The sequence below is a fragment of the Eikenella corrodens genome, assembly GCF_003990355.1.
GTDB lineage: Bacteria > Pseudomonadota > Gammaproteobacteria > Burkholderiales > Neisseriaceae > Eikenella > Eikenella corrodens_B.
This window is the reverse complement of record NZ_CP034670.1, coordinates 1,931,575-1,988,719: the sequence shown is the minus strand read 5'-3', so window position 1 is coordinate 1,988,719 and position 57,145 is coordinate 1,931,575. Positions and strand designations below refer to the sequence as shown.

At 58.8% G+C, this 57,145-nt stretch carries 46 protein-coding genes, 1 tRNA gene, 3 pseudogenes and 1 riboswitch (2 of these 51 running past the window's edge); of the genes and pseudogenes, 22 read left to right on the top strand and 28 right to left on the bottom strand.

Translation table 11 applies throughout. From position 1 onward, the window contains the following. Positions 1-1,756, bottom strand: partial view of an isoleucine--tRNA ligase gene (ileS, locus tag ELB75_RS09980; RefSeq protein ID WP_126984283.1) — the 5' portion only. 1,031 nt of this gene lie to the left of the window's left edge; 1,756 of the gene's 2,787 nt are visible here — the first part of the coding sequence; it begins with the start codon at positions 1,754-1,756; the stop codon falls past the left edge of the window. Positions 1,757-2,257: 501 nt separating this feature from the next. Beyond that, positions 2,258-5,074 carry an Rne/Rng family ribonuclease gene (locus ELB75_RS09975; RefSeq protein ID WP_126983782.1) on the bottom strand — a complete coding sequence of 939 codons (2,817 nt, stop codon included), beginning with the start codon at positions 5,072-5,074 and terminating at the stop codon, positions 2,258-2,260. Positions 5,075-5,777: 703 nt separating this feature from the next. Here ELB75_RS09975 and ELB75_RS09970 point away from each other — a divergent pair. From ELB75_RS09970 to ELB75_RS09960, 3 genes are all read left to right on the top strand, one after another. Further along, positions 5,778-6,776, top strand: coding sequence for an RluA family pseudouridine synthase (locus ELB75_RS09970; RefSeq protein WP_126983781.1), 999 nt, complete (start codon positions 5,778-5,780; stop codon positions 6,774-6,776). A 13-nt stretch (positions 6,777-6,789) separates the two neighbouring features. Further along, a complete protein-coding gene (locus tag ELB75_RS09965) occupies positions 6,790-7,296 on the top strand; it encodes a hypothetical protein (protein ID WP_126983780.1) in 507 nt (168 codons plus the stop codon). A 102-nt stretch (positions 7,297-7,398) separates the two neighbouring features. Further along, complete coding sequence (locus tag ELB75_RS09960; protein ID WP_126983779.1) at positions 7,399-7,617, top strand: hypothetical protein; 219 nt, start codon at positions 7,399-7,401, stop codon at positions 7,615-7,617. A gap of 14 nt (positions 7,618-7,631) precedes the next feature. Here the strand turns inward: ELB75_RS09960 and ELB75_RS12725 are convergent. Beyond that, positions 7,632-7,747 (bottom strand): annotated as a pseudogene (locus tag ELB75_RS12725) (IS5/IS1182 family transposase); the annotation flags it as partial. 95 nt (positions 7,748-7,842) lie between these two features. Here ELB75_RS12725 and ELB75_RS09955 point away from each other — a divergent pair. Then, a complete protein-coding gene (locus tag ELB75_RS09955; protein ID WP_126983778.1) occupies positions 7,843-8,487 on the top strand; it encodes an HAD-IA family hydrolase in 645 nt (214 codons plus the stop codon). Positions 8,488-8,728: 241 nt separating this feature from the next. On the opposite strand, the gene ELB75_RS09950 is transcribed toward ELB75_RS09955, so the two are convergent. Genes ELB75_RS09950 through cysT form a run of 3 tightly spaced genes read right to left on the bottom strand, consistent with a single transcriptional unit; the run spans position 8,729 to position 11,486 of the window. Beyond that, entirely contained in the window at positions 8,729-9,805 is a 1,077-nt protein-coding gene (locus tag ELB75_RS09950) for a sulfate/molybdate ABC transporter ATP-binding protein (RefSeq protein WP_126983777.1), read from the bottom strand. Further along, on the bottom strand, positions 9,802-10,653 hold the full coding sequence (cysW, locus tag ELB75_RS09945; protein ID WP_126983776.1) for a sulfate ABC transporter permease subunit CysW: 852 nt from the start codon (positions 10,651-10,653) through the stop codon (positions 9,802-9,804). The genes ELB75_RS09950 and cysW overlap by 4 nt, the downstream gene beginning before the upstream one ends. Beyond that, positions 10,650-11,486, bottom strand: coding sequence for a sulfate ABC transporter permease subunit CysT (cysT, locus tag ELB75_RS09940; RefSeq protein WP_126983775.1), 837 nt, complete (start codon positions 11,484-11,486; stop codon positions 10,650-10,652). Before cysT ends, cysW begins: the two co-directional genes overlap by 4 nt. Positions 11,487-11,946: 460 nt before the next feature. Here cysT and modA point away from each other — a divergent pair, with 460 nt between their 5' ends. The 3 genes from modA (at position 11,947) to ELB75_RS09925 (ending at position 14,422) form a co-directional block, all read left to right on the top strand. Further along, positions 11,947-12,705, top strand: a complete 759-nt coding sequence (gene modA, locus ELB75_RS09935; protein ID WP_126983774.1) for a molybdate ABC transporter substrate-binding protein — start codon at positions 11,947-11,949, stop codon at positions 12,703-12,705. Between the two features lie 359 nt (positions 12,706-13,064). After that, positions 13,065-13,736 (top strand): molybdate ABC transporter permease subunit, encoded by a 672-nt coding sequence (gene modB / locus ELB75_RS09930; RefSeq protein ID WP_126983773.1) that lies wholly within the window; start codon positions 13,065-13,067, stop codon positions 13,734-13,736. Continuing rightward, positions 13,733-14,422 (top strand): ATP-binding cassette domain-containing protein, encoded by a 690-nt coding sequence (locus tag ELB75_RS09925; RefSeq protein ID WP_126983772.1) that lies wholly within the window; start codon positions 13,733-13,735, stop codon positions 14,420-14,422. Before modB ends, ELB75_RS09925 begins: the two co-directional genes overlap by 4 nt. Before the next feature lie 120 nt (positions 14,423-14,542). On the opposite strand, the gene carA is transcribed toward ELB75_RS09925, so the two are convergent. The 3 genes from carA to ELB75_RS09910 all read right to left on the bottom strand — a co-directional run bounded on the left by carA (position 14,543) and on the right by ELB75_RS09910 (position 18,490). Next, entirely contained in the window at positions 14,543-15,676 is a 1,134-nt protein-coding gene (gene carA / locus ELB75_RS09920) for a glutamine-hydrolyzing carbamoyl-phosphate synthase small subunit (protein ID WP_126983771.1), read from the bottom strand. 374 nt (positions 15,677-16,050) lie between these two features. Then, a protein-coding gene (locus tag ELB75_RS09915) for an IS5 family transposase (protein ID WP_126982866.1) occupies positions 16,051-16,846 on the bottom strand; the annotation gives its coding sequence in 2 pieces (ribosomal slippage) (positions 16,051-16,479 and positions 16,481-16,846; 795 coding nt in all). Positions 16,847-16,918: 72 nt separating this feature from the next. Then, positions 16,919-18,490, bottom strand: a complete 1,572-nt coding sequence (locus tag ELB75_RS09910; protein WP_126983770.1) for a TerC family protein — start codon at positions 18,488-18,490, stop codon at positions 16,919-16,921. 12 nt (positions 18,491-18,502) lie between these two features. Here ELB75_RS09910 and ELB75_RS12530 point away from each other — a divergent pair, with 12 nt between their 5' ends. Further along, positions 18,503-18,664 carry a hypothetical protein gene (locus tag ELB75_RS12530; RefSeq protein WP_164726871.1) on the top strand — a complete coding sequence of 54 codons (162 nt, stop codon included), beginning with the start codon at positions 18,503-18,505 and terminating at the stop codon, positions 18,662-18,664. Positions 18,665-18,741: 77 nt separating this feature from the next. Here ELB75_RS12530 and ELB75_RS09905 read toward each other — a convergent pair whose 3' ends face one another. From ELB75_RS09905 to ELB75_RS13280, 3 genes and pseudogenes are all read right to left on the bottom strand, one after another. Next, positions 18,742-19,200 (bottom strand): threonine/serine exporter family protein, encoded by a 459-nt coding sequence (locus ELB75_RS09905; RefSeq protein ID WP_003824346.1) that lies wholly within the window; start codon positions 19,198-19,200, stop codon positions 18,742-18,744. 3 nt (positions 19,201-19,203) lie between these two features. After that, complete coding sequence (locus ELB75_RS09900; RefSeq protein ID WP_126983769.1) at positions 19,204-20,010, bottom strand: threonine/serine exporter family protein; 807 nt, start codon at positions 20,008-20,010, stop codon at positions 19,204-19,206. 310 nt (positions 20,011-20,320) lie between these two features. After that, positions 20,321-20,427, bottom strand: a pseudogene (locus ELB75_RS13280) (IS5/IS1182 family transposase); the annotation flags it as partial. A 65-nt stretch (positions 20,428-20,492) separates the two neighbouring features. Here ELB75_RS13280 and ELB75_RS09890 point away from each other — a divergent pair. The 3 genes from ELB75_RS09890 to nfsA all read left to right on the top strand — a co-directional run bounded on the left by ELB75_RS09890 (position 20,493) and on the right by nfsA (position 22,832). Then, a complete protein-coding gene (locus ELB75_RS09890; RefSeq protein WP_126983768.1) occupies positions 20,493-21,059 on the top strand; it encodes an L-threonylcarbamoyladenylate synthase in 567 nt (188 codons plus the stop codon). A 282-nt stretch (positions 21,060-21,341) separates the two neighbouring features. Then, the gene (locus ELB75_RS09880) at positions 21,342-21,914 is read left to right on the top strand and encodes a beta-class carbonic anhydrase (RefSeq protein ID WP_064090347.1); all 573 of its coding nucleotides are present in this window, start codon (positions 21,342-21,344) and stop codon (positions 21,912-21,914) included. 183 nt (positions 21,915-22,097) lie between these two features. After that, positions 22,098-22,832: an oxygen-insensitive NADPH nitroreductase gene (gene nfsA, locus ELB75_RS09875; RefSeq protein ID WP_126983766.1), complete on the top strand. Its 735-nt coding sequence runs from the start codon at positions 22,098-22,100 to the stop codon at positions 22,830-22,832. A gap of 372 nt (positions 22,833-23,204) precedes the next feature. Here nfsA and ELB75_RS09870 read toward each other — a convergent pair whose 3' ends face one another. The 4 genes from ELB75_RS09870 to leuE all read right to left on the bottom strand — a co-directional run bounded on the left by ELB75_RS09870 (position 23,205) and on the right by leuE (position 27,911). After that, positions 23,205-23,738, bottom strand: coding sequence for a PqiC family protein (locus ELB75_RS09870; RefSeq protein WP_126983765.1), 534 nt, complete (start codon positions 23,736-23,738; stop codon positions 23,205-23,207). After that, entirely contained in the window at positions 23,738-25,375 is a 1,638-nt protein-coding gene (pqiB, locus tag ELB75_RS09865; RefSeq protein ID WP_126983764.1) for an intermembrane transport protein PqiB, read from the bottom strand. The genes ELB75_RS09870 and pqiB overlap by 1 nt, the downstream gene beginning before the upstream one ends. 88 nt (positions 25,376-25,463) lie before the next feature. Next, positions 25,464-26,690, bottom strand: a complete 1,227-nt coding sequence (locus ELB75_RS09860) for a paraquat-inducible protein A (RefSeq protein ID WP_126983763.1) — start codon at positions 26,688-26,690, stop codon at positions 25,464-25,466. A 567-nt stretch (positions 26,691-27,257) separates the two neighbouring features. Beyond that, entirely contained in the window at positions 27,258-27,911 is a 654-nt protein-coding gene (leuE, locus tag ELB75_RS09855; RefSeq protein ID WP_206501450.1) for a leucine efflux protein LeuE, read from the bottom strand. Positions 27,912-28,005: 94 nt separating this feature from the next. Here leuE and ELB75_RS09850 point away from each other — a divergent pair, with 94 nt between their 5' ends. From ELB75_RS09850 to ELB75_RS09830, 5 genes are all read left to right on the top strand, one after another. Beyond that, entirely contained in the window at positions 28,006-28,932 is a 927-nt protein-coding gene (locus ELB75_RS09850) for a LysR substrate-binding domain-containing protein (protein WP_126983762.1), read from the top strand. A gap of 263 nt (positions 28,933-29,195) precedes the next feature. Beyond that, the gene (gene prmB / locus ELB75_RS09845; RefSeq protein ID WP_126983761.1) at positions 29,196-30,095 is read left to right on the top strand and encodes a 50S ribosomal protein L3 N(5)-glutamine methyltransferase; all 900 of its coding nucleotides are present in this window, start codon (positions 29,196-29,198) and stop codon (positions 30,093-30,095) included. 395 nt (positions 30,096-30,490) lie between these two features. Further along, entirely contained in the window at positions 30,491-32,140 is a 1,650-nt protein-coding gene (locus tag ELB75_RS09840) for an electron transfer flavoprotein-ubiquinone oxidoreductase (RefSeq protein ID WP_126983760.1), read from the top strand. Between the two features lie 177 nt (positions 32,141-32,317). Further along, the gene (locus ELB75_RS09835; protein ID WP_126983759.1) at positions 32,318-32,926 is read left to right on the top strand and encodes an SMI1/KNR4 family protein; all 609 of its coding nucleotides are present in this window, start codon (positions 32,318-32,320) and stop codon (positions 32,924-32,926) included. Positions 32,927-33,155: 229 nt separating this feature from the next. Beyond that, positions 33,156-35,411, top strand: a complete 2,256-nt coding sequence (locus tag ELB75_RS09830) for a nitric-oxide reductase large subunit (RefSeq protein WP_126983758.1) — start codon at positions 33,156-33,158, stop codon at positions 35,409-35,411. Positions 35,412-35,771: 360 nt separating this feature from the next. Here ELB75_RS09830 and ELB75_RS09825 read toward each other — a convergent pair. Next, a tRNA-Ser gene (locus ELB75_RS09825) sits at positions 35,772-35,865 on the bottom strand. Positions 35,866-36,149: 284 nt separating this feature from the next. On the opposite strand from ELB75_RS09825, the gene ELB75_RS09820 reads away from it, so the two are divergent. Then, on the top strand, positions 36,150-37,553 hold the full coding sequence (locus tag ELB75_RS09820; protein ID WP_126983757.1) for a chloride channel protein: 1,404 nt from the start codon (positions 36,150-36,152) through the stop codon (positions 37,551-37,553). A 358-nt stretch (positions 37,554-37,911) separates the two neighbouring features. Here the strand turns inward: ELB75_RS09820 and ELB75_RS09815 are convergent, their stop codons facing one another. The 3 genes from ELB75_RS09815 to ELB75_RS09800 form a co-directional block, all read right to left on the bottom strand. Then, positions 37,912-38,724: a hypothetical protein gene (locus ELB75_RS09815; RefSeq protein ID WP_126983756.1), complete on the bottom strand. Its 813-nt coding sequence runs from the start codon at positions 38,722-38,724 to the stop codon at positions 37,912-37,914. A gap of 301 nt (positions 38,725-39,025) precedes the next feature. Beyond that, a complete protein-coding gene (locus ELB75_RS09805) occupies positions 39,026-39,496 on the bottom strand; it encodes an META domain-containing protein (protein WP_164726869.1) in 471 nt (156 codons plus the stop codon). A gap of 291 nt (positions 39,497-39,787) precedes the next feature. Next, positions 39,788-41,233: a S41 family peptidase gene (locus ELB75_RS09800; protein WP_126983753.1), complete on the bottom strand. Its 1,446-nt coding sequence runs from the start codon at positions 41,231-41,233 to the stop codon at positions 39,788-39,790. A gap of 281 nt (positions 41,234-41,514) precedes the next feature. On the opposite strand from ELB75_RS09800, the gene ELB75_RS09795 reads away from it, so the two are divergent. Beyond that, positions 41,515-43,095, top strand: a complete 1,581-nt coding sequence (locus tag ELB75_RS09795) for a hypothetical protein (RefSeq protein WP_126983752.1) — start codon at positions 41,515-41,517, stop codon at positions 43,093-43,095. A 78-nt stretch (positions 43,096-43,173) separates the two neighbouring features. Here the strand turns inward: ELB75_RS09795 and ELB75_RS09790 are convergent, their stop codons facing one another. The 8 genes and pseudogenes from ELB75_RS09790 to amgK all read right to left on the bottom strand — a co-directional run bounded on the left by ELB75_RS09790 (position 43,174) and on the right by amgK (position 51,862). Next, positions 43,174-44,523, bottom strand: a complete 1,350-nt coding sequence (locus tag ELB75_RS09790) for a murein hydrolase activator EnvC family protein (RefSeq protein WP_126983751.1) — start codon at positions 44,521-44,523, stop codon at positions 43,174-43,176. 38 nt (positions 44,524-44,561) lie between these two features. Then, positions 44,562-45,163: pseudogene (locus tag ELB75_RS09785) on the bottom strand (manganese efflux pump MntP). Positions 45,164-45,211: 48 nt separating this feature from the next. Next, complete coding sequence (gene gpmI, locus ELB75_RS09780) at positions 45,212-46,765, bottom strand: 2,3-bisphosphoglycerate-independent phosphoglycerate mutase (RefSeq protein ID WP_431306045.1); 1,554 nt, start codon at positions 46,763-46,765, stop codon at positions 45,212-45,214. Between the two features lie 295 nt (positions 46,766-47,060). After that, on the bottom strand, positions 47,061-48,272 hold the full coding sequence (gene cytX / locus ELB75_RS09775) for a putative hydroxymethylpyrimidine transporter CytX (RefSeq protein WP_126983750.1): 1,212 nt from the start codon (positions 48,270-48,272) through the stop codon (positions 47,061-47,063). Positions 48,273-48,433: 161 nt separating this feature from the next. Next, positions 48,434-48,528: riboswitch (TPP riboswitch) on the bottom strand. A gap of 400 nt (positions 48,529-48,928) precedes the next feature. After that, a complete protein-coding gene (locus tag ELB75_RS09770) occupies positions 48,929-49,507 on the bottom strand; it encodes a hypothetical protein (protein ID WP_126983749.1) in 579 nt (192 codons plus the stop codon). Between the two features lie 136 nt (positions 49,508-49,643). Continuing rightward, entirely contained in the window at positions 49,644-50,090 is a 447-nt protein-coding gene (gene ruvX, locus ELB75_RS09765; RefSeq protein ID WP_126983748.1) for a Holliday junction resolvase RuvX, read from the bottom strand. After that, positions 50,083-50,631 (bottom strand): YqgE/AlgH family protein, encoded by a 549-nt coding sequence (locus ELB75_RS09760; RefSeq protein ID WP_126983747.1) that lies wholly within the window; start codon positions 50,629-50,631, stop codon positions 50,083-50,085. Before ELB75_RS09760 ends, ruvX begins: the two co-directional genes overlap by 8 nt. 226 nt (positions 50,632-50,857) lie before the next feature. Continuing rightward, positions 50,858-51,862, bottom strand: a complete 1,005-nt coding sequence (amgK, locus tag ELB75_RS09755; RefSeq protein WP_126983746.1) for an N-acetylmuramate/N-acetylglucosamine kinase AmgK — start codon at positions 51,860-51,862, stop codon at positions 50,858-50,860. A gap of 80 nt (positions 51,863-51,942) precedes the next feature. On the opposite strand from amgK, the gene ELB75_RS09750 reads away from it, so the two are divergent. From ELB75_RS09750 to ELB75_RS09735, 4 genes are all read left to right on the top strand, one after another. After that, positions 51,943-54,216 carry an LPS-assembly protein LptD gene (locus ELB75_RS09750; RefSeq protein ID WP_241236066.1) on the top strand — a complete coding sequence of 758 codons (2,274 nt, stop codon included), beginning with the start codon at positions 51,943-51,945 and terminating at the stop codon, positions 54,214-54,216. Between the two features lie 15 nt (positions 54,217-54,231). Further along, the gene (locus ELB75_RS09745; protein ID WP_126983744.1) at positions 54,232-55,185 is read left to right on the top strand and encodes a peptidylprolyl isomerase; all 954 of its coding nucleotides are present in this window, start codon (positions 54,232-54,234) and stop codon (positions 55,183-55,185) included. Between the two features lie 255 nt (positions 55,186-55,440). Continuing rightward, positions 55,441-56,496, top strand: a complete 1,056-nt coding sequence (gene alr, locus ELB75_RS09740; protein WP_126983743.1) for an alanine racemase — start codon at positions 55,441-55,443, stop codon at positions 56,494-56,496. Between the two features lie 26 nt (positions 56,497-56,522). Then, positions 56,523-57,145, top strand: partial view of an Imm51 family immunity protein gene (locus tag ELB75_RS09735; protein WP_126983742.1) — the 5' portion only. It continues 313 nt past the right edge of the window; 623 of the gene's 936 nt are visible here — the first part of the coding sequence; it begins with the start codon at positions 56,523-56,525; its stop codon lies off the right edge, out of view.

The window sequence follows — 57,145 nt, the reverse complement described above, 5'->3', positions numbered from 1 at the left end:
CGCGGCCGAGGGTGGCGCAGCCGGTGAGCATGGAGGATTGGAACCAGCCGCGGTGCTGGTCGCTGCCTTCCAGATACAAATCGGCCGGCCAGGCGAGCTCGGGGCGCTGTTTCAGCACGGAGAAGTGGGTGCTGCCTGAATCGAACCACACGTCCATGGTGTCGGGCAGTTTGTCGTATTGCTCGCAGTCTTCGGGCGACAGCAGCTCGGCTTTATCCAGCTCAAACCAGGCGTTGATGCCTTTTTTCTCGATGAGCAGGGCGACTTTTTCCAACAACGCGGCGGAATCGGGGTGCAGCTCGCCGGTTTCTTTGTGGGCGAAGAAGGTCATCGGCGTGCCCCAGAAACGCTGGCGGCTCACCACCCAGTCGGGGCGGCCTTCAATCATGGCTTCCAGCCGCGCACGTCCCCAGGCGGGGAAGAATTCGGTGTCGTCCACGGCTTTCAGGGCTTTGTCGCGCAGGGTTTTGCCGTCTGTGCCGGCTTTGTCCATGCCGATAAACCATTGGCCGGTGGCGCGGTAAATCAGCGGGGTTTTGTGCCGCCAGCAGTGGGCGTAGCTGTGTTCGATTTTGCCGTGGGCGAGCAGGCGGCCGTTTTCTTGCAGCCAGTCGATAATCGGCTGGTTGGCTTCCCACACGGTCATGCCTGCCAAGCGCGGCACTTCGGCGATATAGCGGCCTTGCGCGTTCACGGGGTTGTAGAGCTCGATGCCGTATTGGTTGCAGACGAAATAGTCTTCCAAACCGTGCGCGGGGGCGGTGTGCACGAGACCGGTACCGGCTTCGGTAGTTACGTGGTCGCCGTTGATTACTGGGATATCTCGACCATCAATAAGCGGATGTTCAGCCAGTATATTTTCTAAATCGGCACCAGTACATTCGGCAAGTATAGGGCTACCTGAAAAACCATAGCGTTCCAGTGCGGCTTCGGCCAAATCTTTGGCCAGCACCAGTTTGCCGCGCGGCGTGTCGATCAGTTGGTACACGATGTCTGCGCCGGCAGAAACTGCCTGAGTAGCGGGCAGCGTCCACGGGGTGGTGGTCCAAATCACGGCAAACGCGTCGCCGGAGATTTCAGGCAGCCTGAAAGCCTTGGCCAGTGCGGCGTTGTCTTGAAAGCGGTAGGCCACGTCAATCGCGTGAGAGGTTTTGTCTTTGTATTCCACTTCGGCCTCGGCCAGCGACGAGCCGCAGTCCAAGCAGAATTGCACGGGCTTCGCGCCGCGATACAGGTAGCCTGCTTTGTAAATTTCGCCCAGCGTGCGCACGGTGTCGGCTTCGGTTTTATAGTCCATGGTCAGGTAGGGGTTTTCCCAATCGCCAATCACGCCCAGGCGGATAAAGTCTTTTTTCTGGCGCAGAATCTGCTCGGCGGCATATTGGCGGCACAGCTCGCGGAACTTGCTGGGCGGCATTTCCTTGCCGTGCAGTTTTTCCACCATCACTTCAATCGGCAGGCCGTGGCAGTCCCAGCCCGGCACATAGGGCGCGTCGAAGCCCGCCAGCGTTTTGCTGCGGATGATGATGTCTTTCAGGATTTTATTGACCGCATGACCGATGTGGATGTCGCCGTTGGCATAGGGCGGGCCGTCGTGCAGGATGAATTTGGGGCGGCCGGCGGCAATTTGGCGCAGCTTCTGATAACGTTTTTCGTCCTGCCACTGCTTCACCCACGCCGGTTCGCGCTTGGCCAGATTGCCGCGCATGGGGAAGGGGGATTCGTAGAGGTTTACGGTTTGGGAGTAGTCGGTCATGGTGGTCTCGGAGTGGTTTGAGTGCGGCTGTATGGCGGGCGGTTGCAGCTTGCCTGCCGTGCCGGAATGAGTAAAAAACAAGTTGCCGATTTTATAAGGATTTGGCACAAAAGGCTACCTGAAAGCGGGTTTCAGCCGAGTAATCCACCATAAAACGGGTAGCAATGTTTTCAGTCGGCCTCAGGCGGGAGGGGAGGCTACCTGAAAATAGGGGGCGGGGGATGAGTTGGTTTACTATGGCTGAAGCGCTTCATTTCATGCGGTGTTGGCTCGCCGCCCTGCCGTATGGCAAGTCAACCTAATTTGGCACGGCATGGGTTCGTCTTGCCGAATTTTTGTGTCGCCTGCAGCTCGCCGCCTTGCGCCGACTTTATTCCAAAATCCGTTCGGCTATTTTGCGATTAGATTTCAGGTAGCCTCAAATCGCCGATAACAAACCGCCCCAAGCATTTGTTCGGGGCGGTTGGTTTGTGGCCTGGGCAGGCTACCTGAAAACATAGATCAGCTGTGGTGGGTTTCCACTTGCTGCAGTTGCTGCGGTTCGGGCACGGCGGCCGGGGCGGCGGGGGCAACATCGGCGCGGCGCAGGCCTTTGGGCTGTTCGGGCTCGGGCTGAACGGCGGTGAGCGCGGCGGGATCGGTTTGCACCAATACTAGACCACCTAGGTCGGCGGCTGTGGGTTCGGCTGCGGTTTGTTGTTGCGGCGCGGGTTGTGCTACGGCTGCCGCTGCAGTTTCTACAGCTTGGGCTGCGGCAGCGATGGAATCATCAACAGGAGCAGCTTCCGGAGCGGCTTGGGTTTCGACGGATGAGGTTTCTACGGCCACGGTTTCCACCACAACGGCTTCTTCCCGCGCCGTTTCCGCAACGGCAGCCGGGTTGACGGCTTCGGCATCTTCCACGGCTTCGGCGGTGTTTTCTTCGGCAAACACGAAGGTGGGCGCATCGGCTTCATCGACCACTTCGGGGATGGTGATGACCAGCGGTTTGTCGATGTCGGTCTCATCAGGCTGCAGCATGGGGGCGGGTGCTTCGGTGTGCAGGCCCAATACCACGTCGGCAGCGGATTTCACCAGCTCGGCTTGCAGCGGAATATCCAGATATTGGATGATTTTCTGCGCAGAGGGGATGTTGCGCTGGCGGCCACGGCCTTTGCCGTTGCGTTGGCCGTTTTCTTGGCGGCGGTCGCGGCCGGAGCGGCGTTCGTTGCGTTCGCCGCGCTCATTGTTGCGCTCGCGATCGCCGTGTTCGCTGCCACGCTCTTGGTTTTCCGCAGGGCTGCCGGTTTCGTCAGCAAAGCGTTCGGGAATATCAACCGCTTGGCGAGCAGTCTGCAGCTTGTCGTTTTCGGCCGAGGCTACCTGAACATCGCTGTCTTTGCGTTGGCGGCGGCGTTGGCGCGGGTTGGATTGCTGCTCGGCAGCGGATTTTTCAGCCAGCTGTTGCGGGGCGCGGTTACCCAAGGTTTCGGCATCGTCGGCAGCTTGCTGGCGCGGCGGGCGGCTGTTGCCGTTTTGGTTTTGGCCGCGCTGCTGGCTGCGGTTGCGGCGGTTGCGGTTTTGCGGGGCTTTGCCGCGATTGCCGCCATTACGCCCATTGTTGGCTGCGGGGGCTTCGGCAGGTTTGGTTTCGCCGCCGCCGAACAATTTGGCAAACCAGGCGCCGATACCGGCCAGCAGGCCGGGTTCGGCAGGCTGTTGCACCACGGGGGCGGGGCTGCTGTGTTTGATGCCTTTTACCGCGGGCTCGGGTTTCACCGGCTTGGCTTGGCGGCCGATTTCCAAGGTTTGGCTGTCGTCTTCTTCGGGGATTTCGACTTGTTTGTAGCTGGGCTCGGCGTCGTCGTCCACGTCGTCGGGGCGCACGCGGGTGATGTTGTAGTGCGGGTTTTCCAGATGGGTGTTGGGAATCATCAGGATGGATACGTCCAACCGCTCTTCCAGGCCGAACAGCTCGGCGCGTTTTTCGTTGAGCAGGAAGGTGGCCACGTCCACCGGCACTTGGGCGTGCACTTCTTCGGTGTTGTCCTTCATCGCTTCTTCTTGGATGATGCGCAACACGTGCAGGGCGGTGGATTCGATGCCGCGAATCACGCCGGTGCCGGCGCAGCGTGGGCAGGCCACGTGGCTGCTTTCGCCCAGGGAGGGGCGCAGGCGTTGGCGGGAAAGCTCAAGCAGGCCGAAGCGGGAAAGTTTGCCCATCTGCACGCGGGCGCGGTCTTTCCGCAGCGCGTCGCGCAGGGTGTTTTCCACATCGCGCTGGTGCTTGGGGTTTTCCATGTCGATGAAGTCGATCACGATCAGGCCGCCCAAGTCGCGCAGGCGCATTTGGCGGGCCACTTCTTCGGCGGCTTCCATATTGGTTTGGAAGGCGGTTTCTTCGATGTCGGCGCCGCGGGTGGAGCGGGCGGAGTTCACGTCTACGGAAACCAGGGCTTCGGTGTGGTCGATCACGATGGCGCCGCCGGAAGGCAGGCTCACGGAGCGCGAGAAGGCGCTTTCGATTTGGTGCTCGATTTGGAAGCGGGAGAAGAGCGGGATGTGGTCGTCGTAGTATTTGAGCTTGCCCACGTTGTGCGGCATCACATAGCTCATGAATTCCTGCACTTGGTCGAACACTTCGCGGTTGTCGATGAGGATTTCGCCGATGTCGGAACGGTAGTGGTCGCGGATGGCGCGGATGAGCAGGGAGCTCTCCATGAAGAGGAGATAAGGGTCTTGATGGGCGTTGCCGGCTTCTTCGATGGCGCGCCACAGTTGCAATAGGTAGTTGAAATCCCATTGCAACTCTTCCACGCTGCGGCCGATGCCGGCGGTGCGGGCGATCAGACTCATGCCGGGCGGCACATCAAGCTCGCTCATGGCGGCTTTGAGCTCTTGGCGCTCTTCGCCTTCGATACGGCGGGAAATGCCTCCACCGCGCGGATTGTTCGGCATGAGCACGAGATAGCGGCCGGCCAGGCTGATGAAGGTAGTGAGCGCGGCACCTTTGTTACCGCGTTCGTCTTTTTCCACCTGCACGATGACCTGCATGCCTTCTTGCAATACGTCTTGGATGCGGGCGCGGCCGCCGTCGTAGTCTTGGAAGTAGGCGCGGGAAACTTCTTTGAAGGGGAGGAAGCCGTGGCGGTCGGTGCCGTAATCCACGAAGCAGGCCTCGAGCGAGGGCTCGATGCGGGTGATGATGCCTTTGTAGATATTGCCTTTGCGCTGTTCTTTGCCCAGCGTTTCAATGTCGAGATCGAGCAGGTTTTGCCCGTCGACAATCGCCACGCGCAGCTCTTCGGCCTGGGTGGCGTTAAATAACATACGTTTCATGATATTGCTAACCTTTTGTTTGGTTTGCAATTCCGAAGCGTGTAATCAGTTTGGCCGCTTTGCTGCCGTTGGGGAAGGCTACCTGAAAATAAAGATTCAACGAAGTGAAAACCGGCAGCCGTTATTGTGCAGGCCTGAAGCGCGGTGTGCGGCAAACCGCCGTGGCGGTTGGGCAGCCGGCATCGGGCGCGGGCAGAAAACGGTAAAGAAGGTAGTGAAAGAGCGGGGCGGGCATCGCTACCACGCCGGCCGCCGGACGGGCGGCCGATTTGGAATACCGCGGCAGGCCGGATGGCGGCCGCTTACGGCGGAGTATAGCGGATTGATTTTAAAGCAAAGCTGTGTTGGCTTGTTTTGCCGTACTGCTTGGGTTGCGGCTTGCCGCTTGGCTTTGGTTTAACTTAAATCCGTTATTAATTCGGTGTTGTGGTCTTCTTTAAGCCCGGCAGCGGGTGCGGCGGCACGCTGGTCGCGTCTTAGGCCGTTTGGGCTGCCGGAGCCGTAAACTCAATTACTATTTCAATCTGCCCGCCAAAATGCGCGGCAGGCAGAGAAAAGCCGTTCGGAATTGTCTTTTTACGATAAAATAAACAGTAAACAATCAACTTGCCAACCCGGCGGCACCCTTTGTTTTTCGCTTTGTTGAAGCTTGGCTTTCAGGTAGCCCGGGCACGGTGTCGGCAGGGAGGGGATTATAGAGAAAATGCCAGCAATTAGCAAAAATTCAGTCAATTATTTGAGCGTGGACGAAGCCGCCGCCGGGCAGCGTTTGGATAACTTCCTCATCCGCCTGCTCAAAGGCGTGCCCAAGAGCCATATCCACCGCATCATCCGGGGCGGCGAAGTGCGTGTGAACAAAAAGCGCGCCGCTGCCGACAGCCGCTTGGCCGCGGGCGACGAAGTGAGGATCCCGCCGATCCGGCTGGCGCAGAAAGCCGAGCCGGCCGAGGCTGCCGTGCCGCCGCGCGAGTTTGACATTGTGTTTGAAGACGAGCACCTTTTGGTGGTGGACAAACCTTCCGGCGTGGCCGTGCACGGCGGCAGCGGCGTGAGCTTCGGCGTGATCGAACAGCTGCGCCGCGCCCGGCCGCAGGCGCGTTATTTGGAATTGGTGCACCGGCTGGACAAAGATACCAGCGGATTATTGGTGGTGGCCAAAAAGCGCGGCGCATTGGTGAAGCTGCACGAAGCCTGGCGCAATGACAAGCCGAAAAAAGTATATTTGGCACTGGGCGTGGGTGTGTGGCCGCAGGATGTGCGGCAGGTAAAGCTGCCGCTGTTCAAATACACCGGCGCGGCAGGCGAGAAAATGGTGCGCGTGAGCGAAGAAGGGCAGAGCGCGCACACGCTGTTCCGCGTGCTGGAAAGCTTCGGAGGCGCGCCGCTGCATGGAGTGGGGCTTTCCGCCCTGAGCCTGATGGAAGCCACGCTGCGTACCGGCCGCACCCACCAAATCCGCGTGCACATGCAGTCGCAAAACTGCCCGATTGCCGGCGACGAACGCTACGGCGACTACACCGCCAACCGCCGCCTGAAAAAGCTCGGCCTCAAACGCATGTTCCTGCACGCCCACCGCTTGGAGCTCGAACACCCGGCAAGCGGCGAAACGCTGGTGCTCACCGCGCCGCTGCCGGAAGAGCTGCGTCAGATGCTGGAGGGCTTGCGGCAGGAGCAAGGGCTACCTGAAAAATCGGCGTGTTGATGGCGGGAGGTGAATGATGGAATACGAGTTGCGTATCAGTTTTTTCCGTTGCAGCCTATGGCTGTTGCCGGGAGCGGCGTTTTTTCTCGGGTTTGCGTTTTTGCTTCTGAGCTGGAGCGATTCGGCGGCACGCGATACTTTTGTTGATGTGCTTTGGGGGCTGTTTGCCGCAGTGGGCGGGCTGTTTGTGCTGGTGTGGCTGCGCTGCATCACGGGCTTTCGGCCGGTTGTGCTGACGCAGCAGGGCGTGGTGCTGCGTTCCGTATGGGGCAGGGAGCGGCTGGTGCGCTGGGCGGATATCGAGGATGTTCGGGAGCACACAATCCGTGCCAACGGCTGGAGCACGGATTTTGCAGCTTTGTGTTTGCGGGGAGACAGCCGGTATGCGCCGTATGATTGCCGCCATGCCGAGAGCAAGAAGCAGGTGTTGGTTCCATACAGCCACGTTATGCACGGCGGGCATCGGAATGTGCAGCAGCAGCTGCGAAGCGCCCTGAGCCTCTATGGATCGCAGCTTTAGCCGGTGTCGGTGTTCGGAAGGGGCTACCTGAAAAAAGTGTGCCCATGATTCCGGCTTCGTTTTTCAGGTAGCCTGTTTGCCATTTAGCCAAAAAGGAAAGATATGCAGCAAAACGATCAACAACCCAAATTCAAAGTGATTCTGCCGGAAGGCTTTTCTTTGGAGCGCCCCAAGCAGGTGATCACCCAGCCCGCAGAGAGCGGCCGTGCCGATTTGGAGGAAATCATCCGGCAGGAAACGGTATGCCGCCAAGCCGAGGCGGAAGCCGATGAAATCATGATTAACGCCTTGCTGCACGGCGCAGGGCGCAGCTTCAAGTGAGGCGGATAGCTGAAATATAGTGGATTAAATTTAAACCAGTACAGCGTTGTCTCGCCTTGCCGTACTATTTGTACTGTCTGCGGCTCGCCGCCTTGTCCTGATTTAAATTTAATCCACTATAATTATTTCTTCATGCCAGGCGAGCCAACGCAGTAGGAAAAAATAAGAATTTTAGCTATACCTGAAAATTCAGGTAGCCCAAACCCAACACATCAAGGAATCCCTATGAAACCCTACCGCGTATTGATTTTCGATTGGGACGGCACCTTGGCCGATTCCACCGCCCAAATCGTGCAGGGCGTGCAAAACTCTTTTTGCCGCTTCGGCTGGCCGCCGCCCGCCGAGGCCGACATCCGCGCCACCATCGGTCTGAGCCTGCGCGAAGCCCTGCGCCGCCTGTGCCCGCAGCTGGACCAACAGCAAACTGAAGCCGCCATCTGCGCCTATCAGCACGAATTCCACCACCGCCGCGAGCAAACCGTTTTATTCCCCGACACGGGCAATACACTGCAGCGGCTGCAACAGCACTACTGGCTCGCCGTGGCCACCGGCAAAGGCCGGCGCGGGCTCGATGCCGCCCTGGACGAAACCGGCACGCGCAGCCTCTTTCTCGCCACCCGCACCGTCGACGAATGCGCCTCCAAGCCCCAGCCGGAAATGGTGCTCTCCATCTGCGACGAATTGGGCGTGCATCCGGCCGAAGCCCTGGTAATCGGCGACACCACCCACGATTTGCACATGGCGCACAACGCCCGAAGCCCCGCCATCGCCCTCACCACCGGCGCCCACACCCCCGACCAACTGCAAACCGCCCCGCACCTGGCCATGCTCGACAGCCTGACCGGCTTGGCGGCTTGGCTGGCGGAGTAAAGGATAAAGGCTACCTGAAACCTGTTTTTAGGTAGCCTTTGAAGCATGGGCAGGGCTTGAGATGCTGGGTGCGCCACACCCTGCCGCCTATATAGTGAATTAACAAAAACCAGTATAGCGTTGTCTCGCCTTGTCCTGATTTTTGTTAATCCACTATATAGCGGAAAAGGCTACCTGAAAGGTTTTGGCTTCATTGAAGCCGATGTTTTCAGGTAGCCTTTGCCATTCGGTTTTGCCTGGGCTAAATGGCGTATTCGATCAAATCGCTGTGGCTGAACACGTACACCTGCTGGGGGGCGAGCGGCAGGATTTGGCCGGGGGCGAGGCCGAGGCGGTCGGCTTCGGTGGCGGCGAAGCTGGCTTGCAGGGTTTGGCCGTTGGGGGCTTGTTCGCGCAGGGTGAGGCGGGTGAGGGCGCCGGTGTGGTGCAGGCTTTCGATGGCGGCGCGGAGCATGGGGCGTTCGGGGTCAATCTGCCATTCGTGCGGGCGGATGTAGCCTAGGGCGCTCTGTTCCTGCCAGCGTTTGCCCGGCGGCAGCGGCCAGGCGTAGCCCCGGTAGTGCCACTGCCCGCGTTCGATGCGGCCTTCGAAGGAGTCGGTTTCGCCGAGGAATTCGGTTACGAAGGCGTTTTCAGGTAGCCTGTAGAGGGTGTCGGCGCTGCCGGATTGTTCGATGCGGCCGTGGTTCATGACGACGATTTGGTCGGAAATTTCCAGGGCTTCTTCTTGGTCGTGGGTAACGAGGATGCTGGTGATGCCGAGCTCGTGGTGCAGCCGGCGCAGCCAGGTGCGCAGCTCTTTGCGCACTTTGGCATCCAGCGCGCCGAAGGGCTCGTCGAGCAGCAGCAGTTTGGGCCCTACGGCCAAGGCGCGGGCGAGTGCGATGCGCTGGCGCTGGCCGCCGGAGATTTGGTGGGGATAGGATTTGGCGAGGTGTTCGAGCTGCACGAGCTTGAGCAGGCCGGTCACTTTTTCGCGGATTCGGGCTTTGGACGGGCGTTGGGCGCGGGGCAGTACGGTGAGGCCGAAGGCGATGTTGTCGGCCACGTTCATGTGGCGGAAGAGGGCGTAGTGTTGGAAGACGAAGCCGACTTTGCGCTCGCGCACATGCTGGCGGGTTACGTCTTGGCCGTCGAACAGGATTTGCCCGCTGTCGGCGTTTTCCAGCCCGGCGATGATTCGCAGCAGGGTGGTTTTGCCGCAGCCGGAGGGGCCCAGCAGGGAGACGAGCTTGCCGGTGGGCACTTCGAGGCGGATGTTTTGCAGGGCGTGGAAGCTGCCGAAGTGTTTATTGATGTTTTGGATGGTGATGCTCATTGCTTGCTCCTTGCGGCGGCGGCCAGTTTGCGGTTTTGGATGCGGGTGAGGATGCCTTGCAGCGCCAGCGTGGCGATGGCGAGCACGGCCAAGAGGCTGGAGAGGGCGAAGGCGGCGGTGAAGCGGTATTCGTTGTAAAGGATTTCCACCAAAAGCGGGATGGTGTTGGTTTCGCCGCGGATGTGGCCGGACACCACGCTCACCGCGCCGAATTCGCCCATGGCGCGGGCATTGGTGAGGATGAGGCCGTAGAGCAGCGCCCATTTGATGTTGGGCAGGGTGATGCGCCAAAACATCTGCCAACCGTTCGCGCCCAAAATCAGTGCGGCTTGCTCTTCGCTTTCGCCCTGTGCCTGCATCAGCGGGATGAGCTCGCGGGCTACGAAGGGGAAAGTGACGAACAGGGTGGCGAGGATGATGCCGGAAATGGCGAAGATAATCTGCACGCCCCGCGCCTCCAGCCAGCCGCCCAAGGCGGTGTGCGCGCCGAACAGCATCACAAACATCAGCCCGGCCACCACGGGCGACACGGAAAAGGGCAGGTCGAGCAGGGTGGTGAACAGCTGCTTGCCGCGAAAGTCGAAACGGGTGAGCAGCCAAGCCATGGCGATGCCGAGTACCGCGTTGGCGGGCACCACGATGGCGGCGGCAATCAGCGTGAGGCGGATGGCGGCGCGGGCTTCGGGGTTGGTGAGCGATTCCAGATAGGTTTGCCAGCCCTCGCGCAGGGCTTCGTAAAACACCGCCGCGAGCGGGATGACCAGCATCAGCAGCAGAAAAGCCAGCGCGGTGCCGATAAGCAGCCATTGCAGCCATCTGGGCTCGGTGATGTTCGGATTGGTTTTCATGCTTTCGCACCCCCGCGTTTGCCCAGCGCCCACTGGCCGATATTGAGCGCAAACAGGATGAAGAAGGAAATCAGCAGCATAAACAGCGCCACGGCCGATGCGCCCTGCACATCGTATTGCTCCAGCTTGCCGGTGATGATGAGCGGCAGGATTTCCGATTCCATCGGGATATTGCTTGCAATGAAAATCACCGATCCGAATTCGCCCGTGGCGCGGGCAAACATCATGCCCGCCCCGGTGAGCAGCGCGGGCGCGATTTCCGGCAGGATGACGCGGCGGAAGGTGGTGAGCCGCCCCGCGCCCAGCGAGGCCGCCGCCTCTTCGTATTCGCCCGACAATTCTTCCAGCACCGGCTGCACCGCGCGCACGATAAACGGCAGGCTCACAAACACCAGCGCAATCCAAATCCCCTTGGGCGTGAAGGCTACCTGAATATCCATTTTGGCAAACCAGCGCCCGATCCAGCCGTTGGGCGCGTACAGCGTGGCCAGCGCAATGCCGGTAACCGCCGTGGGCAGCGCGAAGGGCAGGTCTACCAGCGCGTTGGCCAAATGCCGCCCCGGAAACTCATAGCGCACCAGCACCCAGGCCACCAGCGTGCCGAACACGATGTTGGTGAGCATGGCGAAGAACGACATGCGCAAACTCAGCCACACCGAAGCGAGCACGCGCGGCTCGGACACCGTGTGCCAAAACGCCGCCCACCCCATCTGCGCGGTTTTCACCGCCATCATGGCAAAGGGCAGCACCACCAAAAGCGAAAGGCACAATACGGTAATGCCCAGGCTCAGGTTGAAGCCGGGAAGTACGCTGGGGGTTTTCAATAAACGCATGGGATTCGTGGATTCGGGTTTCAGGTAGCCCGCACTATAAACAAGGCGGCGGGAAAACAGAAAGAACGGTTGGTTGTTTGCAAATGCGGGTGGGTTATATAGGGTAGGGGAGGCTGCCTGAAAGTTTGCAGGGAGGGCGGTTTGTCTGTTCCGGCCGTTTTCAGGGCAGCCTTCTTAGGCTGCGCCTGTTTGCCTTTGCGCCTATGTCTTGGTGGGAAGAACGGCTTGTTATATAGTGGATTAACAAAAACCGGTACGGCGTTAGCTCGCCTTGCCGTAACGTGTGTACTGTCTGCGGCTCGCCGCCTGGTCCTGATTTTTGTTAATCCACGATATAGTTCTTTCGGCCTATATCGGAATAACTATTGCCTGCCAAAAGGCCGTTGCTAGAATTTCGCGCGATTTAAACCTCCTCTTTGTGATAGAGGCTACCATTTACACCACCTAAAGGAGAAGATACATGCGCCGTTTCAGCCAAACCGCCCTCATGCTTGCCCTGGCTTGTGCCGCCCTGTCGGCCTCTGCCAAAGAAATTACCGTTTCCGCCGCCGCCAGCCTGAAAGAGGCGTTCCAGGAAATCAACACTGCCTATGGCCGTGCCCACCCCGATACGCAAATCCGTTTGAACACCGCCGCTTCCGGCGTGCTGCTGCAACAGCTGGTGCAAGGTGCGCCGGTGGACGTGCTGGCCACTGCCGACCAGGAAACCATGGATAAGGCTGCCGAAGCCAAGGTTATCGCTCCCGCCAGCCGCCGCACTTTCGCCATGAACGACTTGGTGCTGATTCAGCCGAAAACCACCAATGTGCGCGTGAACACCCTGCAAGATTTGGGCAAACCGCAGGTGCGGCGCGTGGCCGTGGGCAACCCCGCCAGCGTGCCGGCCGGCCGCTACACCAAGGCCGCGCTGGAAAAAGCCGGCCTGTGGCAGACGGTGGAAGGCAAAATGATTTCCACCCAAAACGTGCGCCAGGCGCTGGATTATGTATCGCGCGGCGAAGTGGGTGCTGGCTTTGTGTACCGCACCGATGCCATGCTGATCCGCGACCGCGTGCGCATCGTGCGCGCCGTGCCGCTGGAAAAACCGGTTTCCTACGCCATTGCCGTAACTGCTTCCAGCAAAGATGCTGCCGAAGCCACACGCTACTTAGACTTCATCCGCTCGCGCGAAGGCAGCCGCATTTTGCAGAAATACGGTTTTAACCCGGCCAGACGCTAAGCCGGAATGGTAGGAAAAGAGGCTACCTGAAAAGTGAAATAACGCTTTCAGGTAGCCTTTGGCATGACAGCGGGCGGGCATATAGTGGATTAAAATAAGGAGAGGGCAAGGCGGCGAGCCGCAAACAGTACAGCTAGTACGACAAGGAGAGCCAACGCAATAACCTTCTTTTTTTAATCCGCTATAAAATCCGCCCCGCCAAGTTTCAGGTAGCCTCTGATGATTGCCAAACCTACGCTGCCAACTGAAAAACGGCTAGCGGTAAATCCAAATTGCGATGGCTGCGCAAACCATATCGTGCAAGCTCAAGCAATCGCTCCCTTCCCTACCCATTATTACGCTATTTCAAAGGAATCCGTGTGTTTCAAGACGTATTGCCCGCGCTGCTGCTCTCGCTGAAAGTCTCCTTTTGGGCGAGCGGGCTGAACCTCGTGCTGGGCGTGGCCGTGGGCTGGCTGCTGGCGCGCTGCCGCTTTCCCGGGCGCAACCTGCTGGATGTGTTGCTCACGCTGCCGATGGTGATGCCGCCCACCGTAATGGGCTACTACCTGTTGGTATTGTTCGGGCGCAACGGCGTGCTCGGGCAGCTATTGCAGGAGTATTTCGGCATCAGCCTGATTTTTACTTGGCAGGGCGCGGTGTTGGCGGCCACGGCGGTTACCTTCCCGCTGGTGTGCAAGCCGGCGCGGGCGGCGTTTGAAGAGGTTAATCCGCAGCTGGAACAGGCGGCACGGGTGCTCGGTTTGGGCGAATGGGCGGTGTTTTTGCGGGTTACGCTGCCCTTGGCTTGGCGCGGCATCCTGGCCGGCCTGCTTCTGGCCTTTGCCCGCGCGCTGGGCGAATTCGGCGCCACGCTGATGATTGCCGGCAGCATCCCCAACCAAACGCAAACCCTCTCCATCGCCGTATATGAAGCCGTGCAGGCCGGCGACGACGCGCTGGCCACCAAGCTGGTAATCCTGATTTCGGCGGTGTGTGTGGCCGTGTTGTGGAGCGTGAACCATCTGGCCAAAGCAAAGGATAAAGCATGAGCGGCACACCGGTTTTCGATTTTGCCTTTCACACGCGGTTTACCGGCGGCGGGCAGATTTTTGAGCTGGATTGTCGCTGCCAAAGCCAAGCCAAACGGCTGGCTATCGTGGGCGAATCCGGCTCGGGCAAAAGCCTCACTTTGCAGCTGCTGGCTGGGCTGTTGCGCCCGCAAGCCGGGCATGTGCGCATTGGCGGCACATGCTACGGCGACACCGAAAAGCGGCTGTGGCTGCCGCCGCAACAGCGGCAGGCCGGGCTGCTGTTTCAGGATTACGCCCTGTTCCCGCACCTGACCGTGGCGCAAAACATCGCCTTCGGCCTGCGCCACGGCTGGCGCACTCCGCCGCAAAAACAGGCCGCGCAGCTGGCCGAATTTTGGCTGGAAAAAATGCAGCTCGCTTCCCTGGCCGCACACTATCCGCACCAAATCTCCGGCGGCCAGCGCCAGCGCACCGCCCTCGCCCGCGCCTGCATCGCCAGCCCGCGCTGGCTGCTCTTAGACGAACCCTTCTCCGCCCTCGATATCGGCCTGCGCAGCCGTATGCGGCAATGGCTGCTGGATTTGCAGCAGGAGCTGGACATCCCCATGCTGCTCATCACCCACGATCCGGAAGACAGCGAAGTCCTCGCGCAGGAAGTGGCGCATATGGAGGTGGGAAAACTGGCGTACGGGGTTTCCGGTTAAGCGCCGTAACAACAATGGCAAAAAGGCTACCTGAAAACCGAAAAATGGTTTCAGGTAGCCTTTAAAATTTTAGGTAGCCTTCGCTGTACGATAAAGGCCTTTTGAAACAGAAAGAATCAGTTAAGCCCGATTCGCCGCTTTCATATTGTCAATGAATTTGTCAAACAGATAGCCGACATCCTGCGGGCCGGGGCTGGCTTCGGGGTGACCTTGGAAGCAGAACACGGGTTTGTCGGTCAGTTCGATGCCTTGCAAAGTGTTGTCGAACAAGGATTTGTGGGTAATCCTTGCGTTGGCGGGCAGGGTGTCTGCATCGACGGCGAAGCCGTGGTTTTGGCTGGTGATGACGACTTTGCCGCTGTCCAAGTCTTGTACGGGGTGGTTCGCGCCGTGGTGGCTGAAGTGCATTTTCAGGGTTTTTGCACCGATGGCGAGGCTGATGAGCTGGTGTCCCAAGCAGATGCCGAAGATGGGTTTGCCGCTTGCCATCAGTTTTTGCACGGCTTCGATGGCGTAGGTGCAAGGTTCGGGGTCGCCGGGGCCGTTGGAGAGGAACACGCCGTCGGGGTTGAGTGCCAACACGTCTTCCGCGCTGGTTTGGGCGGGGACGACGGTCAGGCGGCAGCCGCGTGAGGCGAGCATACGCAGGATGTTGGTTTTCACGCCGAAATCGTAGGCGACGACGTGGAACGGTTGTTCGGCAGGGGTAACGAAACCTTTGCCCAGCGCCCATTCGCCTTCGGTCCATTCGTAGGCTTCTGTGCAGGAAACTTCTTTTGCCAAGTCTTTGCCGACCATGCTGCCGAACGCGGTGATGAGTTCTTGCGCTTTTTCAACCGTGGCGTCCGCGCCGGTCAGAATCGCGCCGCCTTGTGCGCCTTTTTCACGCAGCAGCGTGGTCAGGCGGCGGGTGTCGATGTCGGCGATGGCAACGGTTTTGTTGCGCACCAGATAGTCGTGCAGGCTTTCGGAGGCGCGGAAGTTGCTGTGCAGCAAAGGCAGGTCGCGGATAATCAAGCCTGCGGCATAAACGCTGCGGCTTTCTTCATCTTCGGCGTTGGTGCCGGTGTTGCCGATGTGGGGGTAGGTGAGGGTGACGATTTGTTTGCAGTAGGACGGGTCGGTCAGGATTTCCTGATAGCCGGTCATGGAAGTGTTGAACACGACTTCGCCGGAAGTCGAACCTTCGTAACCGATTGATGTGCCGTGAAATACGCTGCCGTCAGCGAGAACGAGAAGGGCGGGAGTGGTCATGATTGGTGTCCGGATGCGGGGGATAAAAAAACACGTTTCGCGGCTTTTAAAGCGGGGCAAAACGTGCTTCGGCGCGGGCAGTGCTGCCTGCCGGAAGCACGTTATTTTAATGGACAACGGGAGTGCCGGGCAAGTTGGGGCAGAGAGGTTTCAGGTAGCCTGAACGTTACCGAAGGCTACCTGAAAATTAAGGAAGGCAGATAAAACAAAAGGCTGGCACATCCACGCCAACCCATCGCTTTGAGGCGACCTGAAAGCACAGCCTCAGCAAAATTCAAACGAGGGCTTTGCAGGAAGACAGGTTGCCGCAAAGCCAAAATAGGCCGCCGTATTTTTCAGGTAGCCTTTTTGTATTAGACCTCTTGCGAAAATATTCATCCCATCGCATTAACCAGTCCTGCAATCAGATTTGCCCTTAACCCGAACCGTTTCCGCCTGTTGCGGTAAGGCAGCGACAATATTTTGAATATCTTCAGTTTCCTGTTGATGTGCTCGATGACGGTTCTGAGTTTGCCTAACCGCCTGTTCGCCTCTTTATCCTGTTTGTCCGGCGGATGACGTTTGGATTTCTTTTTCGGGGTCTGTAATCCGGTTTTGGCCAATCCTTGATAACCCTTATCCGCAATGACTATTTTGTAGGGATAAAGCTCTGCAAGGTGCCTCTTGGCTAAACGCATGTCATGCCGGGCACCCATCCCCGTCCGGATGCTGATGATTTTTTCCGTTTCCCTGCCGTATATGACCCGGATTTTAACCGTGTGCCGCCTTTTCTTGCCGCTGTAATACTGCCGCTGTTTTTTTGGGACGTTCAATCGGGCTTTCGGTAACGTCAATGATGACCGTTTGGTCGCCCGGATTCTTGTGCTTTGGCAGGGAGAAGCGTTTGCAACGGATGAGGGCGTCCTCGGTTTTACGGATGGTGCGGCAGACATTACTTTCGGAAAGGCCATAGATGGCGGCCAATTCGAGTTGGGTATGGTAATGGCGCAGATAGCTTAGGGTAAGCAGCAGTTGGTCTGCCAAACCGAGCGTATGCGGCCTGCCCGACTTGACCTTCCGGCTTTCTGCTTCTGTGGTGACTTGCAGCATTTCGTGAAAAAGGACGGGCGTTACACCTGTGAGCCGTTTGAATTCCCTGTCGCTTCTTTGGATGAGGTTTTCGTATTTCATTTGGGAATTATAAATCTTCAGGATACTTTCGCAATAGGTCTATTGCTGCAAAGGCTACCTGAAACCCTGCGCTTATTCCGGCAGGCGGCTGATGCGGATTTGTTCGATGCGCTGGCCGGCTTTGGCGGCCACGGTGAAACGCCAGCCGTGGTAGTCGAGAATATCGCCCACTTCGGGCAGGGTTTTCAGCTCTTCGATCATCAGGCCGGCCACGGTGTGGTAGTCGGCATCTTCTTCGGGCGGCGGCAGGCCGAGTTGGGGGGCGAGCTCGGCGTATTCGTGGCTGCCGTCCACCAGCAGGCTGTCGCTGCTGTCGGTGCTGTGTTCGCCGGGCTGGGCGTTGGGCTCTTTGCGCTCGTAGGCTTCGGGGAATTCGCCGGCAATGGCGGAGAGCAGGTCTTTGGTGGTAACCATGCCCTGCACGGCGCCGAATTCGTCCACCACGAGGGCGTAGTCGGCGCCGCTTTGGCGGAACTGCTCGATGGCGGAAAGGGTGTTGGTGCTGTCGGGCAGGATGAGCGGCTGGCACAGGGCGGCCTGGATATCGGGCTCTTGCCCGGCCAGAAGCTGGTTGAGCAGGTCTTTTTTGTTGATGTAGCCCAAAGGCTCGTCGGCACCAGCCTTGCCCACCACGAGGAGGCGGGAATACGGGGAGTTTTGCAGCTGGGCATATTGCTGCTCGCGGCTTTGGGAAATATCGAGCCGTTCGATGTCGCGGCGGGGCACCATGATGCCGGGCAGGGGGCGCTCGGCTAGGGTGAGCACGCTGCGGATCATGGATTTTTCGTTTTCTTCAAAGTGGCCGGCATCGTGGTTTTCTTCGCCGGCTTTGGCCAGCATGGTTTCGCGGATGCCCATCATGCCGAGCACGTTTTCGGCGGTACGGCGGCGCCAAGAGCGGCTGCCGTAGGCGTTTTTGTCGGTATTGCGCTGGGAGATTTGGTTGAACACTTCAATCAGCACGGAGAAGCCGATGGCGGCATACAGGTAGCCTTTGGGGATGACTACGTGGAAGGCTTCGGCAATCAGGCTGAAGCCGATCATCAAGAGGAAGCCGAGGCAGAGCATCACCACGGTGGGATGGCGGTTGACAAATTCAGTGAGCGGTTTGCTCGCCCAAATCATCAGCGCCATCGCCACAACCACGGCGGCCATGGCGATTTGGATGTGTTGCACCACGGCCACGGCGGTTACCACGGCATCAATGGAAAACACGGCGTCGAGCACGAGAATCTGCAACACCACGCCCCAAAACGGCGCATGTTGTTTGCGATGATCGGTGTCGGAAACGGCGTAGTGGTTGGCACCTTCCAGCCGTTCGTGCAGCTCGGTGGTGGCCTTATACAGCAGGAATAAGCCGCCCACGAACATGATGATGTCCTTACCGGCCACTTCCAGCCGCCCCAGTGCAAACAGCGGGGTAGTGAGCTGCATGATGCGGCTCATAAAGGCGAGCATGAGCAGCCGGATGAGCACAGCCAAAGTCAGGCCGGTGATGCGGGCGCGGTCGCGCTGGGCGGGGCGCACTTTGCCGGCCAGAATGGCCACGAACACCAGGTTGTCGATACCGAGCACGACTTCGAGAATAATCAGCGTAGCGAAGCCCAGCCAGGTTACCGGGTCGGCCAGCCAAGAGAAATCCATGAATGTGAATCCTTGATTGCAAGTAATAACAACAAACAAAGGCTACCTGAAAACGCCGTGGGCAGCTTTCAGGTAGCCTTTAAATATGCCGTACACACACGCTTATCCACCGAGGCAGGCTCGGGCTCTGGAGAGGCGGGGGAATCAGTGTGCATATTGGAGTGGAAAGAATAATGAGGTGGTGAGTTTAGCAGATTGCAGCGGCTTGCTGAAGAATTATGGCTTCAGTCTCGCACAAAACGGTATGGCTGCTACACCACCGGCCGCTGGCGGTAGAACAGCAGCCCCGGCAGCGCCAGCCCGAAGGCCAGTGCGCCGATAACGAAGCCGGATTTCACAAAATAATCCACCGCCTGCCCCAAAAGCTGCTCGGAGAAGCCCTTATGGTTCATTTGCACAAGCGCAATCATCGCTTTATAAACATACACGCCCGGAATCATCGGAATGATGGCGGCCACGGTAAATACTTTCGGGTGCGCCCGGTAGCGTTGCGACAAATACACGCCGATAAAGCCCACCAGCGAAGCCGCACACAGCGTGGCCAGGCCCTGCGACAGGCCGAACTGCATCATGAGCGTGCGCGAGCCGTGCCCCAGCGCGCCCAGATAAGCGCAGTATTTCAACGCATTGCGCGGCACATTAAACAAAATCGCAAAACCCACGGCGGGGATGGCGGCGAAAAACATATCGTCCAGCAAATTCAGCAGCATGGCTTAATCCCAAGCGGAAACATTCAACAGGCTCAAGGCCAACACAATGCCCAAACAGGTGCTGAAGGTGAGCAGCGTGGCCACTGCCCAGCGGCTCATGCCCATGTTCACATGGCCTTTGAGCATATCGGCCAGCGAGTTAATCAGCGGCACCCCGGGCACCAAGAGCAACACGCTGGCCGCCGTGGCGATTTCCGGGTGTGCGCCCCAGCCGAACTTCAGCGCCGTGCCCGACACCATCGAAGCCACAAACGCGGTTACCGCAAACACCACCGCCGGATTGTAGTGCCGTGCCGACAGCGCCTGGCGCACCCACATGCCGCAGGCCGAAGCAATAAACGTGATGAAGCAAATCAGCGGGTCGCCGCCCGAAAGGTGGGCAAAGCTCGCGCAAGAGAGCCCCACCATGAACACCACAAAATATCGGTTGTATTTTTCCGCCTTCACCGCATCCAGCCGCTCGCGCACTTCCTGAACACTATACAGCCCGTCTTCCGCATCCAGCACAATATGCTGCACCGCCGTGATCACCGACATATTGATGCCTTTGTCGAAATTCTTGCGCGTGGTGGTGATGCACTGATTGCCGCGGCGCGTGGTGATCACAATCGCATTCGGCGTGAGCGCGCATTCCACGCTGTCCATGCCCAGCGCACGGCCCAGCCGCACGGCGATTTGGTCGATCAGCGTGCTTTCCGCGCCGTATTGCAGCAGCAACAGCGCGGCATGGATGCACAGGCGCGTGATTTCCTGCTGCTGTGCGTAATCGTCGGAAACGGAGGGCGGGGAGATGGGGGTGGGAGTCGTCATCTGGATAAACCGGTTGGCGAAAACGGAAGGGGACGGCTTGCGGAAAACGGCCGGACATGCTGCGGGCGGCAAGCCGTTTGCTCGGATGGATAAGGAAGCAAATTATACTGCAAGCCCCGTGCGGCGGCCACTTATCGCCGAAGGCCGGGTTTCTTCCGTGCGGGTTTGCCTGTATGCAAGGTGGCATCCCGACTGGAATGCGGATACCGGCAAAAAGGCCGCCTGAAAACGCAGCGGCAAACTCCCAACAAATTCAAACCAGGCCTCCGCAGGAAGGCGGGTTGCGGCAGGCCTGAACGGCATGGCAACGGTATAGTGAATTAAATTTAAACCAGTACAGCGTTGGCTCGCCTTGCCGTACTATTTGTACTGTCTGCGGCTCGCCGCCTTGTCCTGATTTAAATTTAATCCACTATAAACAGCCTGTCGGTTTCGGATTACAATACAGCCCTTCCCTTCCACGCAAACAGTCTGCAAACACCATGTGCCCACGAATCCTTTCCGCCGCTGCCGCCCGAGGGCTGCGCGCGCACCTGCGCCGCGGCGGCTTGGTAGCCTATCCCACGGAATCCAGCTACGGCTTGGGCTGTCTGCCCACGCACCGCCGTGCCTTGCATCGGCTGATGCGGCTGAAAAAGCGGCCGCAGCATAAAGGTTTGATTGTTATCGGCAGTCATTTGAAACAGCTTGAGCCCTTGCTGCAAAGGCTACCTGAAAACCAACGCAGGCTGGCGCAAAGCACTTGGCCGGCGGCGGTTACGTTTTTATTTGCGGCAGCCGATAGCGTGCCGTCGCTGTTGCGCGGGTGCGGGCGGGAAAAGCTGGCGGTGCGCGTGCCGGCGCATGACGGGGCGCGGCGCTTGTGCGCGCTGCTGGGCACGCCGCTGGTGTCCACTTCGTGCAACCGCAGCGGGCGGCGGGCTTTGCGGCATCAGCGCGAAGTACGGCGCTGTTTCGGGCGGGATGCGTATGTGGTCAACGGCCGCTGCGGCGGCTCGAAGCGGCCGAGCCGGATTGTGGATGCGCAGAGCGGGGCGTATTTGCGCTAGAGGCTGCCTGAAAAATTGGAAACCGGCATTTGATAGTGGATTAACAAAAATCAGGACAAGGCGGCGAGCCGCAGACAGTACACACGTTGCGGCAAGGCGAGCCAATGCTGTACCGGTTTTTGTTAATTCTCTGGAATGCGGCGGGCGGATCGAATGCGGCAGGCTGGGCCGGTGCGAAGTGTTTCGGCCGTGCAGAAATGATTTGCCCCGCTGGTATATAATGGGCATGGTTTATTTCCGCATTCGTTTGCGCCCCAATCCCCAACCATGAAGGAAACGTTCATGAACCTACTCAATGAAATAGTCGAACACAACAAGCGCTTCGTTGAAAGCGGCAAATACGTGGAATTTTTCAGCGATAAATATCCTGAAAAGAAACTGGCCATCCTGTCTTGCATGGATACGCGCATTCTTGAGTTGCTATATGCCGCCTTGGGTTTGAAAAACGGCGATGCCAAAGTGATCCGCAATGCCGGCGCGGTGGTGCTGCACCCGTGGGGTTCGGTCATGCGCAGCCTTCTAGTGGGCGTATTCGATTTGCATGTGGAAGAAATCATGGTAGTGGCACACCACGATTGCGGCATGTGCGGCTTCTCCCCCGACCGCCTGCTCAACAAAGCCCGCGCCGCCGGTATTTCCGAAGCCAATATCAACACCCTGCGCCATGCCGGCATCGACTTGGACGGCTGGCTCACCGGCTTCGATAATGCCGACGAGAGCGTGCGCCACACGGTGAGCCTCATCAAACAACACCCGCTGATGCCCGAGCACATTGCCGTACACGGCTTGGTAATCCATCCCACCACCGGCAAGCTTACCGTGGTGGTGGACGGCAATAAGAAAGCTGCCGAGTAAACACAGCTTCAGTTGGCCGCTTGCGCTTTGTATCCGGCACGATGGTTTTCAGGTAGCCTTATGCTCAACAGGCTACCTGAAAACTTTTGCCACAAACGTTCATACCCAACAGCCGCTAAGCAGCCTGATCATCCCACGATTTCAATTTTCAGGTAGCCTTACCACCGTTAATACAGGATTCCCATGCCCGCCCAACCCAACTCCCAACCCGTGCTGGCCACCGCGCTGGCCCACCGCTCCATCCGCAAATTCACTGCCGAGCCCGTTGCGCCGGAGCAGCTCGCCGCCGTGCTCGAGGCCGGCCGCGCTGCCTCTTCGTCCAGCTTCATGCAGTGCATCCATATCATCCGCGTTACCGACCCCGCCGTGCGCGAGCGGCTGTATCAGATTGCCGCCCAACAGGAATACGTCCGCCTCGCGCCGGAATTCCTCGTGTTCTGCATCGACTACACCAAACACCGCCGCCTCGTGCCCGATGTCCAAACCGACTATACCGAAGCCCTGCTGCTGGGCGCCGTGGATGCCGGTATCACCGCGCAAAACGTTTTGCTGGCTGCCGAATCGCTCGGCTTGGGCGGCGTGTACATCGGCTCCCTGCGCAACGATATCGCCGCTGCCGCCGAAGCCCTCGGCCTGCCCGATACCGCCGTGCCGCTGTTCGGCCTCTGCCTCGGCCACCCCGCGCAAAATCCGCTCTACCGCCCGCGCCTGCCGCTTGAGGCCATCGTGAGCGAAAACCGCTACCGCGAATGCGGCAGCAACACCCTCGATGCCTACAACCGCGAACTGGCGGCCTACTATCAGGCGCGCAGCGGGCTGGATTTGGACTGGCGCGGCCAAATCGCCCGCACCCTGGCCCAACCCCTGCGCCCGCATATCCTGCCTTTCCTGCAGGCGCGCGGCTTTGCCAAGAAATGAGGACAGGCTACCTGAAAACACAAATGTGCGGCTGAAACAACTATTCGCTTCTGGCAGGCGGTATAGTGGATTAAAATTGCAATGATACGGCGTTGCCAACGCCCTTATGTACTACCCGTACACGGCGGGCGTTGCTGCCTTGTCTCATTTTTATAGTGGATTAACAAAAATCAGGACAAGGCGGGCGAGCTGCAGACAGTACACACGTTACGGCAAGGCGAGCCAACGCTGTACTGGTTTAAATTTAATTCACTATAATTCACTATAATCCATGATAGCGATAGGCTGTCAGCCATCTATACCGCTACCCTACAGACAAAAAGGCTACCTGAAATTTTTCAGGTAGCCTTTTTTGATGCCTGCAGCGGGTATTTATTGGCCGCCCACGGTGTCGGCGGCGCGGTTGAGGCCTTGGGACAGGGATTCCACCATGGCGGGGTAGCCGTCGCCTTGCTGCGGGGTTTGGATGTTGAACGGGGTGGTGCGGCCGTTTGGCCATTGGGCATAGCCGCTCACGAGGGTGTGGCCTTGGAAGCTGCCTTGGAATTGCTCGATGTAAATCTTGAGCACGGGCAGATCGTTGCCGCGGCCGTAGGGCACGAAGCGGGCGCTGCCGTGGCGGTTGAGCCGGTTGCTGAAGGCGGCGGCAAGGCTTTGATCCAGCGGGGCGGACCACAGGTGGTGGCGGGCGAAGTTGAGGCGGTGGGCGTCGGTTTGGTAAACGAGGCCGCCTTGGCCGAGCGGTTCGGCCAGGATGATTTGCACGGTGGTTTGGCCGCTGCTTTGGCCGGCGGGCGGCACAAAGGCGCTGTCGGGCAGGCTGAAATACTGGGTGGCGGGGGTAGAGGCGCAGGCGGCCAGCAGCAGGGCTGTGGCGGCGGCGGACAGTTTGGCAAACAGGGACATCAGCGGCTTCCTTTCGGGGTGGGGTCGGTGGCGGAAGAGTTGAAAATCAGGGCGTTGGGCTGCTCTTTGAGGGTGTTGAGCACGGGTGCGGCCTGCTGCAGGGTGCGGTCGATGCTGCGCAGGGTTTTCTGCACGTCGCCATACACGGGCGATTGCGGGGATACACCCTGCAGGGTGGTGCGCAGTTCGGCCAGAGTGCGGTTGAGCTCGCCGGGCAGCTGCTGGGTTTGCGGCTGGCCGAGCAGGCGGTTGGCTTGGGCGAGCGTGCCTTTCAGCTCGGTCAGGCTGCCGTTGAGTTCGCGCACGGTTTTATCCAGCGGCAGGCGGTTGAATTTGTCGAGCAGGGTGGATACTTGCTGTTGCAAATCGCCCAGGCTGCCGCCGTTGCGGCTGGCGATCACAGTATTGCCCTGATAGCTGGCGGCGGGTTTGAGCACGCTTTGGCCGGGGGCTTCGGAAAGCTCGACAAACAGGGAGCCGGTGAGCAGGTTGTTGCTGGAGAGGGTAGCGCTGAGGCCTTTGTTGAGGGCGCGGTTGATTTGGTCGGCCCAGGCTTCTTTGCTTTGGCTGTCGGCGTTGATTTCGAGGCGGGAGGGGTCGATGCGGATGCGCACGGGAACCCAGCCGTTGTCGAACAGGTTGAGGCTGTCGTTGCGGCTGAAATAGGGCACGTCGGTTACCGTGCCGATGGGGATGCCTTTGTATTCCACGGGTGCGCCGACGGCCAGGCCGCGCACGCTTTGTTTGAAGAAAACCACATAATACAGCGAGCGCGCGTCGGCCTGGTTGTCTACGTCGGCACGGCTGTCGTAGAGGGGGAAGAGGGCGTTGTTGGCCACCTGGCCGCCTTTGTCGCCGCCGGGCGGGTCGTCGAAGGCGATGGCGCCGGAAATCAGGGCGGGTAGGGAAGGGGTGTCCACTTTGAGACCGCTGCCGCCAAGCTCGATTTTGAGGCCGCTTTGCAGCCAGAAGCGCACGTTGCTGCCGATGAGTTTGTCGTTGGGGCTGCCGATGAAGATTTGGTAGTCGGTGGTTTTGGATACGGGGTCGAATTTCGCGCCCTCCACCGTGCCCACCACGATGTCGCGGTACATCACCGGGCTGCCGCTGCTGAGGATTTTGCCGCTGCCGCTTTTTAAGCGCAGGCGCAGGCCGCCTTGGGCGAAGGCAGACACGGGCGGCACGTCGGCCACGGTGAATTCGCGAGCCTCTTCCGGGCTTTTCCCGGGTATCAGGGCGATATACGAGCCGGACACGAGCGTGCTCAAGCCGGTGATGCCGCTTTGATCCACGCGCGGCTTCACCATCCAAAACTGGCTGTCTTTGCGGATCATGTCTTTCGCTTCGCCGGAAAGCTGGGCGGTGAGCGCCACGCCTTCCTGGCCGGGGCGCAGGTGGATGGCGGTAACGCGGCCCACTTCCACATCGAGCACCTTGATCACGGTGTTGTTCACTTCGATGCCCTCGGCATTGGCCATATACAGCGTGATTTCCGGGCCGGTGTTGCGGATGTGGTCGAACAGCAGCCAGCCGCCGGTAAAGAGGGCAATGAGCGGAATCAGCCAAACCATAAAGGAAAAACTGCGGTTGCGGCGGATTTTTGCCTGTGGTTCGCGTGCGGAAGAATGTTTATTCATTGTGTGATTTTGCGTTTATGAAAAAGGTTTCAGGTAGCCTATGCTGCGTTGGGGCTACCTGAAAACGGTTCGGGCAGCCTTAATGGTTTCAGGTAGCCTTCTTGTTGCGCTGGGTAGCCTTGTCCCACAGCAGGCGCGGGTCGAAAAAATGTGCCGACAGCATGGTGAGCAGCACCACCAGGCAGAAATACAGCGCCGCCGGCCCGGGCACCACCCGCGCCAGATGCGTGCGGAAAGTGGACATCAGCATGATGATGACGAAAATATCGATCATCGACCAGCGCCCGATGGATTCCGTAATCAAATACAGCTTGGAAAGCTTCTGCGGCGCTATTTTCATGCCGAACTTCGCCGCATACAGCAGCACGCCCATGGCGATAATCTTCAGCCACGGCAGCATAATACTGGCGCTGAAAATAATCATGGCGATGTAGTGGTCGCCGTCGCGCCACATAAACCGGATGCCGCTGAAAATTGTGCTGCGTTCGATAACGGTGGGGTTGGACGACACCATAATCGTCATCAGATTGGCCGGCAGCAGTAAAATCATGGCGGTAATCAGCAGTGCCAGGCTCCAGCCCAGGCTGTTCGGCCGCCGCTTATGCAGCCCCGAGCCGCAAATTTCGCATTCGGTTTCGTGTGCCGGCCGCTCAAACAAACACTTGCCGCAAAACACCGAGCCGCCTTCAGGCCGAACCAAATCTTTATCCCCGCGCAGCCGCCGGATTTGGTAATACACCCAATGCTCCGGCACGGAAAGCGCAGTGCGGATAAGCAGCACGGACAGCACGAACATCAAATAAAACGCCGGCCCGAAATGCACCTGCGCCACTTTGCCCAGCTTGATGTAGGCCACCAGCGTGGAAATAAAAAACACATCCACCATCATCCAGCCGCGCAGCTGCACCAGCCAGCGCGTGGCCCGCAGCACGCCGGGCGGCGGCTTGCCCCACAGCAGCCCGCCATACACATACAGACACAGCAGGCAGAAGAAAAACGGCGCACCGAAGGTGAGCACAAACATCACCTCGGCCAAAAAGCCGGATTGTTGCAAAATCAGCACCTTCATCATCTCCGGCATGGTGAGCGGCACCTCTAAACCCAACACCGTAACATGCATATACAACCCGGAAAACACCACCGCCAGCATAATCAGCGAGGCCAAGGCCAGCGCCGGCGGCAGCAGAAACGGGTTGGCTTCCACCCGCGCCAACGGATGGCCGCAGCGCGGGCAAAACGCTGCCTTCCCCGGCTTGAGCGGCGGCAGGCGCAGCTCAAGTCCGCAGGAATGGCAGGAAATATAGTGTGCTGGCATCACCGCCTTCGGCTGATATGGCCGGTAGCGGCGCGCGCGGCGCAAGCGGGTGGCGAATTTCAAAAGGGAACCGGAAGATAATGAAAAATGGTGATTATAGCCTAAAGCGGATTGGCAGCAATAGCTTAGGGTTTGTTGAAAGCTGCTGGTTTTTGCGCCTTGGGGGCGAAAATTCGTTTGGACAAAGTAGCTGCCAACAGACCCTGGCAGGTTTTCAGGTAGCCTTGGCTATGAAGAAGGCTACCTGAAAAATAATCGGTATTGGAAAAAAGAGTTGGGCAGATAGTGTTCAGGTAGCCTCTTTGTTACAAAGACAAGCTGCCTGAACATGGCGGAAGCCGTGTTGACCTTACTGTTCGCAAAAAAAGGCTACCTGAAAAATCGTGGCTGTTGCGGATAGGAGTTTGGTGCGGAAGTACGGCACACTATTTTCAGGTAGCCTGAAGCAGCAATTTATAGTGAATTAACAAAAACCAGTACAGCGTTGTCTCGCCTTGCCGTACTATCTGTACTGTCTGCGGCTCGTCGCCTTGTCCTGATTTTTGTTAATTCACTATAGGATTGGATTTAGGCGATGGCGGTAGCCAGCCACAATTTGGCGGCGAAGAAGATAAACAGGGCGCCTGCACCGCTTTTACCGAACGCAGCCACACGGCTGTATTTGGTGCCCACGCGGCCGACGGAATCGGCCATCATAATCAGCGTGCTCATGCACAGCAGGCTGCACAGCTGGAAGGTGCTACCCAAGAGCAGGAAGCTCAGGTGTGGGTGTTCGTAGCGGATATCGACAAACTGCACCATGATGGCCGGGAAAAACAACAGGCTTTGCGGGTTGGCCAGGGAGATAACCAGCGATTTGCGGAACACCTGCAATAGGGTGCTTTCGGCGGTATGGCTCTCGGCTTGGGCCGCGGCAGCATGATGCAATTTGAGCCAGCCTTCACGCAGCAGCATAAAGCCCAAGTAGGCCAAGTATGCGCCGCCGGCCAGCTGCAGCGCGTTAAATAAAGAAGGATAGGTTTGCAGCAGGGCGCTGGCGCCGAAAGTGGACGCCACAATCAATATGCCGTTGCCGACAAAGATACCGGCGAAGGCGCTCCAGCCGGTTTTTTTGCCGTATTGCCCGGCCACAGATAAGCAGTAAACCATATTCGGCCCGGGCAGCAACACCAGCAGCAGCACGGCTGCAAGATAAGCGGAAAAGTTAATGATACCGAACATTTGCATACTCCCATTCGTCATGGTAGGGATACTATACAGCCGGTTTTTTGATATATAAAATACTGCTTAGAGAAGTCTGTGATAGGGAAAGCAGATGATAAATTTCCGCCTCATCCGCCATTTGTGGATGTTTCTCGCCGTGGCCGAAGAAGAACACTTCGGGCGCGCCGCCGAGCGGCTGAATATGTCGCAGCCGCCGCTCACCGAACACATCAAACAGCTCGAGCAGGCCTTGGGCATGGTGTTGTTCGAGCGTTCGCGGCGCGGCACCAAGCTCACCGCCGCCGGTTATTCCATCCTGCCTGCCGTGCGCAAATTTGCCGAGCAGATGCAGCGGCTGCAAACCACCGTGCAGGAAATCGCCGCCGGCCACAGCGGCATTCTGCACATCGGTGCGATTACCGTGGCGCTGTTGGAAGTGGTGCCGCCGCTCATCGAATATATCCACCGGCACTATCCCGCGCTCACCGTGCGGGTGCGCGAAATCGACAGCGGCGACGCCGAGCCGTTGCTGCAAGCGGGTGACATTGACCTCGCCTTCGCCCGTCTGGAAATCCCATGGGACAGCACCATCCGCCTGCACACCCTGCGCCGCGAGCAGCTGGCCGTGGTGTTGCCGAAAAGCCATCCTTTTGCCGGGCGCGAATCCATCGGTTTGAAAGACCTAGCCTGCGAGAGCTTTGTGATGTTCGAGCGCGCCGTCAGCCCCGATTCCTTCGATGCCCTGATTACCGCCTGCCAACGCGCCGGCTTTGTGCCCAACATTCTGCACGAAGTGCGCACCATCGCCCTGCAGGTGGCCTTCGCCGGTTGCGGGCAGGGCGTGGCGCTCGTGCCCGTGTCTTCCGCCCGCTACCTGCCCGGCAACGCCGTGCTGCGGCCATTGGACGACGATATTTGGATCAACAGCGTGGTCTTGGCCTGGCACGAAGGGCAGCACGACCCGCTGCTGGAAAACGTGCTGGATTTGGTGCGCGGGTATTTCGACGATGCGGGAGGGAGGCAGGCTATAGTGGATTAACAAAAATCAGGACAAGGCGGCGAGCCGCAGACAGTACACACGTTACGGCAAGGCAAGCCAACGCTGTACTGGTTTTTGTTAATTCACTATACCTGAAAAAGAAGCGGTATTTCCGGCGGTTTTAAAACAATGAAGGCTACCTGAAATATTTAGCTGCCCACTCGTTTTCAGGTAGCTTTTCGGGTAGGCCGATGCAGTACTGGTTTTTGCCGATTCACTATATAATCCCGCCCCCTGACCATATTTTTCAACACCCCAAAACCATGTTTGCCCAAGCCCGCCAACATCTCCGCACCCCGCGCGACCTCCTGCGCTTTTGCACCAGCCGCTTCAACCACGCCCGCCTCGGCTTCGGCCACGGCAGCGACAACGCCCACGACGAAGCCGCCTACCTCATCCTCCACACCCTTTCCCTCCCGCTCGACACCCTCGAGCCCTATCTCGACGCCGCGCTCCTGCCCGAAGAAATCGACGCCGTGCTCAGCCTGGCCGAACGCCGCGTCAACGAACGCCTCCCCATGGCCTATCTCACCCGCCAAGCCTGGCAGGGCGACTTCGAATTTTATGTGGACGAACGCGTGCTCATCCCCCGCTCCTTCATCTACGAACAACTCGGCGAGCCCATCGCCCCGTGGACAGGCGAGAGCAACCAGATCCGCCGCGTGCTCGACCTCTGCACCGGCAGCGGCTGCCTCGCCATTCAAGCCGCCTGCCACTATCCCGGAGCCCAAGTCGATGCCACCGACCTCAGCCCCGAAGCCTTGGAAGTGGCCGCCATCAACGTGGCCGACTACGGCCTTGAAGAGCGCGTCCGCCTGATTCAAAGCGACCTCTTCGCCAACCTTTCCGGCACTTACGACCTCATCATCTCCAACCCACCCTACGTAAACGCCGAAAGCGTTGCCGCCCTGCCCGCCGAATACCTGCACGAGCCGGAAATGGCACTCGGCAGCGGCGAAGACGGCCTCGACGCCACCCGCCAAATCCTCCAGCACGCCCCCCGCTTCCTCAACCCGCGCGGCGTATTGCTGGTGGAAATCGGCCACAACCGCGAAGCCCTCGAAGCCGCCTTCCCCCGGCTCCCCTTCTTCTGGCCGGAACAAAGCGACGGCGGCAGCAGCGTCTTCCTGCTTACCCGCGAGCAATTATTGGGTGAAGAATAAGCGAAACCGTCTGATTTTATAGTGGATTAACAAAAATCAGGACCAGGCGGCGAGCCGCAGACAGTACACACGTTACGGCAAGGCGAGCCAACGCCGTACTGGTTTTTGTTAATTCACTATATTCGCTGCGAAAGGCTACCTGAAAACCCTAATCCGTTTTCAGGTAGCCTTTCGGAATTTCAGGCAGCCCCAAAGCGGAAGCCTTGCAGGCCGGATAGCGTTGTCCGGCAAACCGTTACATTTGAAGTGTCGGATTCGGGAGCTTGAAGGCCCCAACCTGTTTTCAGGTAGCCTCAAAAGCAACGCGGAGGGCGGGCGAAGTGGTAAAATCGCGCCTTCGGTTTTGAGTATGGAAACGGGCGGAAAGCGCCCGAATACAGGAAAGTTTGGCAGAGATGACAGAACAAACAACACGCGAGAGTATGCAATATGACGTGGTAATCGTGGGCGCGGGCGTGGCCGGGCTGTCGGCGGCGATACGGCTCAAGCAGCTCGCGGCCGAGGCGGGCGGCGACATCAGCGTGTGCGTGGTGGAAAAAGGCTCGGAAGTGGGCGCGCATATTTTGTCGGGCGCGGTGTTCAACCCCAAGGCGCTGAACGAGCTGCTGCCCGATTGGCGCGAGCGCGGTGCGCCGCTCAAGCAGCCGGTGAAAGGCGAGCGGCTGCTTTTCCTCACGCGCCAATCCTCGCTGCCGCTGCCCCTGCCGCCCAGCTTCCACAATCAGGGCAACTACATCATCAGTTTGGGCATGCTCTGCCGCTGGCTGGCCGGGCAGGCCGAAGGTTTGGGTGTGGAGATTTATCCCGGCTTTGCCGCCGCCGAAGTGCTGTATCGGGAAGACGGCAGTGTGAAAGGCATCGCCACTGGCGATATGGGCATCGGCAAAGACGGCCGGCCCACCGACGCCTACCAGCCCGGCATGGAGCTGTGGGGTCGGCAGACGGTGTTTGCCGAAGGCTGCCGCGGTTCGCTGTCTGAACAACTGATTGCCAAGTTCCAATTAGACCAACACAGCCAGCCGCAAACCTACGGCCTGGGTGTGAAGGAGATTTGGGAAGTGCGGCCCGAGCAGTCGCAGCCCGGCAACGTGATGCACACCGTGGGCTGGCCGCTGGATGCCCGCACCTACGGCGGCTCTTTCCTCTACCATTTGGCGGAAAACAAAGTGGCTGTCGGCTTTGTGGTTGGGCTGGACTATCAAAACCCCTATCTCTCGCCGTTTGAAGAGTTTCAACGGTTTAAAACCCATCCTACTATCCGCCTCGTGTTTGAAGGCGGGCGGCGCATTGCCTATGGCGCACGCGCGCTGGTTGAGGGCGGTTTGCAGAGCCTGCCCAAGCTCACTTTCCCCGGCGGTGTGCTGGTGGGCGATGCGGCGGGTTTCCTCAACGTGCCCAGCATCAAAGGCGCGCACACCGCCATGAAATCGGCCATGCTGGCTGCCGAAGCCGTGTTCGGCGTGCTGCAAAACAGTGCGGCGGAAGAGGGCGTTGAAGCCGCAGCCTATGCCGAAGCCTTCCGACAATCCTGGCTGCACGACGAGCTCTACCGCGCCCGCAATATCCGCCCCGCCTTCAAATGGGGCTTTTGGCCGGCCATGGGGCTCAACGCGCTGGATGCGTATCTGTTCCGCGGCCGCGCCCCGTGGACCATCAGCCACCACGGCAGCGACCGCGAGAGCTTGAAGCCTGCCGCTGCGTGCCGCCCCATCGAATACCCCAAACCGGACGGCCAAGTGTCGTTCGACCGCGCCAGCAGCGTGTATCTGGCCAACACCCACCACGAAGAAAACCAGCCGGTGCATTTGAAGCTTGCCAGCGAACAGGCCGCCATCGAGGTGGGCTATGGCCGCTTTGCCGCACCCGAAACGCGCTACTGCCCTGCCGGCGTGTATGAAATTGTGCAGGAAAACGGCCAGCCACGTTTGCAAATCCACGCTGCCGACTGCATCCATTGCAAAACCTGCGACATCAAAGACCCCGCCGCCAACATCACCTGGACCTGCCCCGAAGGCGGCGGCGGGCCGAACTACGGCGAGATGTAGCGGCGGTAAGTTTTAGGTAGCCTCTTTTTCAGGTAGCCTCGATGGCAACAGGCTACCTGAAAACGGTTGACCCCACTTTCCAGCCAGCCATTTGACGGCATACGGGGTGCCGGAAAGGCTACCTGAGAAACCAACGGCAACACGTTTTAACCCACATCTGCTTTTTCAGGTAGCCCCATGCAATTTCACCACACCCTCACCGAACTTACCGCCATCGCTGCGAAACACGACCCGCATTTTCCGGCCAGCCTGCAGGCCGGTTTGAGCCATGCGGATTTACAGGCCAAACTGGATGCCGCCGGTTTCGCCCTCCGGCCGCCGCAGGAATGGTTTACCCTCTACGGCTGGCACAACGGCAGTGTGCAGCCAGACACACAGCCCTTAGACACACCGCTGTTTAATTACCATTGCTTCCTTCCCGTGGAAGCGGCGCTGGCCGAGTGGGCATGGCGCATGGAAACCAACCGCCAAGAGCCGGATTTCCCCGTGTTCGAGCCGCGGTTGCTGCCGGTGTTCGAGTTTGAGGGCGAGTTTTACTGCGTCGAATGCGGCGATACGGAGCAGCCCCGCGCCCCGGTGTGGTTCGACTTCCACGGCGCTATCTTGTGCTACGACAGCCTGCACGCGATGCTTGAAGCCAAGCTGGAATGCCATCGGACGGCAGGCATCTATGTGCGGGATGCCGACGGCTGGGAAGATTGTGCCGACGAGGCCGCCTGCGCGGCGGTATTGCTGAAACACAATCCCTGCCGCGCGAAGGAATTGCGGGATTGCGCACACCCGTGAGCGGGTTGTTTGAAAAACGAAGGCTACCTGAAAAACCGTATTCTCAAGAATACGGTTTTTTGTTTTGCCGCCAGCCTGTTGACGTAAATTAATACTTTTTAGCTAGATATTTCATGACAAGAAATGGCTATAGTAGCAATGGGAACAGGTGACCTCGTTTCGGGCAGTTTCTTGCCCGGGCGGCGGCATCAGTTTGAAATCACCACAAACCAATTTTAGAGGATTAATAATGGGACAATATAAGAAATTATGGTTGTCGCTCATCGCAGTTTTGACGATAACCTTTTCAATATTGGGCTATTTGGGCGTGGAGGTATACCGTCAGGCACCTCCGTTCCCGGAAGCCTATGTATCGGCCGACGGCAAAACCGTAATCAGCAAAGACGACGTGCTGGCCGGCCAGTCTGCCTGGCAGAGCACCGGCGGCATGGAGTTGGGCTCGATTCTCGGCCACGGTGCTTACCAAGCCCCCGACTGGACGGCCGACTGGCTGCACCGCGAATTGGTGGCTTGGTTGAACATCAGCGCGCAAGAGCAGCACGGCAAGATGTTCGACGAGCTCAATGCCGACCAACAGGCTGCGCTGAAAGCCGCGCTCACGGAAGAATACCGCAACGGCAGCCGCATGGGCGCCGACGGCAAAGTGGTGTTGAGCGACACCCGCATCAAAGCCATTGAAGCGGTTGCCCCATACTACATCAAGCTGTACGGCAATGATCCGTCAATGGAGAAAACCCGCGAGCACTTCGCGATGAAAAACAACACGCTGCCGGATGAAACCCGCCGCCAGCGCCTGGCCAATTTCTTCTTCTGGACGTCTTGGGCTGCCGCCACCAACCGCCCGAACCACGATGCCACCTACACCAACAACTGGCCGCACGAACCCTTGATCAACAACGTGCCGACCACGGAAAACGTGATGTGGTCTGTGGCCAGTATCGTGTTCCTGCTGTCCGGTATCGGCCTCTTGGTGTGGGGCTGGTCTTTCCTGCACAAAGAGGAAGGCGAGCTGCAGCTGCCGGATACCGACCCGGTCAGCAAAGTACAGCTCACGCCTTCGCAACGCGCGCTGGGCAAATATGTGTTCCTCACCGTGGCGCTGTTTATCGTGCAGATTCTGCTCGGCGGCCTCACCGCGCACTACACCGTGGAAGGCCAGCGTTTCTTCGGCATTCCGCTGTCTGACTGGTTCCCCTATGCGCTGGTGCGCACTTGGCACTTGCAATCCGCCATCTTCTGGATTGCCACCGGCTTCCTCACCGCCGGCCTGTTCCTGGCTCCGGTGGTAAACGGCGGCAAAGATCCGAAATTCCAGGCGCTCGGCGTAAACGCGCTGTTTGTGGCGCTGTTTATCGTGGTGGGCGGCTCTTACGGCGGCAACTTCCTGGCCTTGAGCCACGCCATGCCCGCGCACCTGAATTTCTGGTTCGGCCACCAAGGCTACGAATACTTGGATTTGGGCCGCTTCTGGCAGATTCTGCTGATGGTCGGCCTCCTGCTGTGGCTGTTCCTGATGCTGCGCTGCACCGTGTCTGCGTTTAAAGACAAAAACGCCGACAAAAACCTGCTGGCCATTTTCGTGGCCTCCATGGTGGGCGTGGGCGTGTTCTACGCACCCGGCCTGTTCTACGGCGAGCACGACAGCCTCACCGTGATGGACTACTGGCGCTGGTGGGTGGTGCACCTGTGGGTGGAAGGCTTCTTTGAAGTGTTCGCCACCGTGGCGCTGGCCTTCATTTTCTACAACCTGGGTTTGGTGAGCCGCAAATCGGCCACCGTGGCCTCGTTGGTTGCCGCTTCGCTGTTTATGGTCGGCGGCGTGCCTGGCACGTTCCACCACCTGTATTTCGCCGGTACCACCACGCCGATTCTGGCCGTGGGCGCCTGCTTCTCTGCTTTGGAAGTGGTGCCGCTGATTTTGCTGGGCAAAGAGGCGCATGAACACTGGGCCTACCAGCACGCCACCCCGTGGATGAAACGCCTGCGCTGGCCGCTGATGTGCTTCGTGGCCGTGGCTTTCTGGAATATGATCGGCGCCGGCGTGTTCGGCTTCCTGATCAACCCGCCGCTGTCACTCTTCTACCTGCAAGGCTTGAACACCACCGCCGTGCACGCCCATGCCGCTCTGTTCGGTGTATACGGCTTCCTCGCCTTGGGCTTCGTGCTGCTGGTGGCACGCTACCTGAAACCGGACTATGAGTTTGAAGAAAAACTGATGAGCTACGGTTTCTGGATGCTGAACCTCGGCCTGGTGGGCATGATCGCCACCAGCCTGCTGCCCGCCGGTGTAATTCAAATTTATGCCGCTATTCACGACGGTTTGTGGATGGCCCGAAGCGAAGGCTTCATGCAGCAGGATTCGCTGGTGATGCTGCGTTGGATTCGCACCATTTCCGACTTGGTATTCATCGCCGGCGGCTGCTGCGTGGCTTGGCAGGCGACTAAAATCGTGTTCAGCAAAGGCACCGGCAAGAAAACTGCGTAATGCCGCCGCTTGAACCTTGATTGAAGAAAAGGCTACCTGAAACTTCAGGTAGCCTTTTTTGATGGCTTGGCAGTAAGCAGTGGATTGCTTGATTTGGTTTTCAGGTAGCCTTTGTGGATTGGTTCGATGTTGCTGGGCTGATTTTGTTATATGGAGCGGGTGGCTACTTGTTGGAGTGAGTGTCTATTTGCTTGGTATGGGATTGTCTGCCAAATGGGCTTTAAGACTGGATAGCAGGCTACCTGAAAAAGCAGCCTTCGCAGTTTTCAGGTAGCCTGTTGTCTGGAGGCTACCTGAAAGCTTACGCATCAAACAGGCAAAAGTAAACTCCCCAATCTTGCGGATTGGGGAGTTTTAAACTGGCGGAGTAGGAGGGATTCGAACCCTCGATACAGGTTTTAGCCCATATGCACCCTTAGCAGGGGTGTGCCTTCAGCCTCTCAGCCACTACTCCGTGTTCGGAACGGCGGATAATATAGGAAGCGTGCCCAAAAGGCAAGATATTTTGCGCCAAATGGGGATTTTTCAGTTTGATGGGGTTGAAGCGTAAAGATTTTTAGTTGGCATGGCCGCAGGCAGTTTGCAACGGATGAGCGGCGTAAATGCGAATCAGCCTGCCGTTTTATTACTATTTGCTATAATATGCAAAGAAATGTTTTGTTAGTTTAACGAGCTATTGCGGTTTGGGAATGGCGTTTGCCAACAGGCAGATCCCCCGGCTGCAACGGATAGATCAATATGAAACGATTGGGTTTGAAGCTCAGCAGCGGCATCGGCAGGGCGCTGTCGCACAAAATCAAGCAGACTCAGCGCCTGTCGCGCAAAACGGCGGCGGTGGTTTTGCTGTTGATGGGGGCGGCTTTGGTGTCGCTGGTGTCGCTGGGTTTTGCCAGGCTGGCGGATTACGCGCTGCATCTGAACCGCGAGTGGTCGCGGCAGTATCCGCTGGCGGCGTTTGCGGTGCTGCCGGCGGCGATGATGCTGATTGTGTGGTTCACGCGCCGTTATGCGCCCTATACGGCGGGCAGCGGGATTCCGCAGGTGCTGGCCATGCTGTCGATGCCGAAAGTGAAGGGCGGCAACCGTTTGGTGGCCTTGGGGCGCACGGTTTGGAAAATCCCGCTCACGTTTTTGGGCATGCTGGCCGGGGCGTCCATCGGGCGCGAAGGGCCTTCGGTGCAAGTGGGTGCGGCGGTGATGCTGGCCTGGGGTTCTTGGTGCAAACGCTACAATTTGGCATTCAAGCGCTTGCAAGACAAGGAATTGCTGGCGGCCGGTGCGGCGGGTGGTTTGGCGGCGGCATTCAATGCGCCGCTGGCCGGGGTGATTTTTGCGATTGAGGAGCTGGGGCGTTCGGTGTCGCTGCATTGGGAGCGGCAGATTTTTATCGGTGTGCTGGCTTCGGGCTTCTTTTTGGTGGCGATTGAGGGCAACAGCACTTATTTTCATGGCTTTCATGCCGGGCAGCCGGCGGAGCACATGCTGCGCTGGGCTTTGCTGTGTGCCGCAGTGTGCGGCGTGGCGGGCGGGCTGTTTGCGCGTTTTTTAAGCAAGGGCGCAACCTGGCTGGCGTTGCCGCAATGGCGCAATTGGATGCGCCGCCACCCGATTTGGCTGGCGGGCGTGTTCGGCCTGATGCTGGCCGCTTTGGGCGTGCTGTTTGACGGGCAAACCTACGGCACGGGCTATGATGTGGCGGCGGCCGCGCTGCATGGGCAGACGGATTTGGCCTACGGCCTGGCCGGGGCGAAGTGGGCGGCCACGGTGCTTTCTTATTGGGCGGGCATTCCGGGCGGGATTTTCACGCCTTCGCTGGCCATCGGCGCACTCTTGGGCGTACACATCGCACAAATTGCCGGTACGGAAGCTCCGGCGGCGATTTTGGCCTTGCTGTGTATGGCTGCGTTTTTGGCGGCGGCCACGCAGGCGCCGCTCACGGCCAGCGTGGTGGTGATGGAAATGACGGGCAGCCAGTCGCTGCTGTTTTGGATGCTGGTGTCGTCGATTGCCGCTTCGGTGATTGCCCGCCAGTTTTGCCCGCAGCCGTTCTACCATTTCGCGGCGGGGCGTTTCCGCCAGCGCGTGCGTGAGGAGCTGCTGCGGGAAGGGGCGGCAAGGCAGGCGGAAACGGCGGCAAAGTAATGCTAGAGGCTACCTGAAAAGTGTTTTGCTTGGTTTTCAGGTAGCCTTTTATTGTGGATTAACAAAAATCAGGACAAGGCGGCGAGCCGCAGACAGTGCACACGTTACGGCAAGGCAAGCCAACGCTGTACTGGTTTTTGTTAATTCACTATATTTGGCCGTATCGAAGGATTCGTTGGGCATACCAAGCCATCTGGCCGGTGCTGTTTGGAATGTTTTAACGGGCTGCCGGGCTATTCAAGCCGATATGCTTTTTGTGTGGGCAATGGGTTGTCTGCGCCGCGGGCATGTAAAGAGGCTACCTGAAAAATCGGATGCTCCGGATTTTCAGGTAGCCTTTATTTAAGTGCGCTCGGGTTTAGCGGTCAAACACGGGTTTGGTGCCCATGAATACTTGGCTGCTGTATTCGCATTGTTCGGTGCTGCATTTGGGCATGATAACCGTGAGGGTGTAGCTGCCGGTGCGGTTGGCACGCCAGCCGAACATGGGGTAGTCGTCTTCTTCGCTGTCTTCTTTGATCACTTGGCCGTCGGCTGATTTGAGGGCAAGGTCGATGTCGTTGCAAGCGTAGTCGCAATCGGCAAAGAAGCTGTAGTATTTGCCTGCGGTGAGCTGCACTTGGTGGCTTTGCTCTTGCTCGCGGGCGGCACGGCCACTAAACAGCCGTACTTGACGGGATCTTGGGTCGTGGTTTTGCATCGCTTTCCGGCGTGCCTCTTGAGCCTGAGGCAGCCAAGGGCTGTATTCGAAGGCTTGGATGCTGTAGCTGCAGCCGGTGGCGGCTTCGCATTTGTTCATGCGGATGTTGAGGGTATAGCTGCCGCCGGTTGTAATAGCGCTGTGGATGACGGGGCTATCATTGTCGTCTTTATCTTCTTTGATGGTTTTGTCGTTGCTATCGGTCAGCTTGATGTCGATGTCGGTACATTGGCGGTCGCAGTCGGCAAAGAAGGTGTAGGCTTTGCCACTTTCGAGACGGATGCTGTGGCCTTTATTTTGATTTTGTGCCAATTTGTCTTGAAAAACCTGGATTTCGCGGGCTTTCGGGTCTTTTTCCTGCATAATCTGGCGGTTGATTTTTTGTGCTTCGGGCAGCCATTCTTCGGCAGGCTCGGCCAATACGGGGGCGGCGGTTAGAACGGCGAGTGTGATGAGGGCGAGTTTTTGCATGGCATGCTCCTGGCCGGGTAGACAGTTGATGAAGGAAAAAGTAGGGCGAGATTATAGCCAATGTGCCGGGGTTTAACTAATCTTTTCTGATGTTAGGGGCTGTTGGCAATTGCTTGTTTCCGCATCTTTTACCCCAAAGGCGGCATCTTCCGCTTTGGAAATCCTCGCAAGGTGCTCAACCTTACTGCGGTTTCCGACTTGAATCTGCTGCCTTTGGGGCAAAAATCCGCTTGGAAAAGCAGCTGTCAACAGCCCCAATCAGGCTACCTGAAAAACCATCTTCAGGTAGCCTGATTGGGGCTTAGCGTGCCGGTTCGGCTTGCAGGATGACATGCTGCCTGCGGTCGAGCAGTTCCAGCTTATTGCCGTTGATGCGGTAGGCGGCGGTGCGAGCAAAGGCGGCTGAGAGCCATTCTTCCTGCGCCTGAACATTCGGCGGGCAGAGCATCAGCGTGGTGGCGAGCTCGCCGATTTGCAGGGTTTGGCCTTGGTGGCTGAAGTGGCCGGATAGGGAATTACAGCCGAACGAGGCGTTTACGCGATTGTTGGCGTTGAACGCCAACGATCCGTTGGCGGCGTGGCGGCCGATGCGGGTGATGCGCCAGCCGTGGCGGGAGAGTTCGGTTGCGGTTGCATTGGGCGCTGTGGCAACAGGCCGCGCCACGGGAGCAGGCTGCTCAGGGGCGGCGGGGGGCGGGGGGGCGCTGTCGGCCGGATTGGGGCGGGCGGCGCAGGCGGCGAGTAGGAAGGCGGCGAGATAAATCGGTTTCATTGCATGGGCTCCTATCTGGTTGAAAAGCATTTAATACAATGTGTTGTATTGTACACTAGGGGATGCGGTTCGGTGTTGATATAAGGCAATGGGGCGGGCATTTATAGCGGGTTGAAAAGGAACGCCGCTGCGCGTTGGTTTGCTTTGCCGTGCTGCTTATACTTGCTGCGGCTAGACGCTTTGTCCTACTTTTTTATTCCGCTATATTTTGGAAAACGTGGTGTGGGCCGCATCAACGTAAAAGGCTACCTGAAAATTTTCAGGTAGCCTTTGTTTGCTTGCCTAATCCGCTTAGTGCTCAATCGGTTTGGCCGGGCGGGTGGCGGCTTGGCCTAGGGCGGCGCGCCATTGTTGCGGGGCTTTCACCAGTTCCAAAGCGCGGCGCAGTTGGTCGTCTTTGGCCGGATTGGGTTTGTAGCGGGTGGCGGGGTTGTTATCAGCCTCGTCTTTGGCGGCGGGCTCGGAGGCGGCTTTGTTTTCGGCGCTGTGGTTGTTCAGCGTGCGGCCGCGCACTTCGTTGCCGCCGTTGGGGTTGCTCAGGTGGCCGGAGAGGTCGGCTTCCCGGCTTTCGTAACGGCGGGTTTTATCGGCCACTTCCACGTCGGGCACGATGCCTTGGGCTTGGATGGAGCGGCCATTGGGGGTGTAGTAGAGCTGGGTGGTGATTCTCAGCGCGCCGCCGTTGGAAAGGGGCATCACGGATTGTACGGAGCCTTTGCCGAAGCTTTGCGTGCCCACAATCACGGCGCGTTTGTGGTCTTGCAGGGCACCGGCCACGATTTCGGAGGCGGAGGCGGAACCGGAATTGACCAACACGGTGATGGGGATGGTTTTAAATTCGGCAGGCAGGCCGGCAAGCGGGTCTTTGCTGTTGCCGATTTGGTAGTCGGTGGGCTGGGCTTTGAGGTTCATGTTTTCTTTGCCGTCGCGGCCTTTGGTACTCACCACGAGCTGGCCGTTTTGCAGGAAGGCGGCGGATACGCCCACGGCGCCGTTGAGCAGGCCGCCGGGGTCGTCGCGCAGGTCGATGATGAGGCCTTTGAGCGGGCCGCCGTTGGTGCGGTGCATGGCTTGCAGGGCTTCGGCCATGGCGGGCACGGTGCGCTCTTGGAATTGGCTGATGCGCAAATAGCCGTAGCCGGGTTCGATGAGGTCGTGGCGCACGCTGCGCACTTTGATGATGGCGCGGGTGAGGGTAACCACGATGGGCTGGGGCGTGTCTTTGCGGAGGAGGGTGAGGGTGATTTTGGTGCCCGGCTCGCCGCGCATGCGTTTCACGGCATCGTTTACGCTCATGCTGCGGGTGGAGGCATCGTCGATTTTGATGATGTAGTCGCCGCTTTTGATGCCGGCGCGTTCGGCGGGGGTGTCTTCAATCGGGGAGACCACTTTAACGAAGCCGTCTTCGCTGCCCACTTCCATGCCCAGGCCGCCGAATTCGCCTTTGGTGGATTCCTGCATATCGGCGTAGTCTTTGAGGTTCATATACTCGGAGTGCGGGTCGAGGTTGGAAACCATGCCTTTGAGCGCGCCTTCGAGGATTTCATCGTCGGTTTTGTCTTGATAGTAGTTGGCTTTCACCTGGCTGTACACTTCGGCCATGGTGCGCAGTGAATCCACCGGCAGGGGCTGCTGGCTGCGGGTTTCGGCAAAGCTCTGCATGCTCAGGCTCACGGCGATGCCGGTGAAGGTGCCCAGGGTGTAGAGGGCGATTTTTTTGAAGGTGTTGTTGGACATAATGGGTGTTGGTCTTTCAGGTTTTGTTAATCTGAGCCCGGATAATCGGCGGTGGCGGTAGCTGTGTTTTTTCAGGTAGCCTGCCGTGTGGCTCGAAAGGCTGAACTTTAGGCAAATTTGCTTGTTCCAGCAAGGGGGTGGGGGAAAATAAATGTTAAACGGAGATTTTGGGTGGGGCTACTTGGAATAAATTGAATAAGATGGGATCATGCCAAATTTTCAGGCAGCCTTTCAGCGGGGACGGGTGATTTCTGTTATTCTTCCTTCCTACTTCGGTAATCATGCATTTTAATCATTTTTTGGGAAATCATATGGTGCGTGTACGGATACATAAGAAACCGGTGAAAAAAACCATGTCGGTTGAAGAATTGAGGCATGCCAGGCCGTTATGCTACGTTTCGGCAGTGTTGCTGGTATTATCGATTTTTATGCCGGGGTTCTTTATCAGTGGGGAAACAGATCCGGAATGGTATGGCTTGATGATTTTGATGGTAAGCCCACTTGCCTGGATGAATGGCATCAGCGGTCTTGCCGTATATGCCAATTTTGTCTATGTATGGGTGTGGTTGAGGTTGCTGTCCGGCGTTAGGGTTAAGGAGTCGGTTTTCCTGATGGTTGGATTGGCTTTGTGTACTTTCACTTTACGGGAAGTAATGATAGATGAGAATGGCGGAACCCGTAATGTAGTGGCATGGGGCTGGGGCGCGATAGTGTGGGGGGCGGCGATGGTTTTGCTGGCAGGGGCATCGTGGGATAAGCGCCGTTATCGCTCGGTGTTTCATACGCTGCTACCATACATAACAATATTTACTTTAATAACGGTTTCGTTGTTGCTGCTGCGTGAATACCAATGGCGTTCCGCCAACAGCGACGAACGCAAACATTACCTACCGCAAGCTACTGCTTTCGTGGAGATAACTCCGATTGGTGTTCCGATTATGCCGCTTGGCGCTGCGTTCGGTATGTTCACTCCGTCCGGCGTTCCCTATCTGCCGCCGCCAGAGAAGTTGCCTTTGCCGTCGGGGACAATTGTGGAGCTGGCAGCGGATGTTCAATTTGATCGGTCAGATAATGAGCCAGAAATTCACATAGCCGGTGTGGAGCGAACTGGCTATACCCCTAATCGGTTTATTTATCGCGGCTATCTATTTCATGAAAGATATGAGCTTCTCTCCATCGCACCCAGCCGCGGTAGGCGTGGTAATTTTGTATACGGTATCCGTCCCAGCCGTCAGGGCGAGCCGGGGGAGATAATCCAATATATTGCCGACCGCAAACAAAACCGAAATATTTGGTATGCACCGGCCATCGTAAGGAAAAGAAGGCTTTACCCCAATTTCACTTCCGAAATACCAGGGTTATTAAATGAGTTGCGGCCTGAAAAGCCATTTACGCTGCCAAAGCCTTTGGAGTTTGACGGCAAGGCGCGGTGTGTAAGGCAGGCCTATTCGCTGCCGTTTGGTCTAAATCCGGAGCAAGTTACACAATTCGACAATATTGTTCTTACCAATACTAATTTGTCTCTCCGACCTCGGTTTAACGATGTTGCTGCTTTCTGTTCGGGAGATTATGCATTGGCAGTAAAAGCTGCACATGGTAAGGATAGAGAGATATTTTATGCAGTCCTGCTGCGTCGGGGCAGCGGGGAAATTTTAGCCAGCTACTATGGATGGGTAGAGGGTGAGGAATGGAAGGATTTGCCGGAGCAGTGGTTTTCTCCATCGGAATCGGGGCATATCGAACAAATTTCCCTCAGTGATGGTGGCATGATTATCCGTTCTGATAGGGGTGTATTTCGATTTTCACGTGACAATGAGGAAAGTGCTGGTTGGTGGACTCTTAAATGGGAAGGCAAAATGTAGTGACAATATGAGAGATCGGTTTTTCAGGTAGCCTTTAAGTGGTTAAAGGCTACCTGAAATTTTCGCCCACCGGTTTGGCTAGTTTACCCATGAGGCGGGGTTCATGGCTTGGTTGCGGTAGCGGATTTCGAAGTAGAGGCCGTTTTCGCCGTCGGGGAGGCTGCCGCTGCGGCCGATGGTTTGGCGGGCGGATACGCGGCTGCCTGCGCCGGCGCTGATTTGGGAGAGGCCGGTGTAGATGCTGAGGTAGCCGCTGCCGTGGTCGACGATAACGGTGTTGCCGTAGCCTTGCAGGGGGGCGGCGTAGGCGACTTCGCCTTCGGCGATGCTGCGCACGGCGGTGGGCGGGGTGCTGATGAAGAGGCCTTTCCAGGTGCCGCCGCCGGGGCGGGCTTGGCCGAAGCGGCCGCTGATGCTGCCGCCGGCGGGACGTTGCAGGCGGCCTTGCATGCGGCTGAAGCCGTGGCTTTGCGGCTCTTGGGCTTCGGGGGCTTCGAGGGCGAGGTCTTCGGCGGTGAGGGTGTTGCGGTTGGGGGTGTCCGGCTGTTCGGGCGGGGTGGGGCGGGTTTCGTTCGGACGGAGATCGCTTTGGTTCGAACCGTTGTGTTCGTTTTCAGGTAGCCTTTGGGAGCGTGGGGCGGGTTTGTTGCCGTTTTGGGCTTGCTGCTGGCGGCGTTGGCGCAGGATTTGGGCGCGGCGCTGGCGTTCGGCTTCCTGCCGTTGGGCGGAGCGGCGGCTGAGGCTGGCGATGAGGCCGTTGAGGCGGCTTTCGTTTTGGCGCAGGGTTTGCAGCTTGGCGGTTTCGCGGCTGATGTCTTGTTCGAGACTTTGCTGTTGGCGTTGCTGCTGTTGCTGTTGGCGGCCGAGGCGGGCGGCGGTGGTTTGCTGCTGGCGTTTGAGGGCGTCGAGCCGCTTGAGCTGCTCGCTGATGCTGTCTTGCTGCTGTTTGAGCTCTTGGCGGTTGTGTTGCAGTTGGGTGAGGGCCCGGGCGTTGGCTTGGTTGAGGTGGCGCAGGTATTCGAGGTGGCGGCCTTTCTGCTGGGGGTCGGCGTTTTGCAGGAACAGGGTTACGGCGTTGGGCTGCTGGTTGCGATAACGGCTGTTGAGCAGGCGGGCGGCTTGGGCTTGGGTGTTTTGGATGCGGGTTTGCAGGCTGTCGAGCTTGGCCTGCATGGCTTGCAGTTCGCGCCAGGCGGTTTGGCGGCTGCGGGTGAGGCGGTCGAGCTCGCGGCGCACGGTGTCGAGTTCGCTTTGGGTTTGGCGGATGTTGCTTTGCAGCTGGCGCTGTTCGCTTTGCTGCTGTTGGAGTTTGCGGTTGCTCTCGCCGATGGCGCGCTGCACTTGGCGCAGGTCGTCTTTGGGTGCGGCGGCGGCGGGCAGGGCGCTGCAGAGGAGGGCGAGGAGGATGAGGATTTTGCTGTGCTTCATGAGGCTACCTGAAAAAAGGAGAGGCTACCTGAAAGGATTTAGAGGAAATGGAGGTGTTCGGCAAGGATGAGCGTGCCGATGCCGATGAGGACGAGGCCGCCGAGGATTTCGGCACGTTTGCCGATGGCGTTGCCCAGGAGGCTGCCCAAACGCAGGCCGATGGCGGCCATGATGGTGGTGGCCAGGCCGATGGTGAGGGCGGTGAGCAGGATGTTGACTTCGAGGAAGCCAGGCCGCCGCCGACGATCAGGGAGTCGATGCTGGTGGCGAAGGCGATGGCGACAAGCATCAGCGGCGACGGCGGGCGGCGGCCGGATTGGCCGCTTTCGGGCTGTGCCTGTTCAGATTGTTCCCCGGCGGGCTGTTCCGGCTGCAGCGCGCCGTAAATCATGCGCAGGCCGAGCAGGAGCAGCAGGGTGAAGGCGACCCAGTGGTCCCAATCGGCGATGTAGCGTTGTGCCACGGAGCCGATTGCCCAGCCGATGAGCGGGGTGAGGGTTTCCACGCTGCCAAACACAGCGGCGGTGCGCAACGTGCCCCGGCGGGTGGGCGTGCCGATGGCGGCGCCTTGGGCGATGGCGGCGGCGAAGGCGTCCATAGACATGCCGAAGGCGAGGGCGAGGATGGTGAGGAAGCTCATGGCGGGTGGAGGCTACCTGAAGCTTTCAGGTAGCCTGCTGCTGGGCGGTCAAACAAACTCAATCAGGCTCTCGCCGCTCATTTCCTGCGGCTTGGGCAGGCCGAGCATGGCGAGGAGGGTGGGGGCGATGTCTTTCAGCGCGCCACCGGCCTTGATGCGGGCGGGGCGGCCGACATACAGGAAGGGCACGGGGTTGGTGGTGTGCTGGGTGTGCGGCTGGCCGTTGGCGGGGTCGAACATCTGCTCGCAGTTGCCGTGGTCGGCGGTAATCAGCACTTCGCCGCCGGCTGCTTGGGCGGCAGCCACGATTTTACCCACGCAGTCGTCGAGCGTTTCCACCGCTTTGATGGTGGCGGCCAGCACGCCGCTGTGGCCGACCATGTCGCCGTTGGCGAAGTTGCACAGAATCACATCGAAACGCTTGGCGGCGAGGCTGTCGAGGATGTGTTGGCACACTTGCGGCGCACTCATTTCGGGCTGCAAATCGTAGGTGGCGACTTTGGGCGAGGGCACGAGGATGCGCTCTTCGCCGGGATAGGGTTCTTCGCGGCCGCCGCTGAGGAAGTAGGTAACGTGCGGATATTTCTCGGTTTCGGCAATGCGCAGCTGGCTGATGCCTTGGGCAGACAGGTATTCGCCCAAGCCGTTGCGGATGCTCTCTTGGGCAAACAGCACGGGGAAGCGGTATTGGCTGCCGTAGCTGGTGAGCGAGGTGAAATAGCCGGGGCGGAAGCGCTGCTGGCGTTGGAAGCCTTGGAAATCGTCGAACAGCAGGGCTTGGGTCAGCTCGCGGGCGCGGTCGGCGCGGAAGTTCATGAAGACAACCGCATCACCGTCGTGCAGGGCGGCTGCTGGGTCGATGACGGTGGGCTGCACGAATTCGTCGTGTTCGCCGCGTTCATAGGCGGCGGCCAGGGCTTGCAGCGGCGTATCGGCGCGGAACGGGGCTTGGCCGAACAAGGCGTTGTAGGCCTGCTCGACGCGCTCCCAGCGGTTGTCGCGGTCCATGGCGAAGAAGCGGCCGACCACGCAGCCCACTTTCACTTGCGGGTGTTGCTCGCAATAGCTTTGCAGGGTTTTCAGGTAGCCTTCCGCACTTTGCGGCGGGGTGTCGCGGCCGTCTAGGAAGGGGTGGAAAACGATTTTCTGCATACCGGCGGCCAGGGCGGCATCGGCCACGGCGAAGAAGTGGTTGATGTGGCTGTGCACACCGCCGTCGGAGAAGCAGCCTAGCAGGTGCACGGTTTTCGTGGGGCTTTGCCAGGCGGCGGTGAGGGCGGGGTTTTGCGCGAGCGAGCCGTTTTCGATGGCCATGTCGATGCGGGTGATGTCTTGCGCCACTACGCGGCCGGCGCCGATGTTCAAATGCCCCACTTCGGAATTACCGAACTGGCCGACGGGCAGGCCGACCATGCGCTCGGAGGCGTCGATCGTGCCGTAGGCGTATTGGGCTTTGAGGCGGTCGAGATTGGGGGTGTTGGCGAGGAGGACGGAGTTGTCGTCGCCTTCGGGGCGGTGGCCGAAGCCGTCGAGAATGAGAAGAACGATGGGTTTGGTGAGCTTGCTCATGATATGCGCCGGGCTGGGAATGGGGATGGGCATTATATAGCGGATTGGGTGGGAATTGAATGCGTGAAGGGCTACCTGAAAAAGCAAATCGGGTTTCAGGTAGCCTTTAATATAGTGGATTAACAAAAATCAGGACAAGGCGGCGAGCCGCAGACAGTACACACGTTACGGCAAGGCGAGCCAACGCCGTACCGGTTTTTGTTAATTCACTATAGTCAATCCACACGCTATCCGACCGGGTTGGCTCGCCGTGCCGCACGGCCTGTGCTATTTGCCGCTTGCCGCCGGGTATCGAAAGAGCATTGTTTAGCCATGTTTTCTGCCTGGCTCAGCCTTCATGTACTGCCGCTTTGCCTGCCGAGGGCAGCAATTTGCGCACCAGCAGCGTCAGCGCAAACGTGGCCGCAATCACCGGCAGCGTGGTGCCCAGCGGCGGCTGCCATTTCAGCATCTGGCGGTAGAACACAAAACCCACCAGCCACAAAGCCAGGCTCACCCAATCCACTTCCCCTGAAGTCGGTTTGCGTTTCAGCACAAAATAATCCGCAATCTGCACCGCAATCATCGGCGCAAACACCGAGCCGATAAAATACAGAAACCCTTCAAAGCGGCTCACATCAAACACCAGCGCCAGCAGCGTGCCCAGCAGCGTAACCGCCGATGCCACCGGCACCTCACCAAAGCGGCTGCTGATGCTGTGAAAGCTCACCCCGGCCGAATACGCATCCAAAAACGTCGTACTCACCGTGGACAACACCACCACCAAAATCCCGGCGGCGCCCAGCCCGGCATATTGCAGCATCGGTGCGATTTCGCTCTGTCCGGCAAATAGCGCCGCCGCCAGCCCGATGGCATACATCCACGAGCTGGTGCAGAAATAAGCCAGCGTAGCCGAAAGCGTAGCCGCCCGCGCCTTGGCTGTGCGGCGGGTGTAGTCCGACACCAGCGGCAGCCACGACAGCGGCATTACCGCCGCCAGCTCCACCGCCAGCCCGAAACTCATCGCCTCCGCATCCGCCTGCCCGGCTGCCGCCGGCTCTCCGGAGGCTACCTGAACACTCAACCACAGCGTGAGCGCAAACAGCGTGCCCATCGACACAAAATTGATTTTGCTGAAATTCCGCATCCCGATGTGCAGCCACAGCAAAATCAGCGCGCCGATAATCACGCTCCAAACTGTCTGCGCCCCGCTCCAGCCAGCCGTGAGCGCCGCCGCAGCCTGCGCCCCGGTGAAAATCATAATCGCCGTCCAGCCCACCAGCTGCACCACGTTGGCAGCAGCAAACAGCAGCGAGCCGCGACGGCCGAAGGAAAGCTGTACCGTTTCCATCGCACTGCGCCCCGTTTGCGCCCCGATCAGCCCGGCCAGGTAAAACAGCACCCCGCCGATCACATGGCCGATAGCCACTGCCAAAAGACCCATGCGCCAACCCAACGGCGCAAACAGCATGCCGGTAAGGATTTCCGCTACCGACACCGCCGCCCCAAACCAAATCACCGCCGAAGCGGTAACCGAAAGTTTATCTGCTTGCTGTTCCATCAAATTGTTTCCTCTCTATATTTGAAAAACTACTCCGCCGAGCCGCGTATCAAACGCGCACAAAAAAGCCCGGCATACCAAGCCGGGGCGCAGCGTAAAGCAGAGAAGAAACCATCTGTTCCGGATGGGGCAAAGCAACCCGAACGGCACACGCCGCCCGCATCCTCTGCCTGATAGTTCCCTACGCCGGTGTTAACCGGATCAGGTACAACGGGTATCCTCTCAGCCGCCCAAGGCAGCACCCCGACTAATTGGGCGCGATTATACCTTGCCGCCCTGTTTTTTCAAGCCGCCGCAGCAAAGGCTGCCGACACGTCAAATGGTTAAATGATTCCACCGGCAACAATGTTTCCACACCCAGCCGTTGCGCTTCTGCACACCTGCAAATCCAAACGGGAAGCATGCTAACGAAACGGAGTAATCGGGGCAGATTGCTATTTGGCTTCAGAACTGTCGAGAAGCAGCACATAAGTTTTCAGGTAGCCCCTTCCCCCCACAGGCTACCTGAAAAACTTCAGCCAACTCTTACCACATCACCGTAGTTCAACTTTTGCTACACCAGACAATTCCCTACCCGACAAGAATGCGGTAGCATTCAGCTTAGAGGCTACCTGAAAGCGGATATAGTGAGCTTTCAGGTAGCCTTTTGCATACTCCTAACGACGGCCGCAAGGATGCTGGCGCGCCCTGCCCGGCCGCGTATCGCACAGCGACATGCCGCGCAGACGGCGTGCCGCATCAGTCAGCTCCTCCCGACTCGGCAAGTGGCGGAAAGCATATTGCGCCACATAAAGCGCGCGTTCGCCTCGCATCGCTTTTATCCAAGTATATTCCGGCCTGCCGCTTTGCGGGTTGTGCTCGCAGCTCATTTGCAACAAAGCGAAGGGATAGCCGTTTTCCTGCCCTTCGCTCAGATTGATTGTGTTGCCGCCCGGGCAGGCGCTCCGCCAGCCGTCCGACACCGCGCGGCGGAAATCGATTACCGAGCGGGTGTTACCGGCGAAGGTTTGTAGGGTAACCATCCGCTCCCAATTCTGCACCGTTTGCCCTCTTGGTACCAACTCCACAATCGTCTGCTCGCCTTGCGAAGCCCGATATCCGATTTCAAATCCTGCCGGCGGTGTGCCGAAGGAAACGATTTCTCCACCGCGTTGGGCAGGCGCAGCCAGTGCCACGGCGGGAAGCAGCATCAGGGCAGCTGCCCAGGTTTTTAGCTTCATTTTGCTGTGTTTCATGTTTTATCCTTTTGTTGGAATGAGGAATGTGGAAGTTGTCGGGCGGTGCGCAGTGCAAAACGGTTTGGCCGTATGCCTGCTTTACGCCCAAAGGCTACCTGAAACCGCATTCCTATTTTCAGGTAGCCTTATATTGTTAGCCGTGAAACTCTTCCACCCAGCCCCCTTCAAAGAAGCCCTGCAAAATCGCCTGCGCGGCCACTTGGTCGAGCACAGGCTTTTGTTTGCGGCCGCGCAGGCCGGTTTGGTTGAGGAGTTCGGCGGCGTAGAGCGAGGTGAGCCGCTCGTCTGCCCAATACACGGGCAGGCCGAAGCGGCCGTTGAGGCGGCGGCCGAATTTGCGGGCCAGATGGGTCATTTCGTGTTCGCTGCTGTCAGTGGAAAGCGGCAGCCCCACCACGAATTGCACCGGCCGCCATTCGTCCACCAGGGCGGCGATGGCGGCGAATTTTTTGTCGTTACCCTCGCCGCTGATGGTGGCCAGCGGGTGGGCGATGCCCACTTCGGCGTCGCCCTGCGCCACGCCGATGCGGGTTTCGCCGAAATCGAAGGCCAGCGTGGTGCCGTGCGGGATGTTAAGCATGGCCGCCGGTTCGGATGAGTTGTTCGGGGGCGATGTTGAGCAGCGACATGGCGGCTTGGTAGCGCTGCTCATGCGGTATGCCGAACATGATGTGCTCGCTGGCGGGCACGGTGAGCCAGCTGTTTTCCGCCAGCTCGCGCTCGAGCTGGCCAGCGCTCCAGCCAGTGTAGCCCATAAACAGCATGGCCTGTTTCACGCTTTGTTCGTCGTGCAGGTGGGGAAGGATGTCGCCGGAGGAGGTGAGCGCGAGGTTGTCGCTCACGATGATGCTGCTCGTCCAGTTGCCCGCCGGGCTGTGCAGCACAAACCCGCGGTCCACCTGCACCGGGCCGCCTAGGAAAATGCAGTCGTCAAACAGATGCTGCGGCGCGGTGTGCTGTTGGGCGGAAAGAATCTGCCGCAGCGGCAGCGGGGAGGGCTTGTTGATGATCACGCCCATGCAGCCTTCGGCGGAATAGGAGCAAACATACACCACGCTTTCGGCAAAGAAATTATCCTGCATATCGGGCATGGCGATGAGGAAATGGTTGGTTAAATCCATAATCGGTTTCGGCGTGTGTGGAAATGGTTGGATTATATAGCGGCGATGGCCGATTTAATACCGCAGGCGGGATTCGGTTTCTTTGAATTTTCAGGTAGCCTTTACGCAGGGGGAGGCTACCTGAAAATTTAAGAAGAAGTTGGGCGGTATGGATGGCTGTTATCCGTTTCAGGTAGCCTCTTTAATTTGGTTTGAGGCTACCTGAAAATGGATTTGCAAGCAGAATCTAGAACGTGTAGCCAGTTTGCAGCTCTTCGTCGCCCACCAGTTCGAGCAAGAGCGTGTAGAGCGGGGCGAGTTCGCGGTAGCGGCGGGCGGTGCGGCGCAGGTAGTTGAGGAAGCGGGGGATTTCGGGGCGGTATTTGCCTTTGCCGTCGCGGTGCCACAGGCGGGCGAAAATACCGGCCACTTTCAAGTGCCGCTGCACACCCATCCATTCGAAATCGCGGTAGAAACGGTCGAAATCGGCGGGCACGGGCAGGCCGGCGGCGCGGGCTTTTTCCCAGTAGCGCACAGCCAGATCGATCACAAACTCTTCTTCCCATTCGATAAATGCGTCGCGCAGGAGAGAAACCAGGTCGTAAGTAATCGGGCCGTAGAGCGCATCTTGGAAATCCAGCACGCCGGGGCGGCCCGGGGTGAGCATCAGGTTGCGTACGATGAAATCGCGATGCACATACACTTGCGGCTGGGCGGTCAGCACGGGCAGGAGGGTGTCGAGCGTTTGCTGCCACAGCTGTTGCTGTTTGAAGTTCAAGCTTTTGCCCAGCTCTTTGGCCATAAACCAATCGGGGAACAGCTGCATTTCCCGGCGCATCACGGCTTCGTCGTATTCGGGCAGCACGCCGGGGCGGCTGGATTTTTGCAGTTCGATCAGTGTGTCGAGTGCGTCCAAAAGCAGGGCGCGCTGCACTTCGGGACGGGTGTCGTGCTCCAGTGCGGCCAAGTAGGGCACTTTGCCGAAGTCTTCCAAGGCGGCGAAACCGTGTTCGATATCGTGGTGGAACACTTGCGGCACATGTACGGCGGTAAAAATTTCGCGCACGCGCAAATAAGGCTCGATGCTCATTTTATCGGGCGGCGCGTCCATGCAGACCACGCTCTCGCCGTTTTCGAATACGGCGCGGAAATAGCGGCGGAAATCGGCATCCGCTGCGGCAAAGGAAAGGGTGAAACTCCGCTGCGGATAACGTTTCTGCAGCCAGTTTTGCAATTCTTTTTCTCGTTCCATGATGTTTTTCGGGTTAAAATACGCGCCATTTTAAACCCGCTGTGAAAAATTGGGGTGATTCTTTGTCTTGCTTTTTCCGATTGAGCCCGATAGCGGCCGCCGTGTTGGCCGGTTTGAGCCTGCCGGCTCTGCTGCAGGCCGAGCCGTTGTCGCTGGCGGCAGAGGGCGGTGCGGCCTGCCACCGGCCGGACGCGCCCAAACAGATGATTGCGCCGGTGAAAACCAGCGGCGAAGGCGCATTGGCCGAAGGTGCCACCCGCGTGAATGCCGACCGTGTGATCGGTCAGAGCGATGTGCGCGTACGTGCCGAGGGCGATGTGGTGGTGGAGCGTGGCAACCAGGTGCTTAATGCGCAATGGATTGACTACAATCAGCCGCAAGATACCGTGCAGGCCGGTGAGCGCTTTACCTTGGAGCAGGGCGGCGGGCGCGTGAGCGGCGAGAGATTGCGTTATAAGATGGACACCCGTCAGGGCGAGGCCACCAATGCCCGCTTTGAAGCCGAAAGCAGCAGCGGCCGCCGCTTGCAGGGCACCAGCCAAACCCTGCGTATGGACGGTGAAAATCGTTACCGATTGGAAAACGGCCGCTTCAACACGTGTAATCCGGGCGATGAGAGCTGGTATATCCGCGCCAAAAGCATTGAGGCGGATTATGAACGCAATGTGGGTGTGGCGCGCCATGCTTCGCTGGTGGTGGGCGGCGTGCCGCTGTTTTACACGCCGTGGATTGATTTTCCGCTCAACGGCAACCGCAAAAGTGGATTTTTAGTGCCCACCTTTAAAGCCGGTTCCGACGGCGCAGAAATCACCGTTCCCTATTATTTCAACCTGGCTCCGAACTACGACCTCACGCTCACGCCCAAACTCTATAGCCGGCGCGGCCTGCAGCTGGCCGGACAGTTCCGTTATTTGCAGCCCAAATATCAGGGCGACATCAGCTTGGCTGTGCTGCCGAAAGACCAGCTCAGCCGACACGACACCCGCAGCAAAGTCGATTGGAACCACCAACACCGATTCAGCCGCACCCTCAGCGGCGGCGTAGATTTCCACCAAGTATCCGACGACGATTACTACCGTGATTTCTACAATCGCACCGACATTGCCACCAATGTCAACCTCAACCGCCAGCTGTGGTTGCGCCACCAAACCGAATTGTGGACCGGCCGCTTCGACAGCTATGCCACCGTGCAGAAATACCAAACCCTGGCCAATGCCGACGGCTACAAAGGTGACCAACCTTATTCCCTGTTGCCGCGCCTAAGCAGCCAATGGCAGAAGCGTTTCGGCATCGTCAACTTCCAAATGTTCGGCCAATACAGCAACTTCCGCCACGACAGCAAACAGGAAGGCAGCCGTTTGGTGCTCAACCCCAGCGTGAGCGCGGAATTCAACCGCAGCTGGGGCTATGTCCGACCCAAGCTCGGCTTGCACGCCACTTATTACAGCCTCGACAGCCACAACGACGCGCAGGCACGCAATTTCAGCCGCATATTGCCCACCTTAAGCGTGGATAGCGGCATGGTGTTCGAACGGCCGGCCAGCTGGCAGGGGCGCGATTATGTGCAAACCTTAGAGCCGCGCCTGTTCTACACCTACATCCCCACCAAGCAGCAAAACGACATTCCGCTGTTCGATACTGCCGAAAACAGCTTCAACTACAGCCAGCTGTTCCGCGAAAACCGTTTCTCCGGCCACGACCGCATCAATGCCGCCAACTTCCTCACTATGGCCGTGCAAACCCGCCTGTATGACGCCAAAAACGGCGAAGAGCGTTTCTCCGCTGGCCTCGGCCAGCGCCTGTATTTCACCCGCGACGATGTGCTGCTCGACGGCAGCCGCGTGCAGCGGCGCAGCGGCCATTCCGATTTGCTGGCCTTTGCCGACGGCCGGGTAACCGACAATATCTGGCTGAACAGCGAAGTGCACTACGACACCAGCCAAAATGCCGCGGCCAAATATCATTTCGGCCTGCGCTACAGCCCGGAGCCCGGCAAAACCGTGGGCGCGCGCTACCAATACCGCCGCCACGGCGAAATTTACGATGACGTATACGGCAAAGTACGCCGGGCGGACGTGTATTTCCAATGGCCGGTAAACCGCAACCTATACCTGGTCGGCCGCCACAGCTATTCCTTCAGCGAGCATAAGCCGGTGGAACACCTTTTGGGTATGGAGTACATCAGCGGCTGCGGCTGCTGGAGCCTGAGCGCCGTCGGCCAGCATTATGTGAACGGCGTGAATTCCAGCAAAAATGCCTTCTTCCTCCAGCTGCGCCTGCGCGACTTGAGCAGCTTGGGCAACAATCCTTTTGAACAAATCCGCCAGTCTATTCCTGGCTACACCAACTATTGATGAGGTAATGCGTAAATGAAAATGAAAACTTTGGTTTTGGCGCTGGGCATGAGCCTGGCTTTTCAGGTAGCCTCGGCCAACACCGTGCGGTCGGTAGACAACATCGTGGCCGTGGTGGAGAACGAAGTCATCACCCAGCGCGAGCTTGATCAGGCCGTGGCCCACACTCGCAGCCAAATGCCGCGCGGCACGCAAGTATCCGAGCAGGAATTGCAGCGGCAAACTCTGATGCAGCTGGTGAACCAATCACTTTTGGTGCAGGCCGGCCGGCGCAACAATATCCAAGTGCCGGATGCCGAAGTGGAAGCCGAAATTGCCCGTATCGCCGCTTCCCGCCGCCAAAGCGTGGCTCAGTTTGAAGCTGCCCAAGCCCGCTTCGGTATCGACAAAACCGCCCTGCGCCGCCAAGTGCGCGACAGCATGATTGCTCAACGCGTGCAGCAGGGGCAGACTGCCGGCGAGGCCAAAGTGAGCGAAGACGAAATCAATGCCGCCATCGCCCGAGCCCGTGCCCAAGGCATTACCCTGCCGCAGGCCACACCCAAAACCCAATACCATGCCCAGCATATTTTGATTGCCAGCCAAGGCGAGCGTGCCCAGCGGCTGGCGCAACGCCTGGCGCAAAATGCCCAACGCGGCGCCGATTTTTCCGCCCTGGCGCGTCAGTATTCGCAAGACGGCAGTGCTGCCAATGGCGGTGATTTGGGCTGGCTCTCCGAAGGCGAAACTGTGCCCGAGTTCGAACGTGCCATGCGCGGTTTGAAACCCGGTCAGGTGAGCGCACCGGTACACACCCAGTTCGGCTGGCACGTGATCCGCCTGGTGGAAGCCCGCACGCCGAACACGCCCGATGCCCGCATCCGCGCCGGCGTACACGATGCCATCGCTGCCCAGAAAACCCAAGCCGCTATGCAGGGCCTGCTTCAGCAGCTGCGCCAAAACAGCTTTATTTCCATCCGGATACAGTAGGCAGATTGGCCGCAGAGGGTGTTTGACCGCCTTCAGCGGCCGATTTTAAAAGGCTACCTGAAATTTTCAGGTAGCCTCAAGTTCGGCCAATCGGCCGTTACAGGCCATCAATGCCGTATTTATTTTTCAGGTAGCCTGCCGTGTTCAGGCAAGGCTGTTTGAAAGCAAAACTTCAGTCAGAACAAAATTCCAGATAGCCTCACAGGCTACCTGAAACCCATACCAACCCTAACCGATAGAGAAGAGAGACCCGCCATGCGCCCGCTCACCGCCACCATCCGCCTCAGCCACCTGCGCCACAACTACCAACTGCTCAAACGCCTGCACGGCAACAAAATGCTCGCCGTGGTGAAAGCCGATGCCTACGGCCACGGCGCCGTGCGCTGCGCCCGTGCGCTGGCCGATTTGGCCGACGGTTTCGCCGTGGCCACGCTGGATGAGGGCATCGAACTGCGCCAAGCCGGCGTCAGCGCGCCCATCGTGATGCTCGAAGGCGTGTTTGAGCCCGCCGAATACGCCGCGGTGGACGAATACCGCCTGTGGCCGGGCGTACAAAACCAATGGCAGCTCGAAAGCCTACTGGCACACCGCTGGCGCGAGCCGGTAACCGTTTGGCTGAAAATGGATTCCGGCATGCACCGCGTGGGCTTCTTCCCGCAAAACTTCGCCCCCGCCCACCAAGCCCTGCGCCAAAGCCCGCAGGTGGCGCATATTGTGAACATGACCCACTTCGCCCGCGCCGACGAGCCGGAACAAGCGATGACCACCGCCCAGCTGGCCGCCTTCGACACCGCCGTGGCCGGCTTGTCCGGCGCACAGAGCCTCGCCAACTCCGCCGCCATCATCGCCCACCCCGCCGCCCGACGCGACTGGGGGCGCGCCGGCATCGCCCTCTACGGCATCGAACCCTTCCCCGGCGCCTGCCCCGAGCTCAAACCCGTGATGCGCCTCACCAGCCGCATCTTTGCCGAACGTACCCTCCAGCCCGGCGAGCCGGTCGGCTACGGCGCATCCTTCATCACCGAACGCTCCACCCGCATCGGCATTGCTGCCTGCGGTTATGCCGACGGCTACCCCCGCACCGCACAAAACGGCTGCCCGCTCACCGTAAACGGCCAGCCCAGCCGCCTCATCGGCCGCGTGAGCATGGATATGCTCGCCGTCGAGCTCGACCATCATCAAGGCGTGGGCAGCGAAGTGGAGCTGTGGGGCGACGCCGTTTCCGTAGCCACCGTGGCCCAATCCGCCGGTACGATTTCCTACGAGCTGCTGTGCCACATCAAACGGGCCCATTATGTGTATCAAGAGTAATCAATAAGTTGAAGGCTACCTGAAACATGAGCAACCCTTTCTTCCCCTGCCGCTTCATTAGCCGTGAAGAGCAGCAAACTGACTACGACACCGTTATCACCTCTGATTTCCACTATTTTGACAGCTATTTCGGTGATAAAGGTTGCGCGGGCTATGGCCTGCAACAGCTCGCCAAAAAACTTGCTAAGCAGCATCAAATCAAAGGGCTGCACTTCGATTCCGAAGCTGGTATGTTTTGCGCCTATTCCGCCAACCGCGAAAGTCTACTGCGCCTGTGCCAAGCCCTGCGCGAAATCAGCGGCGAAGAAAGCCAGCATACCGCCCCTGCCACCGCCAAGCCCAAAATCTCCGTCGAACGTGCCGACGAGTTGTTGTTGCGCGGCTTTATCCTGCGCCTCGACCCGGCCAAACAGCAGGAATTTCTCGATAACGTACCGTTTCCTGCTCTATCGCCTGTCCATGCAGACTATATAGCCGCGCTGGAACACGGTACGGAAGAAGAAAAAATCCGCGCCGTCAAACGCATCGAATCCGAAGCCCGCAGCCAAACCCGCCGCCGTGCCGACAGCTATCTTGCCCACCCGCACCTTATCAGCCTGTTGCTGGACGTGTTGGATCATCAGCCCGGCGAAAAGCTGCATTTGGAAAT

Coding starts and splice junctions, on each gene's coding strand:
- ELB75_RS09910 (WP_126983770.1), bottom strand. CDS start 18,490: ATGGATTTCTCTTGGCTGGCCGACCCGGTAACCTGGCTGGGCTTCGCT.
- ELB75_RS09805 (WP_164726869.1), bottom strand. CDS start 39,496: ATGAAACCGATTTATCTCGCCGCCTTCCTACTCGCCGCCTGCGCCGCC.
- ruvX (WP_126983748.1), bottom strand. CDS start 50,090: ATGCTTAACATCCCGCACGGCACCACGCTGGCCTTCGATTTCGGCGAA.
- amgK (WP_126983746.1), bottom strand. CDS start 51,862: ATGGAACGAGAAAAAGAATTGCAAAACTGGCTGCAGAAACGTTATCCG.
- ELB75_RS09955 (WP_126983778.1), top strand. CDS start 7,843: ATGAAACCCTACCGCGTATTGATTTTCGATTGGGACGGCACCTTGGCC.
- carA (WP_126983771.1), bottom strand. CDS start 15,676: ATGACCACTCCCGCCCTTCTCGTTCTCGCTGACGGCAGCGTATTTCAC.
- cysW (WP_126983776.1), bottom strand. CDS start 10,653: ATGAAAACCAATCCGAACATCACCGAGCCCAGATGGCTGCAATGGCTG.
- ELB75_RS09760 (WP_126983747.1), bottom strand. CDS start 50,631: ATGGATTTAACCAACCATTTCCTCATCGCCATGCCCGATATGCAGGAT.
- ELB75_RS09800 (WP_126983753.1), bottom strand. CDS start 41,233: ATGTCCAACAACACCTTCAAAAAAATCGCCCTCTACACCCTGGGCACC.
- alr (WP_126983743.1), top strand. CDS start 55,441: ATGCGCCCGCTCACCGCCACCATCCGCCTCAGCCACCTGCGCCACAAC.
- ELB75_RS09890 (WP_126983768.1), top strand. CDS start 20,493: ATGTGCCCACGAATCCTTTCCGCCGCTGCCGCCCGAGGGCTGCGCGCG.
- ELB75_RS09830 (WP_126983758.1), top strand. CDS start 33,156: ATGGGACAATATAAGAAATTATGGTTGTCGCTCATCGCAGTTTTGACG.
- cytX (WP_126983750.1), bottom strand. CDS start 48,272: ATGGAACAGCAAGCAGATAAACTTTCGGTTACCGCTTCGGCGGTGATT.
- ELB75_RS09880 (WP_064090347.1), top strand. CDS start 21,342: ATGAACCTACTCAATGAAATAGTCGAACACAACAAGCGCTTCGTTGAA.
- ELB75_RS09925 (WP_126983772.1), top strand. CDS start 13,733: ATGAGCGGCACACCGGTTTTCGATTTTGCCTTTCACACGCGGTTTACC.
- ELB75_RS09900 (WP_126983769.1), bottom strand. CDS start 20,010: ATGACGACTCCCACCCCCATCTCCCCGCCCTCCGTTTCCGACGATTAC.
- prmB (WP_126983761.1), top strand. CDS start 29,196: ATGTTTGCCCAAGCCCGCCAACATCTCCGCACCCCGCGCGACCTCCTG.
- ELB75_RS09950 (WP_126983777.1), bottom strand. CDS start 9,805: ATGAGCATCACCATCCAAAACATCAATAAACACTTCGGCAGCTTCCAC.
- ELB75_RS09965 (WP_126983780.1), top strand. CDS start 6,790: ATGATGGAATACGAGTTGCGTATCAGTTTTTTCCGTTGCAGCCTATGG.
- ELB75_RS09795 (WP_126983752.1), top strand. CDS start 41,515: ATGCATTTTAATCATTTTTTGGGAAATCATATGGTGCGTGTACGGATA.
- ELB75_RS09840 (WP_126983760.1), top strand. CDS start 30,491: ATGACAGAACAAACAACACGCGAGAGTATGCAATATGACGTGGTAATC.
- ELB75_RS09850 (WP_126983762.1), top strand. CDS start 28,006: ATGATAAATTTCCGCCTCATCCGCCATTTGTGGATGTTTCTCGCCGTG.
- ELB75_RS09745 (WP_126983744.1), top strand. CDS start 54,232: ATGAAAATGAAAACTTTGGTTTTGGCGCTGGGCATGAGCCTGGCTTTT.
- ELB75_RS09960 (WP_126983779.1), top strand. CDS start 7,399: ATGCAGCAAAACGATCAACAACCCAAATTCAAAGTGATTCTGCCGGAA.
- ELB75_RS09820 (WP_126983757.1), top strand. CDS start 36,150: ATGAAACGATTGGGTTTGAAGCTCAGCAGCGGCATCGGCAGGGCGCTG.
- ELB75_RS09815 (WP_126983756.1), bottom strand. CDS start 38,724: ATGCAAAAACTCGCCCTCATCACACTCGCCGTTCTAACCGCCGCCCCC.
- ELB75_RS09905 (WP_003824346.1), bottom strand. CDS start 19,200: ATGCTGCTGAATTTGCTGGACGATATGTTTTTCGCCGCCATCCCCGCC.
- ELB75_RS09770 (WP_126983749.1), bottom strand. CDS start 49,507: ATGAAACACAGCAAAATGAAGCTAAAAACCTGGGCAGCTGCCCTGATG.
- ELB75_RS09970 (WP_126983781.1), top strand. CDS start 5,778: ATGCCAGCAATTAGCAAAAATTCAGTCAATTATTTGAGCGTGGACGAA.
- cysT (WP_126983775.1), bottom strand. CDS start 11,486: ATGCGTTTATTGAAAACCCCCAGCGTACTTCCCGGCTTCAACCTGAGC.
- ELB75_RS09860 (WP_126983763.1), bottom strand. CDS start 26,690: ATGCCAGCACACTATATTTCCTGCCATTCCTGCGGACTTGAGCTGCGC.
- modA (WP_126983774.1), top strand. CDS start 11,947: ATGCGCCGTTTCAGCCAAACCGCCCTCATGCTTGCCCTGGCTTGTGCC.
- ELB75_RS09870 (WP_126983765.1), bottom strand. CDS start 23,738: ATGTCCCTGTTTGCCAAACTGTCCGCCGCCGCCACAGCCCTGCTGCTG.
- ELB75_RS09835 (WP_126983759.1), top strand. CDS start 32,318: ATGCAATTTCACCACACCCTCACCGAACTTACCGCCATCGCTGCGAAA.
- pqiB (WP_126983764.1), bottom strand. CDS start 25,375: ATGAATAAACATTCTTCCGCACGCGAACCACAGGCAAAAATCCGCCGC.
- ELB75_RS09790 (WP_126983751.1), bottom strand. CDS start 44,523: ATGAAGCACAGCAAAATCCTCATCCTCCTCGCCCTCCTCTGCAGCGCC.
- ELB75_RS09975 (WP_126983782.1), bottom strand. CDS start 5,074: ATGAAACGTATGTTATTTAACGCCACCCAGGCCGAAGAGCTGCGCGTG.
- nfsA (WP_126983766.1), top strand. CDS start 22,098: ATGCCCGCCCAACCCAACTCCCAACCCGTGCTGGCCACCGCGCTGGCC.
- gpmI (WP_431306045.1), bottom strand. CDS start 46,765: ATGCCCATCCCCATTCCCAGCCCGGCGCATATCATGAGCAAGCTCACC.
- leuE (WP_206501450.1), bottom strand. CDS start 27,911: ATGTTCGGTATCATTAACTTTTCCGCTTATCTTGCAGCCGTGCTGCTG.